52 protein-coding genes (2 of these 52 cut by a window edge) are annotated in these 57,671 nt (G+C 70.8%); 38 read left to right on the top strand and 14 right to left on the bottom strand.

Annotation, left to right across the window (positions count from 1 at the left end; all coding sequences use genetic code 11):
• Together ABGA98_RS26965 and ABGA98_RS26970 are read right to left on the bottom strand one after the other, a co-directional pair.
• A protein-coding gene (locus ABGA98_RS26965) for a hypothetical protein (protein ID WP_347621191.1) crosses the window boundary here: on the bottom strand, window positions 1-323 show its 5' portion. It extends 97 nt beyond the left edge of the window; the window shows 323 of its 420 coding nt (coding positions 1-323); the start codon lies at window positions 321-323; its stop codon lies off the left edge, out of view.
• A 110-nt stretch (window positions 324-433) separates the two neighbouring features.
• Window positions 434-1,594: an alpha-hydroxy acid oxidase gene (locus ABGA98_RS26970; RefSeq protein ID WP_347621192.1), complete on the bottom strand. Its 1,161-nt coding sequence runs from the start codon at window positions 1,592-1,594 to the stop codon at window positions 434-436.
• Between the two features lie 109 nt (window positions 1,595-1,703).
• Between ABGA98_RS26970 and ABGA98_RS26975 the strand changes: the two genes are divergently transcribed.
• Window positions 1,704-2,336, top strand: coding sequence for a metal-dependent phosphohydrolase (locus ABGA98_RS26975; RefSeq protein ID WP_347621193.1), 633 nt, complete (start codon window positions 1,704-1,706; stop codon window positions 2,334-2,336).
• Here ABGA98_RS26975 and ABGA98_RS26980 read toward each other — a convergent pair.
• The 3 genes from ABGA98_RS26980 to ABGA98_RS26990 form a co-directional block, all read right to left on the bottom strand.
• On the bottom strand, window positions 2,289-2,552 hold the full coding sequence (locus ABGA98_RS26980) for a DUF4031 domain-containing protein (protein ID WP_347621194.1): 264 nt from the start codon (window positions 2,550-2,552) through the stop codon (window positions 2,289-2,291). The two genes, ABGA98_RS26975 and ABGA98_RS26980, sit on opposite strands and share 48 nt — an antisense overlap.
• A 125-nt stretch (window positions 2,553-2,677) precedes the next feature.
• Entirely contained in the window at window positions 2,678-3,448 is a 771-nt protein-coding gene (locus ABGA98_RS26985) for an HAD family hydrolase (RefSeq protein WP_347621195.1), read from the bottom strand.
• Window positions 3,449-3,466: 18 nt separating this feature from the next.
• Window positions 3,467-4,645, bottom strand: coding sequence for a cytochrome P450 (locus ABGA98_RS26990; RefSeq protein ID WP_347621196.1), 1,179 nt, complete (start codon window positions 4,643-4,645; stop codon window positions 3,467-3,469).
• 421 nt (window positions 4,646-5,066) lie between these two features.
• Here ABGA98_RS26990 and ABGA98_RS26995 point away from each other — a divergent pair, with 421 nt between their 5' ends.
• Complete coding sequence (locus tag ABGA98_RS26995; protein WP_347621197.1) at window positions 5,067-6,305, top strand: hypothetical protein; 1,239 nt, start codon at window positions 5,067-5,069, stop codon at window positions 6,303-6,305.
• Between the two features lie 21 nt (window positions 6,306-6,326).
• On the top strand, window positions 6,327-7,019 hold the full coding sequence (locus ABGA98_RS27000; protein ID WP_347621198.1) for a DUF2786 domain-containing protein: 693 nt from the start codon (window positions 6,327-6,329) through the stop codon (window positions 7,017-7,019).
• Window positions 7,020-7,134: 115 nt separating this feature from the next.
• Here the strand turns inward: ABGA98_RS27000 and pgm are convergent, their stop codons facing one another.
• A complete protein-coding gene (gene pgm, locus ABGA98_RS27005; RefSeq protein WP_347621199.1) occupies window positions 7,135-8,763 on the bottom strand; it encodes a phosphoglucomutase (alpha-D-glucose-1,6-bisphosphate-dependent) in 1,629 nt (542 codons plus the stop codon).
• Window positions 8,764-8,860: 97 nt separating this feature from the next.
• Between pgm and ABGA98_RS27010 the strand changes: the two genes are divergently transcribed.
• The 3 genes from ABGA98_RS27010 (at window position 8,861) to thrS (ending at window position 12,506) form a co-directional block, all read left to right on the top strand.
• Window positions 8,861-9,760, top strand: coding sequence for a TIGR03564 family F420-dependent LLM class oxidoreductase (locus tag ABGA98_RS27010; RefSeq protein ID WP_347621200.1), 900 nt, complete (start codon window positions 8,861-8,863; stop codon window positions 9,758-9,760).
• A gap of 30 nt (window positions 9,761-9,790) precedes the next feature.
• Window positions 9,791-10,402 (top strand): GH25 family lysozyme, encoded by a 612-nt coding sequence (locus ABGA98_RS27015; RefSeq protein ID WP_347621201.1) that lies wholly within the window; start codon window positions 9,791-9,793, stop codon window positions 10,400-10,402.
• 139 nt (window positions 10,403-10,541) lie between these two features.
• Window positions 10,542-12,506, top strand: a complete 1,965-nt coding sequence (thrS, locus tag ABGA98_RS27020; RefSeq protein WP_347621202.1) for a threonine--tRNA ligase — start codon at window positions 10,542-10,544, stop codon at window positions 12,504-12,506.
• A 240-nt stretch (window positions 12,507-12,746) separates the two neighbouring features.
• On the opposite strand, the gene ABGA98_RS27025 is transcribed toward thrS, so the two are convergent.
• Complete coding sequence (locus ABGA98_RS27025; protein WP_347621203.1) at window positions 12,747-13,469, bottom strand: PIG-L deacetylase family protein; 723 nt, start codon at window positions 13,467-13,469, stop codon at window positions 12,747-12,749.
• A gap of 120 nt (window positions 13,470-13,589) precedes the next feature.
• On the opposite strand from ABGA98_RS27025, the gene ABGA98_RS27030 reads away from it, so the two are divergent.
• On the top strand, window positions 13,590-14,120 hold the full coding sequence (locus tag ABGA98_RS27030; RefSeq protein WP_347621204.1) for an HIT domain-containing protein: 531 nt from the start codon (window positions 13,590-13,592) through the stop codon (window positions 14,118-14,120).
• 19 nt (window positions 14,121-14,139) lie between these two features.
• Here ABGA98_RS27030 and ABGA98_RS27035 read toward each other — a convergent pair whose 3' ends face one another.
• The 3 genes from ABGA98_RS27035 to ABGA98_RS27045 all read right to left on the bottom strand — a co-directional run bounded on the left by ABGA98_RS27035 (window position 14,140) and on the right by ABGA98_RS27045 (window position 20,322).
• The gene (locus ABGA98_RS27035; RefSeq protein ID WP_347621205.1) at window positions 14,140-16,212 is read right to left on the bottom strand and encodes a hypothetical protein; all 2,073 of its coding nucleotides are present in this window, start codon (window positions 16,210-16,212) and stop codon (window positions 14,140-14,142) included.
• Between the two features lie 287 nt (window positions 16,213-16,499).
• Window positions 16,500-18,050, bottom strand: a complete 1,551-nt coding sequence (locus ABGA98_RS27040) for a family 10 glycosylhydrolase (protein ID WP_347621206.1) — start codon at window positions 18,048-18,050, stop codon at window positions 16,500-16,502.
• Window positions 18,051-18,183: 133 nt separating this feature from the next.
• A complete protein-coding gene (locus ABGA98_RS27045; protein WP_347621207.1) occupies window positions 18,184-20,322 on the bottom strand; it encodes an elongation factor G-like protein EF-G2 in 2,139 nt (712 codons plus the stop codon).
• Window positions 20,323-20,466: 144 nt separating this feature from the next.
• On the opposite strand from ABGA98_RS27045, the gene pgsA reads away from it, so the two are divergent.
• The 19 genes from pgsA (at window position 20,467) to ABGA98_RS27140 (ending at window position 39,934) form a co-directional block, all read left to right on the top strand.
• Entirely contained in the window at window positions 20,467-21,090 is a 624-nt protein-coding gene (gene pgsA, locus ABGA98_RS27050) for a phosphatidylinositol phosphate synthase (RefSeq protein WP_347621208.1), read from the top strand.
• Entirely contained in the window at window positions 21,087-21,995 is a 909-nt protein-coding gene (locus ABGA98_RS27055; RefSeq protein ID WP_347621209.1) for a phosphatidylinositol mannoside acyltransferase, read from the top strand. The genes pgsA and ABGA98_RS27055 overlap by 4 nt, the downstream gene beginning before the upstream one ends.
• Entirely contained in the window at window positions 21,992-23,122 is a 1,131-nt protein-coding gene (locus tag ABGA98_RS27060) for a glycosyltransferase family 4 protein (protein WP_347621210.1), read from the top strand. Before ABGA98_RS27055 ends, ABGA98_RS27060 begins: the two co-directional genes overlap by 4 nt.
• Complete coding sequence (locus ABGA98_RS27065; RefSeq protein ID WP_347621211.1) at window positions 23,119-23,661, top strand: hypothetical protein; 543 nt, start codon at window positions 23,119-23,121, stop codon at window positions 23,659-23,661. Before ABGA98_RS27060 ends, ABGA98_RS27065 begins: the two co-directional genes overlap by 4 nt.
• 63 nt (window positions 23,662-23,724) lie before the next feature.
• Window positions 23,725-24,741: a DUF3048 domain-containing protein gene (locus tag ABGA98_RS27070; protein WP_347621212.1), complete on the top strand. Its 1,017-nt coding sequence runs from the start codon at window positions 23,725-23,727 to the stop codon at window positions 24,739-24,741.
• 121 nt (window positions 24,742-24,862) lie between these two features.
• A complete protein-coding gene (gene pdxS, locus ABGA98_RS27075; RefSeq protein ID WP_347621213.1) occupies window positions 24,863-25,771 on the top strand; it encodes a pyridoxal 5'-phosphate synthase lyase subunit PdxS in 909 nt (302 codons plus the stop codon).
• Between the two features lie 140 nt (window positions 25,772-25,911).
• Complete coding sequence (locus ABGA98_RS27080; RefSeq protein ID WP_347621214.1) at window positions 25,912-27,603, top strand: alkaline phosphatase D family protein; 1,692 nt, start codon at window positions 25,912-25,914, stop codon at window positions 27,601-27,603.
• 148 nt (window positions 27,604-27,751) lie between these two features.
• The gene (pdxT, locus tag ABGA98_RS27085) at window positions 27,752-28,330 is read left to right on the top strand and encodes a pyridoxal 5'-phosphate synthase glutaminase subunit PdxT (protein ID WP_347621215.1); all 579 of its coding nucleotides are present in this window, start codon (window positions 27,752-27,754) and stop codon (window positions 28,328-28,330) included.
• A gap of 3 nt (window positions 28,331-28,333) precedes the next feature.
• A complete protein-coding gene (locus tag ABGA98_RS27090; RefSeq protein ID WP_347621216.1) occupies window positions 28,334-29,083 on the top strand; it encodes a YebC/PmpR family DNA-binding transcriptional regulator in 750 nt (249 codons plus the stop codon).
• 24 nt (window positions 29,084-29,107) lie between these two features.
• The gene (locus ABGA98_RS27095) at window positions 29,108-29,485 is read left to right on the top strand and encodes a hypothetical protein (protein WP_347621217.1); all 378 of its coding nucleotides are present in this window, start codon (window positions 29,108-29,110) and stop codon (window positions 29,483-29,485) included.
• Between the two features lie 11 nt (window positions 29,486-29,496).
• Window positions 29,497-30,639 carry a GNAT family N-acetyltransferase gene (locus tag ABGA98_RS27100; protein WP_347621218.1) on the top strand — a complete coding sequence of 381 codons (1,143 nt, stop codon included), beginning with the start codon at window positions 29,497-29,499 and terminating at the stop codon, window positions 30,637-30,639.
• Between the two features lie 85 nt (window positions 30,640-30,724).
• Window positions 30,725-31,252 (top strand): crossover junction endodeoxyribonuclease RuvC, encoded by a 528-nt coding sequence (ruvC, locus tag ABGA98_RS27105; RefSeq protein ID WP_347621302.1) that lies wholly within the window; start codon window positions 30,725-30,727, stop codon window positions 31,250-31,252.
• Window positions 31,253-31,450: 198 nt separating this feature from the next.
• The gene (ruvA, locus tag ABGA98_RS27110; RefSeq protein ID WP_347621219.1) at window positions 31,451-32,071 is read left to right on the top strand and encodes a Holliday junction branch migration protein RuvA; all 621 of its coding nucleotides are present in this window, start codon (window positions 31,451-31,453) and stop codon (window positions 32,069-32,071) included.
• 150 nt (window positions 32,072-32,221) lie between these two features.
• Window positions 32,222-33,253: a Holliday junction branch migration DNA helicase RuvB gene (gene ruvB, locus ABGA98_RS27115; RefSeq protein WP_347621220.1), complete on the top strand. Its 1,032-nt coding sequence runs from the start codon at window positions 32,222-32,224 to the stop codon at window positions 33,251-33,253.
• A gap of 211 nt (window positions 33,254-33,464) precedes the next feature.
• A complete protein-coding gene (gene yajC, locus ABGA98_RS27120; protein WP_347621221.1) occupies window positions 33,465-33,851 on the top strand; it encodes a preprotein translocase subunit YajC in 387 nt (128 codons plus the stop codon).
• Between the two features lie 91 nt (window positions 33,852-33,942).
• Complete coding sequence (gene secD / locus ABGA98_RS27125; protein WP_347621222.1) at window positions 33,943-35,745, top strand: protein translocase subunit SecD; 1,803 nt, start codon at window positions 33,943-33,945, stop codon at window positions 35,743-35,745.
• Window position 35,746: 1 nt separating this feature from the next.
• On the top strand, window positions 35,747-36,742 hold the full coding sequence (gene secF, locus ABGA98_RS27130; protein ID WP_347621223.1) for a protein translocase subunit SecF: 996 nt from the start codon (window positions 35,747-35,749) through the stop codon (window positions 36,740-36,742).
• Between the two features lie 293 nt (window positions 36,743-37,035).
• Window positions 37,036-37,554, top strand: a complete 519-nt coding sequence (locus ABGA98_RS27135) for an adenine phosphoribosyltransferase (protein ID WP_347621224.1) — start codon at window positions 37,036-37,038, stop codon at window positions 37,552-37,554.
• A gap of 187 nt (window positions 37,555-37,741) precedes the next feature.
• The gene (locus ABGA98_RS27140; protein WP_347621225.1) at window positions 37,742-39,934 is read left to right on the top strand and encodes a bifunctional (p)ppGpp synthetase/guanosine-3',5'-bis(diphosphate) 3'-pyrophosphohydrolase; all 2,193 of its coding nucleotides are present in this window, start codon (window positions 37,742-37,744) and stop codon (window positions 39,932-39,934) included.
• 36 nt (window positions 39,935-39,970) lie between these two features.
• Here the strand turns inward: ABGA98_RS27140 and ABGA98_RS27145 are convergent, their stop codons facing one another.
• The 3 genes from ABGA98_RS27145 to ABGA98_RS27155 all read right to left on the bottom strand — a co-directional run bounded on the left by ABGA98_RS27145 (window position 39,971) and on the right by ABGA98_RS27155 (window position 43,291).
• Window positions 39,971-41,059 (bottom strand): cupin domain-containing protein, encoded by a 1,089-nt coding sequence (locus ABGA98_RS27145; RefSeq protein WP_347621226.1) that lies wholly within the window; start codon window positions 41,057-41,059, stop codon window positions 39,971-39,973.
• A 70-nt stretch (window positions 41,060-41,129) separates the two neighbouring features.
• Window positions 41,130-42,359, bottom strand: coding sequence for a DUF349 domain-containing protein (locus ABGA98_RS27150; protein ID WP_347621227.1), 1,230 nt, complete (start codon window positions 42,357-42,359; stop codon window positions 41,130-41,132).
• A gap of 62 nt (window positions 42,360-42,421) precedes the next feature.
• The gene (locus ABGA98_RS27155; protein WP_347621228.1) at window positions 42,422-43,291 is read right to left on the bottom strand and encodes a peptidylprolyl isomerase; all 870 of its coding nucleotides are present in this window, start codon (window positions 43,289-43,291) and stop codon (window positions 42,422-42,424) included.
• Window positions 43,292-43,429: 138 nt separating this feature from the next.
• On the opposite strand from ABGA98_RS27155, the gene ABGA98_RS27160 reads away from it, so the two are divergent.
• From ABGA98_RS27160 to aspS, 3 genes are all read left to right on the top strand, one after another.
• Window positions 43,430-44,110 (top strand): MBL fold metallo-hydrolase, encoded by a 681-nt coding sequence (locus ABGA98_RS27160; RefSeq protein WP_347621229.1) that lies wholly within the window; start codon window positions 43,430-43,432, stop codon window positions 44,108-44,110.
• Window positions 44,110-45,369: a histidine--tRNA ligase gene (gene hisS, locus ABGA98_RS27165; protein WP_347621230.1), complete on the top strand. Its 1,260-nt coding sequence runs from the start codon at window positions 44,110-44,112 to the stop codon at window positions 45,367-45,369. The genes ABGA98_RS27160 and hisS overlap by 1 nt, the downstream gene beginning before the upstream one ends.
• Before the next feature lie 203 nt (window positions 45,370-45,572).
• Complete coding sequence (gene aspS, locus ABGA98_RS27170; RefSeq protein ID WP_347621231.1) at window positions 45,573-47,318, top strand: aspartate--tRNA ligase; 1,746 nt, start codon at window positions 45,573-45,575, stop codon at window positions 47,316-47,318.
• 63 nt (window positions 47,319-47,381) lie between these two features.
• On the opposite strand, the gene ABGA98_RS27175 is transcribed toward aspS, so the two are convergent.
• The gene (locus tag ABGA98_RS27175) at window positions 47,382-48,275 is read right to left on the bottom strand and encodes a peptidylprolyl isomerase (RefSeq protein ID WP_347621232.1); all 894 of its coding nucleotides are present in this window, start codon (window positions 48,273-48,275) and stop codon (window positions 47,382-47,384) included.
• Window positions 48,276-48,497: 222 nt separating this feature from the next.
• Here ABGA98_RS27175 and ABGA98_RS27180 point away from each other — a divergent pair, with 222 nt between their 5' ends.
• The 9 genes from ABGA98_RS27180 to ABGA98_RS27220 form a co-directional block, all read left to right on the top strand.
• The gene (locus tag ABGA98_RS27180) at window positions 48,498-49,799 is read left to right on the top strand and encodes a replication-associated recombination protein A (RefSeq protein WP_347621233.1); all 1,302 of its coding nucleotides are present in this window, start codon (window positions 48,498-48,500) and stop codon (window positions 49,797-49,799) included.
• Between the two features lie 38 nt (window positions 49,800-49,837).
• Window positions 49,838-49,972 carry a hypothetical protein gene (locus ABGA98_RS27185; protein ID WP_347621234.1) on the top strand — a complete coding sequence of 45 codons (135 nt, stop codon included), beginning with the start codon at window positions 49,838-49,840 and terminating at the stop codon, window positions 49,970-49,972.
• Window positions 49,973-50,057: 85 nt separating this feature from the next.
• Entirely contained in the window at window positions 50,058-50,459 is a 402-nt protein-coding gene (locus ABGA98_RS27190; protein ID WP_347621235.1) for a DUF948 domain-containing protein, read from the top strand.
• Complete coding sequence (locus tag ABGA98_RS27195) at window positions 50,456-50,686, top strand: hypothetical protein (protein WP_347621236.1); 231 nt, start codon at window positions 50,456-50,458, stop codon at window positions 50,684-50,686. Before ABGA98_RS27190 ends, ABGA98_RS27195 begins: the two co-directional genes overlap by 4 nt.
• Before the next feature lie 29 nt (window positions 50,687-50,715).
• Window positions 50,716-53,391 (top strand): alanine--tRNA ligase, encoded by a 2,676-nt coding sequence (gene alaS, locus ABGA98_RS27200; protein WP_347621237.1) that lies wholly within the window; start codon window positions 50,716-50,718, stop codon window positions 53,389-53,391.
• Between the two features lie 10 nt (window positions 53,392-53,401).
• The gene (gene ruvX / locus ABGA98_RS27205; protein WP_132339202.1) at window positions 53,402-53,881 is read left to right on the top strand and encodes a Holliday junction resolvase RuvX; all 480 of its coding nucleotides are present in this window, start codon (window positions 53,402-53,404) and stop codon (window positions 53,879-53,881) included.
• A gap of 463 nt (window positions 53,882-54,344) precedes the next feature.
• Complete coding sequence (gene mltG, locus ABGA98_RS27210) at window positions 54,345-55,430, top strand: endolytic transglycosylase MltG (RefSeq protein ID WP_347621238.1); 1,086 nt, start codon at window positions 54,345-54,347, stop codon at window positions 55,428-55,430.
• Between the two features lie 211 nt (window positions 55,431-55,641).
• Complete coding sequence (gene mltG / locus ABGA98_RS27215; RefSeq protein ID WP_347621239.1) at window positions 55,642-56,805, top strand: endolytic transglycosylase MltG; 1,164 nt, start codon at window positions 55,642-55,644, stop codon at window positions 56,803-56,805.
• A gap of 188 nt (window positions 56,806-56,993) precedes the next feature.
• Window positions 56,994-57,671, top strand: partial view of a shikimate dehydrogenase gene (locus tag ABGA98_RS27220; RefSeq protein WP_347621240.1) — the 5' portion only. The gene runs 165 nt beyond the window's last position; only the first 678 of its 843 coding nucleotides appear in the window; its start codon is at window positions 56,994-56,996; its stop codon lies off the right edge, out of view.

The following is a 57,671-nucleotide window of genomic DNA, read 5'->3' on the forward strand; positions in this document are numbered from 1 at the left end:
TAGGTGCCGGCGCTGAGCCGGCCGCGCATCGGGACGGAAGCGGTGTACCGGCCCGAGCCAGGGGTGAAGGTCAACTCCATGGGCGGAGAGGGGTGCCGTGACTCACCACCTCCCGGCCGGTCGGTGATGATCTCCAGCTTCCAGCAGCCCGTCAGCCAGTCGACCAGCTCACCGGTGACCTCCCAGCTCACGTCCACGGTCCAGCCCTCGCCCCGCCGCACGACCTTCGTGGGTTGAGCACCCGGATCGACCACCTGACCATGCAGGGTCCCGGCCAGCTGCTCGGCCGGCACCTTCATCACGTGGAATTCTCCGGTCGCCATGTCGCCCTCCTCTCCGCGGGGCGGTGCCCCGTGCGAAGGTGCAGAGCGCCGGTGATGGCGGGGAAATACGCACCCGTCCGGTGGTGGATGACGGACTTCCGGCCGTCCGTCTAGCGCAGGCGGACCGCGTCGGGGCCCAGCTCGGTGACGTCGCCGACGCCCAGCAGTTGCAGGGTGCGTACGAGCTCGGCGTGCAGCAGGTCGAGCACCCGGCGCACGCCCGGTTCGCCGCCCGCCATCAGCCCGTAGAGGTAGGCGCGGCCGATGAAGCAGGCCTTCGCGCCCAGCCCGACCGCGGCGGCCACGTCGGCGCCCGTGCGGACGCCCCCGTCGAGAAAGACCTCGGTGCGGTCGCCGACGGCGGCCACCACCTCGGGCAGCAGCTCCAGCGGCGTGGGGGCGCGGTCGAGCTGCCGCCCGCCGTGGTTGGACACGACGATCCCGTCGACCCCCACCGCGGCCAGCTCCTTGGCGTCGTCGACCCGCTGCACACCCTTGACCAGCAGCCTGCCCCGCCACGCCGACCGGATCCAGCCGAGGTCTTTGATCGTCACCGAGGGGTCGAACATCAGGTTCGTGATCCCCGCCAGGTCGTCGGGCGCGCCGTCCACGGTGGCGAACCTGAGCGGCTCGCTGGTCAGGAAGTCGAACCACCACGCCGGGTGCCGCACCGCCTGGAGCACGCTCCGCCAGCGCAGGGACGGCGGGACGGTCAGGCCGTGCCGCACGTCGCGCAGCCGGGCCCCCGCCACGGGCACGTCCACGGTCACCACCAGCACGTCCATGCCCGCCTCCCGCGCCAGGGACAGGACGTCCAGGTTGCGGGCGCGGTCGCGGACGACGTACAGCTGGAACCAGTTCCACCCGCCGGGGGCCGCGGCGGCCACGTCGCCGGCGCTGGTGGTGCCCATGGTGGACAGCGTGTACGGGACGCCCGCGCGTTCGGCGGCCCGCGCCACCGCCGGCTCGCCCTCGCGATGCATCATGCGGGTGAAGCCGGTGGGGCCGAGCACGACCGGCATCGCGATCCGCCGCCCCAGGATCTCGACCGCGGTCGTGGCCTCGGCGACGTCGCGCAGCACGCGGGGACCGAACTCCACCCGCTCGAACGCCTCCAGCGCCCTGGCCATCGACCGCTCGCCCTCGGCCGCGCCGTCGACGTAGTCGAACACCATCCGCGGAGCCCGCCGCCTGGCCAGCAGCCGCAGGCCGGCCACGTCGGCGGCGCCCGCGATGCGCTGCGCCGCGGACCAGCGGGGCCGGCCGGGCATGACGGCGCGCAGCTCCCGCCGGCGGGGCAGGCGCCGAGGCTGCTTCGGTGTGGCGTCGATGACCAGGACGTTACCAAACGATCCTGGACGAACCGCGTACGGTGGGATGGTGATCGACCACTGGACCGCGCTCGCGGGCGGCTCGCCCGCGAGCCTCGCCACCGGGGCGGAGCTGGTCGCCCGCTGGTCGGAGCCGCACCGCCGCTACCACACCCTCGGTCACCTGGCCGCCGTGCTCGCGGCCGCCGGCCGGCTGGCCGGCGACGCGGACGATCCCGCGGCGGTGCTGCTGGCCGCCTGGTTCCACGACGCCGTCTACGACGGCAGGCCGGGCTGGGACGAGGAGCGCAGCGCCCAGCTCGCGCAGTCGAGGCTGCCCAGGTGCGGCGTGCCCGCCGGCCGCGTCGCCGAGGTGGCCAGGCTGGTACGCCTGACGGCCGCCCACGACACGCCGGCCGACGGCGACCGCGACGGCGCCGTCCTGTGCGACGCCGACCTCGCCGTCCTCGGCGGCCCGGATTACGCCGGCTACGCCGCGGCCGTGCGCGAGGAGTACGCCCACGTGCCCGACGACCTGTTCGCCAAGGGGCGCTCCGAGGTGCTGCGCCGGCTGCTGGCCGGGCCCTCCCTCTACCGCACGGCGCGGGCGCGCGAGTGGTGGGAGGAGGCCGCCCGCGCCAACCTGGCCGCCGAGCTATCGGCGCTTGCGGCGGCGCAGGCCGGCGGCGACGAGCCGCTGTAGCAGCTCGCGGGAGCCGACCGCCTGGGCGCCCAGGGACACCGCGCGGGCGTGCACGGTCTCCGGCACGTCGTAGTGGTCACGGTCGAACGCCCGCTCCGGCACCCCGAGCCGCAGCGCGAAGTCGTGCAGCTCCCGCAGCGAGCTGTCGCTGACCAGGTGCGACCACATGAGGCCGCGCGGCCCCGGCCAGTTGGGCGGGTCGATGAGGACGGTCACGACCCTCAAGAATAGAAGGACGCCGGGGCCAGGCCCCGACCGGGCGGGCTTGGACGCTGAGGCGATGGGCCGCCGGGTCAGCGCCGGACGGGCACGACCCGGGGCCGCCAGGTCGGCCCGCCGCCTCAGCGCCGGACGGGCAGGACCCGGCCGCGCACGGCCAGTTCGCCCAGGTCGGGCAGCACGATCTCGGCGCCGTGCACGTGGAGCTCGGCCGCGCCGCCGCCGTCCCTGGCGACCGCGATCACCAGCCCGAAGCCGCCTTTCCTGCCCGCCTCGACGCCGGGCAGCGCGGACTCGACCACCGCGGCCTTGGCGGCGGGGAGGTCGAGGCGGCGTACGGCCTCAAGGAACAGGGCGGGGTCGGGCTTGCCCGGCAGGTTCATCAGGGCCGCGTCGTTGCCGTCGACCAGCAGGTCGAACAGGTGCGTGACGCCCGCCGCGGTCACCAGCCTGCGGCCGTGCAGGCTGGCCGACACGGCCGCCGTACGCGCTCCCCGCCGCCGCAGCTCGTGCAGCAGCGCGACCGTGGACGGGAAGGCGGCCACGCCGTATTTGTCCACCTGGGCCATGAAGATCTGGTCCTTGGCCAGGCCGAGCCCGTGCACGGTCGGCGCGCCGGGCTCGTCGTCGGGCGCGCCCTCAGGCACCGCGATGCCGCGCGCGGCCAGGAAGGTGCGGATGCCGTCGAGCCGGGGGCGCCCGTCGACGTGGCGGAGGTAGTCGTCGCGGATGTCGAAGGGCGCCGAGCGGCCGCGCAGGAAGGCGTCGAAGACGTGCTTCCAGGCGGCCGCGTGCCCCCGGGCGGTGTCGGTCACCACGCCGTCGGTGTCGAACACGACGGCGCTGATCACGCCCAGGTCGATGACGGGCTCGTTCGCGCTGCGCTCGTTCACAGTGCGAACGTAACCGCTCTACCAGGCGACGGGTAGCTCTTTCACGCCGTACACGATGGCGAGTTCCCTGAACGGCACCTCGCCCGCCACGCGCAGGCCGGGGAAGCGGCGCAGCAGCGCGGGGAAGGCGATGCGCATCTCCATCTGCGCCAGCGGCGCGCCGATGCAGCGGTGGATGCCGTGGCCGAACGCCATGTGCGAGCCCGCGACGTCGCGGCCGGGCCGGACGACGTCGATGTCGTCGCCCAGGCCGGGGTCGCGGTTGGCGCCGGTCAGCGAGCAGAGCACCATCTCGCCCTTCTTGATCGGCACGCCGTGCAGCTCCATGTCGTCGCGGGCGAACCGCGGGAAGGCGACCTGCACGACCGTCATGTAGCGCAGCAGCTCCTCGACGACGTCGTTGATGTAGCCGTCGACCTCGCGCACCTTGGCGGCCTGCTCGGGATTGCGCAGCAGCCACAGGGTGCCGAGCGCGAGCATGCTGGTGCTGGTGTCGTGGCCGCCGGTCAGCAGGCCGTCGGCCATGCTGGCGAGAGTGCGGTCGTCGAGCTCGTCGCCGTGGTCGCGCAGCAACTGCCCGAGCAGCCCTTCGCCCGGCTGCCGGCGCTCCCTGGCCACGAGGTCCGTGAGGTACGCCATCGCGTCGTTGATCGCCTGCAGGGACGCCTCGGGACCGGCGGTGAAGTCGAAGCGGTCCTTGCTGAGCTTCACGAAGTCGGCGCGCTCGTCGTACGGGACGCCGAGCAGCTCGCACACGACGAGGGACGGGATCGGCAGCGCGAACTCCTCGACCAGGTCGACCGGCATGCTCTCGGCGCCCTTGGCCTCGATGCGGTCGAGGGCCTCCTCGACCATGGCCTCGATCCGCGGCTCCAGCCTGCGCAGCCGCCGCACGGTGAACTCGGGCGTCAGGAACTTGCGCAGCCGGGTGTGCTCGGGTGGGTCGCGGAACCCGAGGCCGCCCGGGTCCTCCTGGTTGGACCCGAGCCCGATGACATTGGCGAAGTCGTTGCTGAAGCGTTCGTGGTCGCCGAGGACACCGCGCACGTCCTCCCAGCGGGTGACCAGGTAAACGGTCTGACCGCCGGGGATCTCCATCGGGAAGACGGGGTGCTCGGCCCGGATGCGGCCGAGCTCACCTACGGGATCGAACCCGTCACGCATGAACTGGACGAGAGGGAACTCGTTGTCTGCCATCGATATCCGTCCTGCTGGGATGCATCACACCATGTCGGGATAAACCCCTCCATAGATGGTCCCATCCGGAAAGGCGACTGATGCCCTACCAAAGGAGGAATTTGTTCTCGACCCGGTGGAGTTCGTCCCCACCCTACGGCTCCGCCCGCGGACGGGCCCGCTGCTCCCGGAGCTCACCTTATGTGACCGCCGGGTTACCCGATCATGGCTGGACGGGCCGTCCGGACGGTGGCAGCGAGAGGGCCGCCGGGGGTGTCCCCGGTCGCCTCGAACCGGTTTTCCGGAGTCGATCAAGCGTCGGAACTGGGGTGAAAGCTGGGCAAAATGGGGCCGCAGATGCCGTTTGGCGTACAAGATGGCGACATTCTGCGATGATCTCGTCGCATAGAGCCGGAGTTAGAGCCCCCACGGATAGTGACTGATGCCGACATTCGAGGACATAACAGCCTTCGTCACAGAGAAGCCGCTCGCCACCGCTGTCATCGCGCTGCTCAGCCTGGCCGGGCTCGCGCTGGCGTTCCTGGTCATCAGGGTCGTCTGGCGTGCGGCCGCCTGGTTGTTCGCCCGATACGTGGCCCCGCGTCCCGTCGAGGACGTGTTGACCATCGTGGCCGCGTCCATCGCCACAGGCGTGTCGGCGCAGGGCATGTGGCGCTTCTCCGGCGACGTGCTGGGGCTCGACGGGCCGCTGCGGCTGTTGCTGTTCGCGTTCATCGAGGTCGCGATCATCACCTCCGCCGTGCGCGCCCGCCGCAACATGCGCGAGAACTTCTCCGCCGGGATCGACGGCATCGCCGTCTGGGCGCTGACCTGCCTGACCGCCGTCCTGTCCAGCATGGACGCGCGCAGCGCGCCCGAGGCGCTGTTCAGGCTGGCCGCCCCGCTGGTGGCCGCCTGGCTGTGGGAGCGCGGCATGGCCATCGAACGCCACCGCATCCGCGGCACCGGCCGCATCAACTGGCGGCTGACGCCCGAGCGGCTGATGGTCAGGATGGGCCTGGCCGAGGTCAGCGACCGTACGGCCAGCGAGGTCGACGCCCACCGCAGGCTGACCCGCGTCGCGCTGGCCGCCAAGCGGGCCAAGGCGTTGCGCGAGGGAGGGGCGTCCGAGCGGAAGATACGCGGCGCGCTGAGCAAGCTCGACAAGGCCATGGACCAGGCCGTCGAGCACACCGGGCTGGCCGTGGACCAGAGCCGCCAGGAGGCCCTGCTGGCCCAGATCGCCGCCCTCTACAACACCTCCGCCCTCATCGACGCCGACCCCCGCGTCCCCTGGGAGCCGCAGGCCGACCACCAGCCGGTGCCCGCCCGCCCCGCCCTGCCGCCCGCGCTGGCCGAGCTCGTCGAGGACGAGGACGAGGACGTCGAGGTGCTCGACGCCACCCCGCAGGTGGTCAGTACGGCCGAGCGGGCCGCCCTGATGCGGGCCGCGCGCGACTACTGGGACCGGCAGATCGCCAAGGGCATCGTGCCGCGCACCGTCGACATCGCCCAGGAGATCGGCATCTCGCTGGCCACGGCGCGCGAGTATCGTGCTCTCTGGAAGCTGGAGCCGCAGGCACACGCCCTCATCGAGGCTCTGTACCACCAGCACGGCATCGTCGACACGGGCGCCTTCCCCGCGCTGGGGGCCGACGGGAGGGTGCTGACGAAGTCCTGAGGCGTCGTTGGAGGAGCACCGTTGCGGGAGCGCACGCTCGAACGTGTCAGGAAACTCCTGGCCAAGGCCGAACGCACCGACAACGAGCACGAACGGGCGACGTTCATGGCGGCCGCGTCGGCGCTCATGGCCAGGCACGGCATCGACGCGCTCCCTCCCGCGGGCACCCGCCAGACGCCCGGCGACCGCATCGTCTCCCTGCCCCACCCGTGGGCCAGGGAGAAGGCCCGCCTCGTCAGCCTGGTCGCCCAGGCGGTGCGGTGCCGGCCCCTGCTCATCGGGCGGGGTGAGGGCGGGCAGCGGGTGCACGTGTTCGGCTTCGCCGCCGACCTCGAACGCGCCGACCTGCTGGCCACCTCGCTGCTGCTGCAGATGGCCTCGGGGCTCGCCCGCGTACGGCTCCCCGAGGGGGTCACGGCCGTGCGAGCCTACCGGCGGTCGTGGTTGCTCGGGTTCACCGACGAGGTGTACCGGCTGCTGTGCGAGGCCGAGTCCCGCGCCGAGGCCGAGTCCGCCGGCACCGGGACGGCGGTGGTGCTGGCCGACCGCAGGGCCGAGGTGGAGCGGGTGGTGGCGGCCCGCTACCCGGACATCCGGATGAGCGTGCCCAGGACGAGCGGCACCGGCTACCGCGACGGGGTCGCCGCGGGCCGCCGCGCGGACATCGGCCGCACCGGCATGAGCACCGCCACCGCCCCCGAGCTCGCCCGCTGACCCGTTCCCCGGGGGTAAGCCCTTTCCGGAGAGATCTGATTGGACGGGCTCCGTCTGCCAGTGACGCGGCGGGTGCGCTCGTCCGGGACCCGGGCCGCGCACCCGCCCGGCACGGTCAGCCGAGGGCCGACGAGACCAGGGAGCGGGCCTCCTCCTGGACCTTGGCCAGATGGTCGGCCCCGCGGAAGGACTCGGCGTAGATCTTGTAGACGTCCTCGGTCCCGGAGGGGCGGGCCGCGAACCAGGCGCTCTCGGTCGCCACCTTCACCCCGCCGAGCGCCGCGCCGTTGCCGGGCGCCGACGTCTGCACCGCCGTGATCGGCTCGCCCGCCAGCGACGAGGCCGTCACCTGCTCGGCGGAGAGCTTCCCGAGCACGGCCTTCTCCTCGCGCGTCGCGGGAGCGTCCACGCGGGCGTACGCGGGCTCGCCGAACCGCTCGACCAGCTCCCTGTAGTGGGCGCTCGGCGATCGGCCGGTGACGGCGAGGATCTCGGAGGCCAGCAGCGCCAGGATGAGGCCGTCCTTGTCGGTGGACCAGACGGATCCGTCGCGCCGCAGGAACGACGCCCCCGCGCTCTCCTCGCCACCGAACCCCAGCGACCCGTCGAGCAGCCCGGACACGAACCACTTGAAGCCCACCGGGACCTCGTAGAGCCGCCGCCCCAGCGACTGCGCGACGCGGTCGATGACGCCGCTGCTGACCATGGTCTTGCCGACCCCGGCGTCGGCCGGCCAGCCGTCGCGGTGCGTGTAGAGGTAGGAGATGGCGACGGCGAGGTAGTGGTTGGGGTTCATGAGGCCGTCGGAGGTGACGATGCCGTGCCGGTCCGCGTCGGCGTCGTTGCCGGTGGAGATGTCGTACTTCTCACGATTGGCGATCAGCGACGCCATCGCGTACGGCGACGAGCAGTCCATCCGGATCTTGCCGTCCCAGTCGAGCGTCATGAACCGCCAGGTCGGATCGACCAGGGGGTTGACCACCGTCAGGTCGAGGCGGTGCCGCTCGGCGATCTCCTCCCAGTAGGCCACGCTCGCCCCGCCCAGCGGGTCGGCCCCGATCCGCACCCCGGCCGCCCTGATCGCGTCGAGGTCGAGCACGGACGGCAGGTCGCCGACGTACGTCCCGAGGAAGTCGTAACGCTCCGCCATGTCCAGCGCCCTGGGGTAGGGGATCCGCGCCACGCCCTCCATCCCCGCGGCCAGCAGCCGGTTGGCGCGGTCCTGGATCCACGTGGTGGCGTCGGTGTCGGCGGGGCCGCCGTGCGGCGGGTTGTACTTGAAGCCGCCGTCGCCCGGCGGGTTGTGCGACGGCGTGATCACCACGCCGTCGGCGAGCCCCGACGTGCGCCCCCGGTTGTGCCGGAGGACGGCGTGTGACACGGCGGGGGTCGGCGTGTAGCCGTCGCGCGTGTCGATCAGGACCGTGACGTCGTTGGCCGCCAGCACCTCCAGCGCCGACACCCGGGCGGGCTCCGACAGCGCGTGCGTGTCGATGCCGAGGAACAACGGCCCGTCCGTGCCCTGCATGCGCCGGTATTCGCAGATGGCCTGGCTCGTGGCGAGGATGTGGTCCTCGTTGAACGCCGCGTCGAACGCCGAACCCCGGTGCCCCGAGGTGCCGAACGCCACCCGCTGCTCCACCTCGTCAGGGTCGGGGCGGAGCACGTAGTAGGACGTCACCAGCCGGGCGACGTCGACGAGGTCGGCTGGTCGGGCGGGCTTTCCCGCGCGTTCGTGCGTCATGTTGGCCACTTTACAAATCCGGTCCGGCACGGCGGATTCCCCCCGCCGGGGAGGGGAGATAGATTCGCGTCAGTCACCAGAACGGAGTTCTGTTCTTATGCGATACGGCTTCTTCCTGTCCGAGCGGAACGTGGACGACCCCATCGGCGACCTGCGCGACCAGATCGCCGGGGCGGCCCGGGACGGCTTCACCTCGGCCTGGTTGTCCAACATCTTCGGCCTCGACGCCCTCACCGCCCTGGCCGCAGCCGGCTGCCAGGTGCCCGGCATCGAGCTCGGCACCGCCGTCGTGCCGACCTACCCGCGCCACCCGGCCGCGCTCGCCCAGCAGGCCATGACCGTCAACGCCGCGCTCGGCGGGCGCCTCGCCCTCGGCATCGGCCTGTCGCACAAGGTCGTCATCGAGGACATGTACGGCTACAGCTTCGACCGGCCAGGCCGCCACATGAAGGAATACCTCGACATTCTCATCCCGGCGAGCAGGGGAGAGCAGGTCAGGTACGAGGGCGAGACGCTCAAGGCCGACATCCGGCTCGGCACCCCCGGCGCCGGATTCCCCGTGCTGGTCGCCGCGCTCGGCCCCCGGATGCTCAGGCTCGCCGGCACCGTGGCCGACGGCACCGTGCTCTGGATGACCGGCCCCAAGACGATCGCCGAGCACATCGCGCCCACCATCAAGGCGGCCGCCGCCGAAGCGGGCCGCGAGCCGCCCAGGATCGTCTGCGCGCTGCCCGTCTGCGTGACCGACGACCCCGCCGCCGCGGTCGCGCGTGCCAACGAGATCTTCGAGACGTACGGGCGGCTCCCGTCCTACCGTGCGATGCTCGACAGGGAGGGCGCGGCCACCCCGGGCGAGGTGGCGATCGTCGGCGACGAGGACACGGTGCTGGCCAGGCTCGACGAGCTCAAGCAGGCCGGTGTGACCGATTTCGTGGGCTCCGCGTACTCCGGCAGGGAACGTACCCTGAACCTCCTGATCGGCGCGGCGAAGGGTTGATCAGGAGACATCTCAATAAACTCCGACAAGGTGAAGCGCTTGCTCCTGGGCATAGATGTGTCGAACTGGCAGGGCACCGTCGACTGGGCCGACCACGCGGAGACCGGCGTGTCCTTCGCCTTCGCCAAGGCCACCGAGGGCGGTGACTACGTCGACAAGTGGTTCGCGCGCAACTGGAACGGCATGCGGGAGAGCTGGATCGTCTGCGGCGCATACCACTTCGCCCGGCCCAAGGGCGACCCCATCGAGCAGGCGCGGCACTTCCTGCGCACCATCGGGCGGGCGGGCGGGCTGCGCCGCGGGGACCTGGTCGCGCTCGACCTGGAGACCAGCGACGGCGCGCGCCCCGAGCGGGTCGCCCGCTTCGCGCGCCGCTGGTGCCACCACGTCGAGCGGCACGGCGGCGTGCGGCCGTTCATCTACACCTTCCACGCCTTCGCCAACGGAGGACACTGCGCGGGCCTGGCCGAATATCCGCTGTGGATCGCGAGCCCGGCGAAGCCGCGCGGCCGGCCCGACGTGCCGCGTCCCTGGGCCGACTGGACCATCCACCAGTACTCCAACAGCCCGATCGACCGCAACATCTTCCACGGCACCCGCAAGGAGCTGACGAGGCTGGGGTATCGCCCGCGCCGCCACTGACCCGCCGCCGCTCCGCCCCGAAGATCGTCCGGGGCGCGGGCACGGTGGCCGGGGACGCCTATCACCCGCGATAGCATCGGTGAACACCATCGAACCAGCCTCGGTGCCGGGCATCGAGCGCGATCCCTGAGGAGTCACCGTGTCAGCCGAGCTACGCATCACCCTCGCCGGAGCCGAGCGTGTGGTCGCGGCCGGCACGACGGCCGGGCAGGCCCTCGAGGCCGACGGCCGCACGGTCATCGCGGCCAGGGTCAACGGGGAGGCGCGCGACCTGGCCCACCCCCTGGAGCAGGGCGACGCGGTCGAGCCGATCGAGATCTCCAGCGAGGAGGGCCGGGCGATCGTCCGCCACTCCACCGCCCACGTCATGGCCCAGGCCGTGCAGGAGCTCTTCCCCGAGGCCAAGCTGGGCATCGGCCCCCCCGTCGACAACGGCTTCTACTACGACTTCGACGTCGAGCAGGCGTTCCACCCCGACGATCTCAAGCGCATCGAGAAGCGCATGCGCGAGATCGTCAAGCAGGGGCAGCTGTTCTCCCGCCGGGCCGTCTCCGACGACGAGGCGCGCGAGGAACTCGCGGGCGAGCCGTACAAACTGGAGCTGATCGGGCTCAAGGGCGGGGCCGAGGACGAAGAGTCGGTCGAGGTGGGCGCGGGACAGCTCACCATCTACGACAACCTCGACCCCAAGACCGGCGAGCGGGCGTGGAAAGACCTGTGCCGCGGCCCTCACGTGCCGTCCACCCGCTCGATCCCCGCGTTCAAGCTCATGCGCTCCGGCGGCGCCTACTGGCGGGGCAGCGAGAAGAACCCGCAGCTCCAGCGCATCTACGGCACCGCGTGGGAGTCGCGCGACAAGCAGGACGACTACCTCAAGCTGCTGGAGGAGGCCGAGAAGCGCGACCACCGCAAGCTCGGCGCCGAGCTCGACCTGTTCAGCTTCCCGCCCGAGCTGGGCAGCGGCCTGCCGGTCTTCCATCCCAAGGGCGGGATCATCCGCAAGGAGATGGAAGACTACATGCGCCGGCGGCAGGGCGAGGCGGGCTACGAGTTCGTCAACACCCCGCACATCACCAAGTCGACGCTGTTCGAGACCTCCGGTCACCTGCCGTGGTATGCCGAGGACATGTTCCCGCCCTTCGAGCTGGAGGGCATCGATTATCGCGTCAAGCCGATGAACTGCCCGATGCACAACCTGATCTTCCGGGCGCGCGGGCGCTCCTACCGCGAGCTGCCGCTGCGGCTGTGCGAGTTCGGCTCGGTCTACCGCTACGAGAAGTCGGGCGTGGTCCACGGCCTGACCCGGGTGCGCGGCATGACGCAGGACGACTCCCACATCTACTGCACCCGCGAGCAGATGGCCGGCGAGATCAAGAGCCTGCTCACCTTCGTGCTCAGCGTGCTGCGCGACTTCGGCCTGTCGGAGTTCTACCTGGAGCTGTCCACCCGCGACGACTCCGACAAGTTCATCGGCGACCCCGCCGACTGGGACGAAGCGACCGAGGCGCTGCGCCAGACGGCCGAGGAGTCGGGCCTCGAACTGGTCGACGACCCGGGCGGCGCGGCCTTCTACGGCCCGAAGATCTCGGTGCAGGCCAAGGACGCGATCGGCCGCACCTGGCAGCTGTCCACCATCCAGCTCGACCTCAACCAGCCCAAGCGCTTCGAGCTCGAATACCAGGCCGCCGACGGCAGCCGCCAGACGCCCGTCATGATCCACCGGGCGCTGTTCGGCTCGATCGAGCGGTTCCTCGGCGTCCTCACCGAGCACTACGCCGGCGCGTTCCCGCCCTGGCTGGCCCCGGTCCAGGTGGCCGGCATCCCGATCGCCGACGCCCACGTGCCCTACCTCCAGGACGTCGCCAAGCGGCTGAAGGAGCGGGGCATCAGGGTCGAGGTCGACGCGTCCGACGACCGCATGCAGAAGAAGATCCGCAACGCGCAGAAGGCCAAGGTGCCCTTCATGCTGCTGGCCGGCGACGACGACATCTCGGGCGGCGCGGTGTCGTTCCGCTACCGCAGCGGCGAGCAGAAGAACGGCGTCCCCATCGACGAGGCGATCGCCGAGATCGTCGACGCCGTGGAGCGCCGGGTCCAGGTCTGACCCCGCACACGCGGTGAGGCGACCCCCGCACCCGGGCGCCGCCTCACCGCCCTTCCCGGCCCGCGCTGCCGGACGTGCTCTGCCGGACGCGCCCTGCCGGCCATGTCACCGACCGGCGCGGTCACCGAGTCGGCGCAGCCGGGAAGCCGGCGTGGCCACCTCGCCGGCAGGGGTCAGGCGCACGGAGACGGCGTGTCCACCGTGAGGATCAGGGGCACGGAGGCGCGGGGGCGAGCGGGGTCAGCGGGGGAAGAGGCGGAAGGAGACGGCGGGGCGGCCGCCGAAGCGTCCGGCCGTCTCCGTGGCGAAGCCCTCGATGAGGTTGCGGGCGTAGGTTTGGGGGTCTTCGGTGGTGAGGGCCTCGATGTAGGCGCGGTGCTCGACGAGCGAGCGCACGCCGCGTTCCAGGCCGGACGTGACGTCCACGGCGTGGGTGGGAGAATTGGATCCGGCCACGGCGACCCAGCGGACGCCGTCCCACGGCTCCGCCTCCGTATCAGGAAAAATCCACCGATTTCCGGCGTCACCGGCTGCGTCGAGCACGGCCCGGCCCACCGCACGATGATCGGGACTGTTCCAGTACGTGCCGTTCCAGGTGTCGTCCGGGTTCAGCGTGACCACGAGCTCAGGACGGTGCCTGCGGATGACGGCGGCCAGATCCTTCCTGAGCGCGGTACCGTACTCGATCACCCCGTCGGCGTGGCCGAGGAACTCCACGTTCGTCACGCCGACGACGGCCGCGCTGGCCCGCTGCTCACGCTCGCGCACGGCGGCCGACTTGACGGGTTCGAGCGTGTCGATGCCCGCCTCTCCCTTCGTGGCGAGCACGTAGGAGACTTCGCGGCCCGCGTCGGTCCAGGTGGCCACGGCCGACGCGCAGCCGTACTCCAGGTCGTCGGGATGGGCCACGATCGCCAGGGCCCGCTGCCAGTCTCCGGGCATGGGTTCGAGCTGAGAGGTCATGAGTGACATCCTGGCAAACCTGCCGGCGGGTCGCGCGTGCTTCGGGCCCCCGCCCGCGGGCGGTGCTCGGGTCCGTACCGGGGGAGCACCCTGAATGTTCCTGGTCCTATGCTGCTAGGTATGCACGATCAGGCAGGGGCAGGGGATCCGGACAACTTCGAACGTCTGTGGACCCCGCATCGCATGGCCTACATCAAGGGGGAGAACAAACCGACGGGCACCGGCCCCGGCGACGGGTGCCCGTTCGACGCGATCCCCAAGATGAGCGACGAGGAGGGCCTGATCGTCGCCAGGGGCGACACCGTCTACGCGGTGCTCAACCTCTATCCGTACAACTCGGGGCACCTGATGGTGGTGCCCTACCGCCACGTGGCCGACTACGCGGAGTTGCAGCCCGCCGAGCTGGTGGAGCTGGGGCAGTTCACCCAGAAGTCGCTGGGGGCGCTGCGCAAGGCCAGCGGCGCTCAGGGCTTCAACGTCGGCATGAACCTCGGCCAGGTCGCCGGCGCCGGCATCGCCGCGCACCTGCACCAGCACGTGGTGCCCCGGTGGGGCGGCGACACGAACTTCATGCCGGTCGTCGGCCAGACCAAGGTCCTCCCGCAGCTGTTGCGCGACACGCGGCGGTTGCTCGCCGACGCCTGGGACTGACCCGGTCGCTGCCCACGGCTCACCTTCGCGCGCCCGCCAGCTCTTCCAGAGCGCCTCCGGCGGACGCGGACGCGCGTAGCACGCCGATGCCGGTGGCCAGCAGCAGCGGCACGGCCAGCGCCAGCGCCATGGACAACACGGCCGCACCGGAGTCGTTGACGAGCATGCCGAGCACGCCGCTGACGAGCGTGCCGATCAGCCCGGCGCGCAGGGCGGGGGAGTGCTCGAACGCGGCCGGCACCACGCCGGCCGAGGCCTGCTCGGGCCGCAGGATCGCGTAGACGAGGAAGGCGACGGCCGCGAGCACGATCGGCATGAGGTTGGGGCTGAGCAGGGTGCCCAGCATGGCCTGCAGCTTGCGGAAGATGACGTCGAACGCCTCTCCGGTCAGCACCTGGCCGACGAACCTGCCCAGATGCGTCTGCTGATCAGGCGGCCGCAGGTAGTTGAGCCAGGCGAACGTCATCACGATCACCCCGCCCGCCACGCAGAACGTGCCCAGCTTCACCAGCGAGACGCGTTTGCCCGCCAGGACGAGGGCGGTCACCGCGATGCCGGGCACGAACGCGATCACGCCGCCGAAGTCGCTGCCCATGCCCGACCCGCCGAGCACCATCGCGAACGTGCCGAGCAGCACGATCGCGGCCACGCCCGCCCGGCCCGGCCAGCGGTGCGCGATGACCGTGGCGGTCAGCAGCGTGCCGGTCGCGAGCAGCGCGAACGGGATGTTGCCGAGCCCGTAGTAGCGGGCGCCGACGTCGGCGCTGTAGCCCATGACGCTGTTGACCTGCAGGGTCGTGCCGGTCAGCAGGTCGCCGACGAGCGTCAGGGCCGTGGCGCCGGCCACGACGGCGAGCGGGCCGAGCGGCGCCCGCCGCCACGGCCCCGCGAACGCCAGAGCGGTGATGGCCGCCGTCCATGCGAGCACCCCGGCGACCATCTGCGGCACACTCGACCACGGCAGCAGGTTGACCAGGAAGCTGGCGGCGGGCACGGCGGCCAGGGCGGCGCCCGCGACGCGTACGGGCACGAGGCCCTTGCGGCGGCGCAGCAGCAGGAACGCGATCAGGTAGAACAGCACCTGCAGCACCGCCATGACGGTGAAGTAGACGCCCTTCACCGAGCGCACGGCCTGCGCGTCGGCGTCGGCGTCACGCAGCCGGTCGACCGTCGCACCCTGGCCGCCGACCTGCAGCGGACCGCCCACGACCGTGGCCGGCACCGGCACGCCCAGCTTGGTCAGCACGGTGGCGGTCAGGTCAGGCGTGATCGAGAGGTCCTCGCGGCGCGTTGAGGTCGCGCCGAGCAGGTGGCCCGCCGCTCCGGGCTCGCGCAGCGCGGTCACCCGCAGGTGCGGCACGGAGCCGTGGTCGGACAGCCCCGCGAGCACCACCGTGGTGTCCGCGGGCAGGACCGACAGCAGCGCGCCCGCCTTGGCGTCGGCCAGGCGCAGCGCGTCGCGGCGCTCGGTGGCGCTGAGCTGGTCGGGCACCCTGGGCAGCCGGCCGCTCGTGAGGTAGGGGAGGACGAGGTCGTCCACGTCCATGGCGATCATCCGGCACTTCTCCAGGTCGGCGGTCTTCACCTGGAGCGGTGAGGAGTGGTAGTGGCGCACCGCGCCCTGCCGGTCGGCCAGCCCCAGGGCGGCGCCCGGGCCGATGGCGATCGAGCACTGGCCGGCGGCTTTCAGCGACTCGCCAAGGACGCCCGCGTTGCGCTGGCCGGCCACGTCGATGAGGTAACGGTAGTGGGGGATGACGGCGCCCGCGCCCTGCGGCTCGGGCGTGGGGGGCGCGCCGCAGCGGTAGCCGACGGCCGATCTGGTGCCCGCCGACACGGTCAGCCACGCATCGTAGGGGCAGGTCACGGTGCCGACCGTGCGGATCGACATGGAGCCGATCGCGCTCGCCCCGGCCAGCTCCCACAGGTTGGGGGTGTCGGCCTGCGTGAGGTCGTTCCAGTGCAGGCCTGACACGCCGATGAGGGCCACCCGGCCGGCGTCGTCGTCGGCCCGTGCAGCCCCGGTGAACAGCCCCAGCCCCGCCAGCACCTGAACGGCCAGCACGGCCAGCACCACTAGCGCGCGCCTCACCCGAGAACCTCCCGCGGTCGATGTTCCGTGGCACGGCCAGATCAGCTCACGTTCCGGCGCCACCGGACCCGACTACCCTCTCACGCGGCGGGTGTGCTCGGTGCGATCCCGGCCCGTCCGGCGCGGGCGTCGCGGCCCTCCGTCTCATCACGTGCCCGGCCCTCCCTCCACCGGGTGTGACGCTCCCCTTCTCCTTCCCCGTCCGGGCGCGAACTCCCACGTCATGCATGAGGACCCGCCGCGATGCCGTGCGGCGGGTCCTCATGCGATGCGTACGGGAACGGGCGTCAGCCGGCCTTCACCTTGACGGCCTCGCTCTCGTGGTAGAGCCGGTCGAGCGAGGTGACCAGGTAGGTGCCCTCCTTCGCCGCGTACGACGGTTGCGAGACGACGGCGACGAGGTCGCGGGCGTCGGTGGTGTGGCAGTGTTTGCCCGACTTCGGCACCCGGTAGACGGCGTACGCGCGGGCGCCCTCGGAAGGCGTCCACGTCAGCGTGCCGCCGGAGGCCTGGGCGCCGGCGGGCGGCGCGGGAGCCTCGCCGCCGCGCTCCTTCATCAGGGGCGGCAGCGCCGGGCGGGCGTAGCGGGACTCGGCCAGGCGGTCGACCGCGCCGAGCGGGTCGCTGAGCAACTGCTCGGCGCTGAAGTAGACCGAGCCGTCGACCTGCTTGAGCTTGCGGTTGACGCCGACCTGCGCGGCCAGCTCGCCCGGCTTCTTCCAGGTCTTGTCGTCGTTCGCGCCGACGCGGTAGAGGCCGTGACCGATGTAGAGCTGCACGTCGGTGCCCTTGACCTCGCGGGCCCACCAGCGCGCGAGCGTGTTGTAGTCGGCCAGCCGGTGCCCGCGGGGCCAGTAGAGCTGCGGAAGCACGTAGTCGACCGTGCCGGACTTGATCCAGGCGCGCGCGTCGGCGTAGATCGAGTCGTACGCCGACATGCCCGACGTCTTGGAGCCGCTCGGGTCGTTGGAGGTGTTGCGCCAGATGCCGAACGGGCTGATGCCGAACTTCACGTGGTTCTTCGTGTCGTGGACGGCCTTGTCGACCTCGGCGACCAGGGTGTTGACGTTGTCGCGCCGCCAGTCGGCGAGCTTCTTGCCCTTGCCGTGCTTCTTGAAGGCCGCGCTGTCGTCGAACGTCGCGCCCGCCACGGGGTAGGGGTAGAAGTAGTCGTCGAAGTGCACGCCGTCCAGGTCGTAGCGGCTGACCACGTCGGTGATGACCTTGGTCACGTGGTGGCGCACGGCGGGCAGGCCGGGGTTGTAGTAGAGGCGGCCGCCGTATTTCACGGTCCAGCCCGGGTGCTTGCGCGCGGGGTGGCCGGCGGGCAGCTTGGCGGTGTTGTCGCCGTAGGAGGCGCGGTAGGGGTTGAACCAGGCGTGGAACTCCATGCCGCGTTTGTGCGCCTCGTCGATGAGGAACGGCAGCGGGTCCCAGCCGGGGTCCTTGCCCGCCGTGCCCGTGAGATATTGCGACCACGGTTCGAGCGACGACTTGTAGAGCGCGTCGGAGGCGGGCCTGACCTGGACGAAGACGGCGTTGAGGTGGCGCTGGGCGGCGCTGTCCAGAATTTTCACGTATTCGGCCCGCTGTTTGGCGGGGCTCAGCCCGGTCTTGGACGGCCAGTCGATGTTCTGGGTCGTGGCGATCCACACCCCGCGCAGCTCGCGCCTGGGAAAGCGGGCGTCGGCCTTGCATGCCGCGGCGGGGGCGGCCATGGCCGTCTTCTTCTGGCTCGCCGCGGGGCTCTCTCCGGCTCCGGGGCCGAACACGTAGGCGGCGGCCGTGGTGGCGACGGCGAGCGTGGCAGCGGCTAGGAGTGGGCGTCCAGTTCGCATAGTGCCACCCAGTGTGGCAGTTGCCCTGACATGCTCGGGACCAAAAAAAGAAATGTACTCGTGATGCTTCTGTGATTAAAGGGTAGGGCCGGTCCGGAAGGGACGAATCCCTCCCGGCCGGCCCGCCGGTTCCTCAATCGGTCGCCGCCACCTTGCTCGCGAGGTTGGACGGCAGCGGCTCGTAGCGCAGGAACGTGCGCTGGAAGCTGCCGGTGCCGTGTGACATGGATCTCAGGTCGATGGCGTACCGCGTTATCTCCAGCTCCGGCACCTCCGCCTTCACCAGAGTGCGGCCCGTGCCCACGGGCTCGGTGCCGAGCACCCGCCCGCGCCGCGACGACAGGTCGGACATCACCGAGCCCACATAGTCGTCGGCCACCAGCACCGAGATCTCGTCCACCGGCTCCAGCAGCAGGGTCGGCACCTTGGACGCGGCCTCCTTCAGCGCGAGCTGGCCCGCGATCTGGAAGGCCATGTCGGAGGAGTCGACGGAGTGGGCCTTGCCGTCGTACAGGGTGACCCGGACGTCCACCATCGGGTAGCCGGCGACGACGCCCCGCTCCATCTGGGCCCGCACGCCCTTCTCCACCGACGGGATGAACTGGCGCGGCACCACGCCGCCCACGATCTTGTCGACGAACTCGAAGCCGCCTCCTGACGGCAGCGGCTCGACCTCCAGGTGGCAGATGGCGTACTGGCCGTGGCCGCCGGTCTGCTTGACGTTGCGGCCCATCGCCTGGCACCTGCCGCCGAACGTCTCGCGCAGCGGCACCCGCAGGTCCACCCGCTCGACCTCGACGCCGTGCCGTTTGGACAGGCGGTCGAGCAGCACGTCGGTGTGCGCCTCGCCCATGCACCACAGGACGAGCTGCCTGGTCTCGGCGTTGTTCTCCAGGCGCAGCGTCGGGTCCTCGGCCACCAGCCTGCCGAGGGCCTGTGACAGTTTGTCCTCGTCGGCCTTCGACTTGGCCCTGATCGCCACGGGGAGCAGCGGGTCGGGCATCTGCCAGGCCGTCATCAGCAGCGGCCGCTCGACGTCCGAGAGCGTGTCGCCGGTCTCGGCGCGCGACAGCTTGGCCACGGCCACGATGTCGCCGGCGAGGCCCTTGGCCGCGCCGCGCTGCTGCTTGCCCAGCGGGCAGGTCAGGGTGCCGATGCGCTCGTCGACGTCGTGGTCCTCGTGGCCGCGCTCGGCCAGGCCGTGCCCGGACACGTGCACGGTCATGTCGGGGCGCAGCGTGCCGGAGAAGACGCGTACGAGGCTGATGCGGCCCACGTACGGGTCGCTGGTGGTCTTGACGACCTCGGCCACGAGCGGGCCGTCCGGGTCGCAGGTGATGTCCTTGACCGGTTTGCCGGACAGGTCGGTGATCTCCGGCATGGGATGTTCGAGGGGGGACGGGAAGCCCTGCGTGATGAGCTCGAGCACCTCTGTCGCGCCGACGCCGAGCCCGCTGCAGAGCACCGGGTAGAAACTGCCGCGCGCGACCGCCTTCTCCAGGTCGTCGATGAGGACCTTGGTGTCGATGGGCTCACCTTCGAGGTAGCGCTCCATGAGCGACTCGTCCTCGCTCTCCTGGATGATCCCCTCGATCAGGACGCCGCGGTGGTCCTCGATCTGGGACGCGTACTCGGCTCCAGGGTCCTTCTCCGTGCGCGTGCCGGTGGCGTAGTTGAAGAACTTCTGCGACAGCAGCCCGATGAGGCCGTTGACGTGGCCGTTGGTGATCACCGGGAGGTAGAGAGGCGCGACGCCGTCGCCGAACACGTCCTGGCAGGCGGTGAGCACCTCGTCGAAATCGGCCCGCTGGTGGTCGATCTTGGTGATCACGACCGCGCGCGGCATGCCGACCTGGGAGCACTCCTCCCAGAGGATCCGGGTGAGGCCGTCGATCCCCTCGGAGGCCGACACCACGAACAGCGCGGCGTCGGCCGCGCGCAGCCCCGCGCGCAGATCCCCCACGAAGTCGGCGTAACCTGGCGTGTCGAGCAGGTTGATCTTGATTCCGTTGAACATGAGCGGTGCCGACGCGAGGTTGACGGAGCGCTGCTGCCGGACCTCGACCTCGTCGAAGTCGCTGACCGTGTTGCCGTCCTCCACGCGGCCCGGGCGCTGGATGGTGCCCGTGGCGGCCAGCAGCTGCTCGACGAGGGTCGTCTTGCCCGCTCCCGAGTGGCCGACCAGCACGACATTGCGTATCGCGTCCGCCCGGTCGGCCGCGGGTGCCCTGCCCGCGGCTCCCACGGCGCCGCCTGAGTGTCTTTCCGCCACATCGCCTCCCGCGTCGTCGGAAGTTTCCCAACGCCGCGCCCGCGCGGAAGGTGACAGAAACCGCATGGACGCGGTGTGTTCACCAAATACCCCTGTGGCGGATATCACAAGAGGGGCAGGGCAAAGAAAGTTGTCAGGTCCGTGATGGCCTACGATCGGACGGCGATGCTCAAACTCCTGCGCCCGGCCATGACCCGGATACTCACCCCGCTGGGCAGGGCTCTCGTCGGCCGCGGGATCGGCCCCGACGCCGTCACGGCGATCGGCACCCTCGGCACCGTCGTGTCCGCCCTGCTCTTCTTCCCCCTGGGGCTGCTGACCGTGGGCGCCCTCGTCATCACCGTCTTCGTGCTGTTCGACCTCCTCGACGGCGTGGTGGCCAGGCTCGGCGGCAAGGGCGGCAGCACCTGGGGGGCGTTCCTCGACTCGACGCTCGACCGCGTCGCCGACGCCGCCATCTTCGCCGGCCTGATCTTGTATTTCGTCGCCGGAGGCGACACGCTGATGGCCGCGGTGACATTGGTGTGCCTGGTCGCGGGCGCCGTGGTCTCCTACGCCAAGGCGAGGGCGGAAGGGCTCGGGCTCACGGCCGACGTGGGGCTGGCCGAGCGTCCCGAGCGGCTGGTCGTGGCGCTGGTCGCGGCCTTCTTCTCGGGCCTCGGCGTGCCGTACGTCCTGCCGGCGGGCATGTGGCTGCTCGCGGTGGCCAGCCTGATCACCGTGGGGCAGCGTGTGGTGGCGGTCTACCATCAGACGAGGGAGACATGAGCGACAAGGCGTCCGTCAGCGATCGCATCGTGGCCGCGGGCTTCGCGGCCGGCTGGAAGCTCGTTCCGCTGCTGCCCGAGGGCCCGACGGCGGCGGTCTTCCGTTTCATGGCCGACCGCGTCTGGCGCGGGGGCGGCAAGTCCGTCCGCCGGCTGGAGTCCAACCTGGCCAGGGTGACCGGCCTCGAGGCGGGCAGCCGTGAGCTGAGCGAGCTCACCAGGGCCGGCATGCGCTCCTACTTCCGCTACTTCCACGAGGTCTTCCGGCTGCCGTCGATGCGCACCGAGGAGATCGTGCGCCGCACCCACGTCATCGGCGCCGAGCACGTGCACGACACCGTGGCCGCCGGGAGGGGCGTGGTGCTGGCCCTGCCCCACATGGGCAACTGGGACCAGGCGGGCGCGTGGCTGGTGGGCGTGGGGCATCCGTTCACCACCGTGGCCGAGCGGCTGAGGCCGGAGTCGCTGTTCCGCCGCTACGTCGCCTTCCGCGAAGGGCTGGGCATGGAGGTGCTGCCGCTCACCGGAGGCGACGGGCACAACTTCGGCACCCTGGCCACGCGGGTGCGCAAGGGCGGGGTCGTGTGCCTGCCCGCCGAGCGCGACCTGACCAAGAGCGGCGTCGAGGTGCGCTTCTTCGGCGCGACCACCAAGGTGCCCGCCGGGCCGCCGCTGCTGGCCGTGCAGACCGGGGCCGCGCTGCTGCCCGCGACCGTCTACTTCGTGGGCGACGACTGGGGCATCCACATCCACGAGGAGATCCCGGTCCCGGAGGAGGGCACCCGGCAGGAGAAGGTCGCCGCGGTGGCGCAGCGCATGGCCGAGGTGTTCGAGAAAGGGATCACCGAGCACCCGGAGGACTGGCACATGCTGCAGCGGCTCTGGCTGGAGGACCTGCGATCATGAAGGTCGGCATCGTCTGCCCCTACTCGTGGGACATGCCGGGCGGGGTCAAGCAGCACATCGACGACCTGGCCCAGGCGCTCATGGCGCAGGACCACGAGGTGTCGGTGATCGCGCCGGCGGCCGACGACGACGAGCTGCCCCCCTATGTGACGGGCGCGGGCCGGGCCGTCCCCGTGCCGTACAACGGGTCGGTGGCGAGGATGTCGTTCGGCTTCCTGTCGGCCGCGCGGGTGCGGCGATGGGTGCGCACGGGCGGGTTCGACGTGCTGCACATCCACGAGCCGCTGATCCCGAGCCTGGGCATCCTGGCCTGCTGGGCCGCCAAGGGCCCGATCGTGGCGACGTTCCACGCCTCGTGGGTGCGATCGCGGGCGATCGCGGTGGCCGAGCCGGTGCTGCAGAGCGCGCTCGAGAAGCTCAGCGGGCGCATCGCGGTCTCCGACGCGGCCCGTAAGAGCCTGGTGGAGCAGTTCGGCGGCGACACCGTGCTGATCCCCAACGGCGTGACCGTCGCCCGCTACACCGAGGCCGAGCCGCTCGACGGCTGGGGGCCCGACGGCGCCACGCTCGGCTTCCTCGGCCGGATGGACGAAGAGCGCAAGGGCCTGCCCATCCTGCTCGACGCGTTCTCGGAGCTGGCGGCCGAGCGGGCGGACGTGAAGCTGCTCATCGCGGGCCCAGGCGACGAGAAGGACGTCTACGAGCGGGTGCCCAAGCGCTTCCACGACCGGGTGACCGTGCTCGGCATGGTGAGCGAGGCCGACAAGATCCGCGCCTACCACTCGGTCGACGTGTTCTGCGCGCCCAACACGCGCGGCGAGAGCTTCGGCATCGTGCTGGCCGAGGCCATGGCGTCCGGGGCCACGGTGCTGGCCAGCGACATCCCCGCCTTCCGCAGGGTGCTCGGCGACGGGCAGGCGGGCGCGCTGTTCTCCAACGGCGACCCCGGCGCGCTGGCGCGCGAGGCGGGCGCGCTGCTCGACGCTCCGGAACGCCGGGCCAAGCTGGCCGCCGAGGCGCTGGTCGCGGTCAGGAAATACGACTGGTCCACGGTCGCGCGCGACGTCGTGCGCGTCTACGAGACGGTCACCACGAGCGGCGCGGGGCGTGTGGAGGAAGACCTGTGACATCCACCATGATCGTGTTGATCGTGGGCATCGTCGTGGTGCTCGTGGCCGTCTACATCTCCTGGCGTGCGGGGCGGCTCGACCGCCTGCACATCCGGCTGGAGCTGGCTCAGGAGTCGCTCGACGCCGCGCTGATGCGGCGCAGGGCCGTGGTGCTGGAGCTGGCCGGGTCACGCCTGCTCGACCCCGCCACGTCCCTGGTGCTGGCCGCCGCCGCCCACGAGGCGAGGACCGCGGGCGCCGACGAGCGCGAGCACGCCGAGAGCGACCTGTCGCGGGCGCTGCGGGCGGCCGTGGACCAGGAGCGGTTCAGAGAGAAGCTGTCGGAGGCGCCCGGGGGGCGTGACCTGCTCGAAGAGCTCGACGCCGCCGTGGCCAAGGTGGTCTACTCCCGCCGCTTCTACAACAACGCGGTCGCGGTCACGCGTACGGCGCAGCGCCGCTGGCTCGCCAGGACCCTCCGCCTGGCCGGTTACACCGAATACCCCCGGTTCTTCGAGATCGATGACAATCCGCCAGCGGCTATGGCAACTGAATGACCTAATTTGGCGAAGCCAGTAAGCTTCATCCCGTTTTCAGGGCTGAAGCGAGGAGTGTTACTGGTGCGGCTATCCCGGACGATCACGATCTGGCTGGCCGGAGCGGCCGTGCTCCTGCCCGTCTCGGCCTGTTCCTCCGAGGAGCCGGCGCCGGGCAAGGTGCCGCAGGCGGCCGCCTCCGTCGCGCCGAGCGAGGAGCCCGCCGAGGTCAAGACCCACCCCTTCACCGGCAGGCCGTACGACAGCCTCAAGCCCGTGCTGGCCGTGAAGATCGAGAACACCGCGGCGGGCAAGCCGCAGCAGGGCCTGAAGAGCGCCGACATCGTCTACGTCGAGCAGGTCGAGGCCGGTCTGACCCGAATCATGGCGATCTTCTCGTCCAAGCTGCCGTCCAAGGTGGGGCCGGTGCGCAGCGCCCGCATCTCCGACCTGCACATCGCGCCGCAGTTCGGCAAGCCCGCCTTCTCCTACTCGGGGGCGCAGAGCAAGATGTTGCCGTTCATCGCCGAGGCATCCCTGTTCGACGTCGGCGACACGCGCAACCCCGGCGCGTACTTCCGCCAGCCGGGCCGCTTCGCCCCCTACAACCTGTTCGCCAACACCAAGCGGCTGCTGGCCGCGGCGCCGAAGGCGAGCAAGGCCAAGGACATCGGCTTCACCTTCGGTGACGCTCCGGCCGAGGGCGGCGTGGAGCGCAAGTCGTACACGGTCAAGTGGCCCGCCGCCCGCTTCACCTTCGCCTGGTCCGAGGCGCGGAAGAAGTGGATGATCTGGCAGGACGGCAAGAAGGACGTGGCCGCGGAGGGCGGGCAGCTCGGCGCGCCGACGGTCGTCATCCAGTACACCAAGACCGAGCGCTCGCAGTTCCACGACAAGAACGACAGCTACACGCCGCTCGTGCACACCACGGGCAAGGGCAAGGCGATCGTGCTGCGCGACGGCAAGGCGTACAAGGCGAACTGGGAGCGGGAATCGGAGAAGGACGGCACGACGTTCACCACGGATAGCGGCGAGCCGATGAACTTCGCACCCGGCCAGGTGTGGGTCGCCCTCGCCAGCCGCAAGCCCGTCATCCCCTAGTCCTTCTGTATAAGTAAGGCGATAAACCCTGACATATTGGCAAGTCGGGGGAGGGGTCCGTCAGGACCTACGATGGGCTTGAGAACATACCGATTCGCCGTGAGAGCCCGTGAGGAAGACCGTGTCCAGCAGCACGCCAGAAAGCAGCCCCGTCACCGGAACAGTCCGCGTCAAGCGCGGCATGGCCGAGATGCTCAAGGGCGGTGTCATCATGGACGTCGTCACGCCCGAGCAGGCCAAGATCGCTGAGGACGCCGGGGCGGTCGCCGTCATGGCCCTCGAGCGCGTCCCCGCCGACATCCGCGCCCAGGGCGGCGTGTCGAGGATGAGCGACCCCGACATGATCGACGGCATCATCGAGGCCGTGTCGATCCCCGTCATGGCCAAGGCCCGCATCGGCCACTTCGTCGAGGCGAGGGTGCTGCAGGCGCTCGGCGTCGACTACGTCGACGAGTCGGAGGTGCTCACCCCGGCCGACTACGCCAACCACATCGACAAGTGGCAGTTCACCGTGCCGTTCGTGTGCGGGGCGACCAACCTGGGCGAGGCCCTGCGCCGCATCACCGAGGGCGCGGCGATGATCCGCTCCAAGGGCGAGGCCGGCACCGGTGACGTCTCCAACGCCGTCACCCACATGCGCACGATCCGCGCCGAGATCAAGCGGCTCACGTCGCTGCCCGAGGACGAGCTGTACGTCGCCGCCAAGGAGCTGCAGGCGCCGTACGAGCTGGTCGCGGAGGTCGCGAAGCTCGGCAAGCTGCCGGTCGTGCTGTTCACCGCGGGCGGCATCGCCACCCCGGCCGACGCCGCGATGATGATGCAGCTGGGCGCCGAGGGCGTCTTCGTGGGCTCCGGCATCTTCAAGTCGGGCGATCCGGCCAAGCGCGCGGCGGCCATCGTCAAGGCCACCACCTTCTACGACGACCCCGACGTCATCGCCAAGGTCTCGCGCGGCCTGGGGGAGGCCATGGTCGGCATCAACGTCGACGACATCCCGCAGCCGCACCGGCTGGCCGAGCGCGGCTGGTAATCCCCCGTACGGCGAAAATCGCCAAAAAAGGCGGCATCCGCGAAGGATGTCGCCTTTTTCTGTTCTGCTGTTCACCCGCTGGTCATGATCCTGAGTCAGGCTACGGACGTCCCTCACCCTTGATCGTCCAGGAGCCTCACGTGTCCAAGCTGAACCGCCGGCACTTCCTCGTCACCGGTTTAGCGGCGGGCGCCGCCGCCGCGATCCCCGCGACCGGCGCGCACGCCGACCCAGACCCCGCCGCGGACCCCAGTAAGGAGACCGCCCAGAGCCTCGCCTCGCGCGGGCTGCGCACCGACCCCTTCACCCTCGGCGTCGCGTCGGGCGACCCCGACCACGAGGGCTTCGTCATCTGGACCAGGCTCGCCCAGCAGCCGATGGCCGAGGACGGGCTCGGAGGCATGCCGCAGCGGCCGTTCCCCGTGTCGTGGCAGGTGTACTCCGACGAGAGCGCCCGCCACGTCGTGCGCAGCGGCGTGACGGTGGCCGCCCCGGAATGGGGGCACAGCGTCCACGTGGAGCTCGCGAACCTGGGCTCCGACCGCGACTACTGGTACCGCTTCCGCGTCGGCCCGTACGTCTCGCCGCTCGGCCGCGCCCGCACCGCCCCGCACCCCCTGTCGTACGGCGGCGCCCTGGCCATGGCGTTCGTCTCCTGCTCACAGTACGAGCACGGCTATTTCACGGCGTACCGCCGGCTGGCCGAGGAGCGCCCCGACGTGATCCTGCACCTGGGCGACTACCAGTACGAGTACACCAAGGACACCTACAACATCCCCGGCGGCAACGTCCGCGACCACGAGGGCCCCGAGACCGAGACCCTCGCCAACTACCGCCAGCGCCACGCCCAGTACAAGACCGACCCCGACCTGCAGGCCGCGCACGCCGCCGCGCCGTGGCTGGTGGTGTGGGACGACCACGAGGTGGACAACAACTGGGCCGACGAGGTGCCCGAGAAGCCCGAGATCCCCCAGCCGGACTTCCTGAGCAGGCGCGAGGCCGCCTTCCGCGCCTACTACGAGAACATGCCGCTGCGCCGCACCTCCATCCCGCGCGGCATCGACATGCAGCTCTACCGCCGCATCCGGTGGGGCAGGATGGCCACCTTCCACATGCTCGACACCCGCCAGTACCGCGACGACCAGGGCTGCGGCGACGGCTACCGCGACTGCCCCGCCTCGGTCGACCCGGCCCGCTCCATCACGGGCGCCGAGCAGGAGGCGTGGCTGCTGGACGGCTTCCGGCACTCGCGGGCGCAGTGGGACATCCTCGGCCAGCAGGTGTTCTTCGCCCAGCGCGACAACAACGACGGCCCGGCCAAGATCACCAGCCAGGACGCGTGGGACGGCTACGTCGCCTCCCGCAAGCGCATCACCCAGGGCTGGCTCGACGCGAAGGTGCGCAACCCGGTCGTGCTGACCGGCGACGTGCACGCCCACTGGGCCAGCGACCTCAAGCTCGACTACGACGACCCGACGGGTCCGTCCGTCGGCTCGGAACTGGTGGCCACCTCGGTCTCGACCGGCGGGAACGGGACCGACTCCGACCCGGCCACGCACCCGTTCCTCAAGATCAACCCGCATCTGAAGTTCTACAACAACCAGCGCGGCTACGTGCTGACGAAGGTCGAGCGCGATCAGATGACGGCCGACTTCAAGGTGGTGCCGCAGGTGCAGACACCCGGTGGCGAGGTGTACACGCGGGCCACGTTCGTGATCGAGGACCGGGTGCCCGGGGTGCAGCAGACGTACTTGCGCCCGATCGACCCGGCCCTGCGCAGCCAGCCCATGACCGTGGAGGAGACGGTCCGCCTGGAGACCGAGCGTCCGTGAACCCTCCGCGCCGGCCGGGACACACCGCCGTGTCCCGGCCGGCGCGCTCCGCGGCCCTCTGGCCACGAGGCGCGGACCCTGGTAGGAAGATCCCGGCCCGTCGTGGTGTTGAATTGTCTGAACCCGCACCCGGACGGAAGGATCTGCTGTGCCCACGATCGGTGTGCTCGCCCTGCAGGGCGACGTGCGCGAGCATGTGCGCATGCTCCAGGAGGCGGGGGCGCGGGCCACGGCCGTGCGCAGGCCCGCCGAGCTGGAGGCGGTCGACGGCCTGGTCATTCCCGGCGGCGAGTCGACGACGATGTGGAAGCTCGCCGAGGCCTTCGACATGTTCGAGCCCCTGCACATGCGGATCAAGGAGGGCATGCCCGCCTACGGTTCCTGCGCCGGCATGATCATGCTGGCCGACCGGATCGAGGACGGCGTTCCCGGCCAGCAGACCGTCGGCGGCATCGACATGGTCGTCAAGCGCAACGCGTTCGGCCGCCAGGTCGATTCGTTCGAGGAGGACATCGACTTCGCCGGGCAGCGGGTGCACGCGGTCTTCATCCGCGCGCCGTGGGTCGAATCCGTCGGCGCGGGCGTCGACGTGCTGGGCAAGTGCGAGCCTGGGGATAGGATCGTCGCGGTCCGACAGGGGCCGCTGCTCGCGACGTCGTTCCATCCCGAGCTGACCGGAGACGCTCGCGTGCACCGTTACTTCGTAGACATGCTGAGGGAGCTCTAGCCAATGTCCGGCCACTCCAAATGGGCGACGACGAAGCACAAGAAGGCCGCGCTCGACGCCAAGCGCGGCAAGCTGTTCGCGAAGCTCATCAAGAACATCGAGGTGGCGGCCCGGACAGGTGGTCCTGACCCGGATGCCAACCCCACCCTCTTCGACGCCATCTTCAAGGCGAAGAAGAACTCCGTGCCCAACGACAACATCGAGCGGGCCCGCAAGCGCGGCGGCGGCCTCGAGGCCGGCGGCGCCGACTGGCAGACCATCACCTACGAAGGCTACGCGCCCGGCGGCGTCGCGGTGCTCATCGAGTGCCTCACCGACAACCGCAACCGCGCCGCCTCCGAGGTGCGCGTGGCGCTGACCCGCAACGGCGGCTCGCTGGCCGACCCCGGGTCCGTCTCCTACATGTTCAACCGCAAGGGCGTCGTCATCGTGCCGAAGAACGGCCTCGACGAGGACACCGTGCTGATGGCCGTGCTCGACGCGGGTGCCGAGGAGGTCAACGACCTGGGCGACTCGTTCGAGGTCGTGTCCGAGGCCGGTGACCTGGTGCCGGTGCGCAAGGCCCTGCAGGACGCCGGCATCGACTACGACTCGGCGGAGTCGAGCTTCCTGCCGTCGATGAGCGTGCCGCTCGACGAGGAGGGGGCCAAGAAGGTCTTCCGCCTCATCGACGCGCTGGAGGACAGCGACGACGTCCAGAACGTCTACGCCAACTTCGACGTCTCCGACGACGTGCTGGCGGCGCTGGACTAGCGTTCCCGCCCGGCGAAGGCCGGGGTGCGTCAGGACGCCTCGGGTGTGGCGGGCCTGGCCCAAGGGCTGCGCGAGACGGCAACGGCCCCCGGAACGCTCCGGCTCGTCGCCGCGGCCGCCGGGGTCCAGACGTTCTCGTTCGGCACGGTGCTCGCCCGAGGCGGCCCTGAACGCTCCACGGAGACGCTCGCGAGCCTCCCGTACGACTGTGCCCTCAGGAGGGCCGAACCAGGCGCTGGAGCGGCCGTCGTGACCGTCACGGGGGCGGTCCTGGGCGTGCTCGGCATCGTCCCGACCGTCGTCGCCGTGACGCCGGCGGCCGCCGTGGCCGCACAGCTGCTCTGTCCCGACAGGCTCGCCCTCACGGCAAACGGTTCGCGAGCGCGCACGCCCGCCGCATAAGTTGGCTGACTGTGGAAATACGCGACCTCGCCCCTGATGACCTCGACGACGTCCTTGACCTTCGCAGACGCGCCTTCGGCCCGCTGTCCGCCTCCGACAGGGACAGATGGCGCCGGGCGGTGCTCCCAGCCCTCGGTGAGGGCCGCTATCTGGGAGGCTTCGACGGCACCAGGCTGGCCGCCGCGGCGCGGCTGCGTCAGTTCACGCAGTGGTGGCACGGCAGGCCGCAGCCGATGGCCGGGATCGCCGGGGTCACCGTGGCGCCGGAGGACCGCGGCCGCGGCTGCGGCAGCACGATCATCCGGGCCGTCGTCGAACGCGGCAGGGCGCTCGGCGACGCGGTCTCCGTGCTCTATCCGGCCACCACCGGCATCTACCGCTCGCTCGGCTATGAGCACGCCGGAGCCCAGCACAGCGTTCGGCTCCCCGCCGAGCTGCTGCGCCAGATCCGGCCGTCCGGCCAGGTCAAGTTGCGCAGGATGGGCCCGGGCGACGCCGGAGAGGTCGTCTCCATCCTGCACCGCGTCCACGGCGCGGCCCGCGCCAGCGGGCCCATCTCCTGGGACGAGCAGACCTGGAGCCTGTGGCTCGAGAGCGAGGACGACTTCCTCTATGTCGCCGACGACGGTTTCGTGATCTACCGGTGGCACGGCGAGGACATGCTGGTCGACAGCCTCGTCGCCGGATCAGGGGAGACGCTCAGGGCACTGTGGTCCCTGGTGGGCAGCGCGTCCTCGATCGCGCACGAGGTCGTCGCGCACGTGGCTCCCGACGACCCGGTGTTGTGGCTGCTGCGCGAGCGGACGATCGAGCAGGTCACGCAGCGGCGGTGGATGTTCAGGGTGCTCGACGTCGCCGCGGCGGCCGAGCGCAGGGGCTACCCGGCGCGCCTTGCCGGCGACGCCGTCGTCACCGTGGACGACCCTCTCGGAGGGGGCGGCACGTGGCGGCTGGAGTTCGCCGGAGGCTCTGTCGCGGTCACCCCGGCCGAGCAGCCCGGGGTGCGGCTCAGCGTGAACGGCCTCTCCGCCCTGTACGCCGGGATCCCGGCGGCCACCCTCCGCCTCAGCGGGCTCATGTCCGGAGATGACCGATACGACGAGACACTCGACGCCGCCTTCGCCGCCAGGCCGTACATGCTCGAGGACTTCTGACGGGCGTTTCCCGGTGCGCGGCCACCGTGGGCGGAGTAGAGTCTCGTGCCGAACAGATGTTCGGCGTACACGGGAGGGCATGCCGGTGCGGGTGATGGGCGTCGATCCGGGGCTGACCCGGTGCGGTCTGGGCGCCGTGGAAGGGCGTCCGGGCGCGCCGCTGACGCTCGTGGCCGTCGGGGTGGTGCGCACCGGCGCCGACGAGGAGCTCGGGGCCCGGCTCGTGGGCATCGAGGCCGGCATCGAGAAGTGGCTCGACGACATGCGTCCCGACGCGGTCGCGGTCGAGCGGGTCTTCAGCCAGCACAACGTACGCACCGTCATGGGCACGGCGCAGGCCGCGGGGATCGCGGTGTTGTGCGCGGCCCGGCGCGGGCTGCCCGTGGCGCTGCACACGCCGTCCGAGGTGAAGGCCGCCATCACCGGCAGCGGCACGGCCGACAAGAAGCAGATCGGCGCCATGGTCACGCGGCTGCTGCGGCTCGCCGAGATGCCCAGACCCGCCGACGCCGCCGACGCGCTCGCCCTGGCCATCTGCCATGTCTGGCGAGGCGGCGCCGAGCACCGCCTCGCCGCGGCCCTCGCCAAGGCCAGGAAGGGCTCGGGGCCGTGACGGCGCAGTGGAGCATCCCGCTCGCCGGACGGCCGGCCGTTTCCCCCCGGAAGGCCAGGCGGTCCTGGCGCGGTGACGCCGGCCGCTTCCGGGGCGGTTCATGGGGGCGTTGGCGCCACGTGCGGGGCCGGCCTTCGGCAGGCCGGGTCCTGAGGCGGAGGGCGGGGTTGTGATCGGATCGAAGACAGGAGGCGGGTTGTGATCGCGTCGGTGGCGGGGAAGGTGACGGCGATCGCGCCCGACGGAGCCGTGATCGAGGTCGGCGGCGTCGGGATTCTCACCCACTGCACCCCCGGGACGCTCGCCACGCTGCGCATCGGCGAGGAGGCGCGCCTGGCCACGTCGCTCGTCGTGCGCGAGGAGTCCCTCACCCTCTTCGGCTTCGCCACCGACGACGAGCGGGCGGTGTTCGAGTTGCTGCAGACGGCCAGCGGCGTCGGGCCCAAGCTGGCGCTGGCGATGCTGGCCGTGCACACGCCCAACGCGCTGCGGGTGGCCGTGGCCGGCGCCGACCTGAAGGCGCTCACCCAGGTGCCGGGCATCGGGCAGAAGGGGGCGCAGCGCATCGTGCTGGAGCTGAAGGACCGGCTCGGCACGCCGGAGACGGCGGTCGACGCCGCGCTCAACGGCGAGCGGAAGGCCGCGGCCTGGCGCGAGCAGGTGCACTCGGGGCTGGTGGGGCTCGGCTACTCCAGCAAGGACGCCGACGAGGCGATCGCCGCCGTGGAGCCTGAGGCCGACGCCGACCTCGCCGCCGGGCGCCAGCCGCGGGTGGCCACGCTGCTGAAGGCCGCGCTGCGATCGCTGAGCGTGCGATGAGCCATGACGGCGGAGCCGTGCGCGGAGCGTCCGGCGCGGTCCTGACGTTCGATAGGTTGGCCCGGCCGGGTCGCGACGGGCGGTGCCATGCCGGGTCCTGCGGGCTGGGTGTGGTGCGTAGGGTCGTCGTCGGCGGGAGGAGGTGCCACGGTGAGCTCTGATCGGGAGCTCGTCTCACCCGACGCCGAGGGCGAGGAACTGCAGATCGAGGCGGCGCTCAGGCCCAAGCGGCTCGGCGAGTTCATCGGCCAGGGCCGGGTGCGCGAGCAGCTCTCCCTCGTGCTCGAAAGCGCTCTGCGGCGGCAGCGGCCACCCGACCACGTGCTGATGAGCGGGTCTCCTGGGCTCGGCAAGACGACCCTGGCGATGATCATCGCGGCTGAGCTGAACGCGCCGCTCCGGATCACCTCGGGCCCGGCCCTCGAACGCGCGGGCGACCTCGCGGCGATCCTGTCGACGCTGGCCGAGGGCGAAGTGCTGTTCATCGACGAGATCCACCGGATGGCCAGGCCCGCCGAGGAGATGCTCTACCTCGCGATGGAGGACTTCCGGGTCGACATCGTCGTCGGCAAGGGCCCGGGGGCCACCGCCATCCCGCTCGACATCGCGCCCTTCACCCTGGTCGGCGCCACGACCAGGGCCGGGCTGCTGCCCGCGCCGCTGCGCGACAGGTTCGGGTTCACCGCCCACATGGACTTCTACGAGGCCGGCGAGCTGGAGCAGGTGCTCCACCGGTCGGCGAGGCTGCTCGGCGTCGGCCTGCCCGACGACGGCGCCCACGAGATCGCCAGGCGGTCGAGGGGCACGCCCCGCATCGCCAACCGGCTGCTGCGGCGGGTGCGCGACTTCGCCGACGTGCGCGCCGACGGGGTGATCGACCGCGCTGTCGCGGCGGCGGCGCTCAACCTTTATGAAGTTGACGCAGAAGGGCTCGACCGGCTCGACAGAGCGGTGCTGGGCGCGCTGCTGAAGAAGTTCGGCGGCGGTCCCGTGGGGTTGTCGACCCTCGCGGTCGCCGTGGGCGAGGAGCCGGAGACGGTCGAAGTGGTGGCCGAGCCGTTCCTCGTACGCCAAGGTCTGCTGGCCAGGACGCCGCGCGGCCGGGTGGCGACCGCGGCCGCCTGGACCCATCTCGGCATGACTCCACCACCGGACGCATTCGGAGCCCAGCTTTTCGACTGATCACAGAACGGTTGCAACCGTTTCAATATGGGAACTTCCCCGCGCGCCGAAACGCTGCTTCGTTGCCGCGTTTCGCGACAAGCGCCTACACTCCGTGGCTTGGCTGGCTGTGTAGGCTGACGGCCCGAGTGGCGCGGTCCGACGCGACGCACGGAATTTCCGGCGCGAGGCCGGTGTCAACTCCTTGTACGACAATGGAAGGTCGCCCCTTATGGACATGGGACAACTCGGAAGCATCCTGCCGCTGATTCTCTTGGTGGTGGTGTTTTACTTCCTGCTGATCCGCCCTCAGCGCAAGCGCCAGCAAGAGGCGATCCGGATGCAGAACTCTCTCACCCCGGGTGCGCGCGTCATGACCACGACGGGCCTGTTCGGCACCGTCGTCGCGGTGGACAATGAGGACGTCGTCCTCGAGGTCGCCCCCGGAGTCGAGACCCGCTGGGTGAAGGCCGCCATCGGCCGCGTCGTCACGCCCGGAGACGCTCCCGCAGGTGACGGGACCGCTGACGGCACCGCGTCCGACGAGGAGGGCAAGAACGAGTCCGAGGCCGCCGTGGATCGCAACGGAGACCAGGACTCCAGCACCAAGCAGTCCTGACTAAGCTCTGCGACAAACCTCTATCTGAAAGAACTGACGACCAGTGGCCCGACCGACCAGCCGCCACAGCCGACCGGGGCGTACGCTCCTGGTGCTTCTGGCGCTCTTCCTCGCCCTGGGCGGGACGATGTTCCTGCAGCAGGCGTACACGCCCAAGCTGGGGCTCGACCTCGCCGGCGGCACGACGGTGACTCTGTCGCCCGTGACCCAGAACAACGCGGCTCCTCCAGAGGAGATCCTTGACCGGGCGGTCAACATCATCCGCGACCGGGTCAACGGCACCGGCATCTCGGACGCGGAGGTCGCCAAGTCCGGCGACAACATCATCATCTCCATTCCGGGTGTCGGGCAGAACGAGGCCATCAAGCTGGTCGCGACCACCGCGGAGCTGCGCTTCCGCCAGGTGCTCGCCATGGAAGCCACGCAGGCCCCGGCAGACCTGGCGACCAACGCGCCGACGCCGAGCGCCTCGCCCTCGGGCGGCAAGTCCGCCGAGCCCTCGGACCCCGCGAAGAAGCCGGACGAGCCCGAGGCCTCCGACCCGGCCAATAAGGCCTCGGAGCCGGTCAGGCCGCCGGCGTCTCAGTCGGCCGGAGCGCCGCAGCCGAGCACGTCCCCCACGGGCAAGGCGCTGTCGTCGGCGCTGACCGCGCCGACGCCCAGCACGCCGGCCGAGCCCTCCGCCACGCAGAGCCCCAAGGGCCAGGACAAGCGGGGCACCAACGACGGGAAATCCACGCCCGCGCCGAGCGGCGACCCCAGCCAACCCCCGGCGGATGACCCCAACGCCACGGGCATCAACACCGAGGGCATCGACCCCGCGGTGCTGGCCCAGTTCAAGAAGCTCAACTGCGCCGACCCCGCCAACCGCGGGCAGGGCGTCCAGGACGACCCCAACAAGCAGTACGCCGGCTGCGAGAGCGACGGCAGCTTCAAGTACGTCCTCGACGTCGCCAAGGTCGTCGGCACCGACATCGACACCGCCTCCGCGGGCGTCCGCCAGGGCACCACCGAGTGGGTCGTCCAACTCGACTTCAAGAGCAAGGGCGCCGGTGAGTGGAGCAAGCTCACCACCGCCGCCTACAACTCCCAGGAACCGCGCAACAAGGTCGCCGTCGTGCTCGACGGCGTCGTCATCACCGCCCCCAACATCATCAGCCCGATCCCGGGCGGCCGGGCGGAGATCACCGGCGGCTTCGATCAGGCCAGCGCCACCACGCTGGCCGACCAGCTCAAATACGGCGCGCTGCCGCTGAAGTTCAACCGCAGCTCCGTCGACACCGTCTCCTCGACCCTGGGCCAGGACCAGCTCGAGGGCGGCCTGATCGCCGGCCTGATCGGCCTGGCCCTGGTGGTCGTCTACTGCCTGCTCTACTACCGCGGCCTGGGCATCGTGGCGGTGCTGAGCCTCGTGGTGGCCACGATCATCACGTACACGTCCGTGGTGGTGCTCGGGCACAACGCCGGCTTCCGCCTCTCCCTGCCGCACATCATCGGCCTGGTGGTCTCGATCGGCATCACCGCCGACTCCTTCATCGTGTACTTCGAACGCATCCGTGACGAGATGAAGGAAGGGCGGCGCACGCTCCGCTCGGCCGTAGAGGTGGCCTGGGTCCGTGCCAGGCGCACGATCCTGATCGCCGACGCCGTCATGTTCATCGCCGCCATCGTGCTGTATTTCCTGGCGGTGGGCGGTGTCGCCGGATTCGCGTTCGCGATGGGCCTGACCACGCTGATCGACGTCGTGGTGGTGTTCCTGTTCACCAAGCCGTTCATCGCTCTGCTGGCGAGGGTGAAGTTCTTCGCCAAGGGACACCCGCTGTCCGGCCTTGACGCCGAGCGCATGAGCGAGGTCGGCTCGACCGGCCGCACGACCACTCCGCAGGAGGCCTGAGATGGGACTGGGGCGTCGCCTCTACCGCGGCGAGATCGACGTCGACTTCGTCGGCAAATGGCGGCTGTGGTACAGCCTGTCCGGCCTGCTGCTCGCCGTCTCGCTGGCCGGCTTGCTGTTCAACGGGCTCAACCTGGGCGTGGAGTTCAAGGGCGGCACGATCTTCTCGTTCAAGTCCTCGCAGGGCACGGTCGAGCAGGTGCGTGAGTCCGTGCTCGACCAGGGCGTGCACCAGGTGATCGTCCAGCAGGCGGGCACGAATGGCTGGCGGGCCACCACCGAGAGCCTGCCGGAGGACACCCGGGTCCAGGTGCAGAGCGAGATCGCCAAGGACTTCGGGGTCCCGCTCGACCAGGTGAGCATCCAGGCCATCGGCCCGTCCTGGGGCGGTGAGGTCTCCCAGAAGGCCTGGATCGGCCTGGGCGTGTTCATGCTGGCGATCATCCTCTACCTGTCGATGGCGTTCGAGCCGAAGATGGCGCTGGCCGCGATCGTCGCGCTCATCCACGACCTCGTCATCACGGCCGGCATCTACGCCTGGTCGGGCTTCGAGGTCACGCCGGCGACGCTGCTGGGCTTCCTGACCATCCTCGGTTACTCGCTCTACGACGCGGTCGTGGTGTTCGACATGATCAAGGAGGTCACGGCCAAGCTTGGCCACACGTCCAAGCAGACCTACTCGATGGCCGCCAACAACGCGCTCAACCACACGCTGATCCGATCGCTGAACACCTCGCTGGTCGCGATCCTGCCGGTGGCGGCGATCCTGTTCATCGGCACCACGGTGCTCGGCGCCGGCACGCTGAAGGACCTGTCGCTGTCGCTGTTCGTCGGCATGGTCGTCGGCACCTACTCCTCGTTGTGCGTGGCCACGCCGCTGCTGGTGACGCTGAAGGAACGCGAGCCGAAATACCAGGCCATCGCCAAGCGGCTGGCCTCCACGGGCGGCGCCAAGGGAGCGAAGAGCTCCAAGAAGGCCGCGGCGGCCAAGGGATAGCCCACTCGCCTTCCGCGACGCCCCCGCCCGGCATCGGGCGGGGGCGTGGTCGTGTCCCCGCCCCTCGTGACGACCCGGCGCGGCCTTGGAAACGCCCCTGGCGAGAGCGTACGGCCGTGGCGCGAGGGTGAAGCCCCGTGAAGCGCCGCGGCCGTCGTCATGCCGCCAGGAACGCTCTGAGGCACGCAGGGGCGCGTACGGGGAGGCCGGTGGGTGGAGGTGGTCCGGTCAGGGTCCGCTATGCACCATCATGGAGCGCGGCAGTCGGCCGGTGAGGAATGCGAGGAAACACCATGAGCGAGCTGGACACGTTGATCCTGGAGCGGATCAGGGACGTTCCCGACTACCCGAAGCAGGGCGTCCTGTTCAAGGACATCACCCCGCTCCTGGCCGATCCCGTGGCGATGGCCGCCGTGGTGGACGAGCTGGCCGGGTTGCACCAGGTCGACAAGATCGTGGGGATCGAGGCGCGCGGGTTCATCCTCGCCGCTCCGGTGGCGTACCGCGCGGGCGCCGGGTTCGTGCCGGTGCGCAAGAAGGGGAAACTGCCCGCCGAAACCCTCGAGGAGTCCTACGATCTGGAATACGGCTCCGCGAGCATCGAGGTCCACCGTGACGCCCTCGCGTCCGGCGAGCGGGTTCTCATCGTCGACGACGTGCTGGCCACGGGTGGCACCGCCGCGGCGGCCGTGGAGCTGGTCAAGCGGACGGGAGCCGAGGTCGCCGGTGTGGCGGTGCTGATGGAGCTGGCGTTTCTGCGCGGACGCGAGCGGCTGACGGGAGTGCCGGTGCATTCGCTCGTGATCGTGTGAACCGCCCCGCGACTGCTCAAGTTGGCTGCCTGGATACACTTGGGGGATCTGGACTCGAACGTGAGGAGTCATTGCGTGAGGAGTCTGTGTGCCCCGTGATGTGGTCGCGCCCGACGTAACCGAGTCCGGCAACGCCGAAGCGCCCGGCGTGCCGGCGGTGCGCCGAAGGCGGTTTGGGGGTGGGGCCATGAACCCGGTGCTGGAGCCGTTGTTCCGTACGGTCCGCGCCACCCACCCCAAGGCCGACCTGCGTCTGATCGAGCGTGCTTACGACGTCGCGGCCTACCACCACCGTGACCAGAAGCGGAAGTCGGGCGACCCCTACATCACCCACCCGCTGGCGGTGGCGACGATCCTGGCCGAGCTCGGCACCGACGACGAGACCCTGTGCGCGGCGCTGCTGCACGACACGGTGGAGGACACCGCCTACAGCCTCGACGAGCTGCGCGGCGACTTCGGCGAGACGATCGCCTCCCTGGTCGACGGCGTCACCAAGCTCGACAAGGTCAAGTTCGGCGACGCGGCGCAGGCCGAGACCGTGCGCAAGATGGTCGTCGCCATGTCGCGCGACATCCGCGTGCTGATCATCAAGCTGGCCGACCGGCTGCACAACATGCGCACCATGCGCTACCTGCCCGAGCACAAGCGCCACCAGAAGTCGCGCGAGACGCTGGAGATCTTCGCCCCGCTGGCCCACCGCCTGGGCATGAACACCATCAAGTGGGAGCTCGAAGACCTGGCCTTCGCCATGCTCTACCCCAAGCGCTACGACGAGATCGCGCGCATGGTGTCGGAGCGGGCGCCGCGCAGAGACCTTTTTCTGCAGGAGGTCATCGAGAAGGTCTCCGGCGACCTGCGCGAGGCGAAGATCCGCGCCGTGGTCAAGGGCCGGCCGAAGCACTATTACTCGGTCTACCAGAAGATGATCGCCCGCGACGTGGCGTTCGACGACATCTATGACCTGGTGGGCATCCGCGTGCTGGTCGACAGCGTGCGCGACTGCTATGCCGCCCTCGGCACGATCCACGCCCGGTGGAACCCGGTGCCGGGGCGGTTCAAAGACTACATCGCGATGCCCAAGTTCAACATGTACCAATCGCTGCACACGACGGTGATCGGTCCCGAAGGCAAGCCGGTGGAGCTGCAGATCCGCACCCACGCGATGCACCACAGGGCCGAATACGGCGTGGCCGCCCACTGGAAATACAAGGAGGAGGTCGGCAGCCCCGGCCCTCCCGGCAAGGTCAAGCCGGGCAGCGACATGGCCTGGTTGCGCCAGCTTCTCGACTGGCAGAAGGAGACCTCCGACCCGGGCGAGTTCCTCGAGTCGCTGCGGTTCGACCTGTCGGTGTCGGAGGTCTACGTCTTCACCCCGAAAGGGCAGGTCATCGCGCTGCCCGAGGGGGCCACGCCGGTCGACTTCGCCTACGCCGTGCACACCGAGGTGGGCCATCGCTGCATCGGCGCGCGGGTCAACGGGCGGCTGGTGCCGCTGGAGTCGCGGCTCGGCAACGGCGACACGGTGGAGATCTTCACCTCCAAGTCGCCCGACGCCGGCCCCTCGCGCGACTGGCTGAAGTTCGTCAAGTCCGGCCGGGCCCGCAACAAGATCAGGCAGTGGTTCTCCAAGGAGCGCCGCGAGACAGCGATCGAGGCCGGCAAGGAGGCCATCGGGCGGGCCATGCGCAAGCAGGGCCTGCCGCTGCAGCGGCTGATGTCCGGCGAGGCGCTGCTGGCGCTGGCCCGCGACCTGCGCTATCCCGACGTGTCCGCCCTCTACGCGGCCGTGGGCGAGGGGCACGTCGCGGCCCAGAACGTCGTGCAGAAGCTCGTGGCCTCGATCGGCGGCGTCGACAGCGCCGAGGAGGACATCGCCGAGACCTCGCTGCCGACGCGGCTGCGCGGCCGTCCCCGGGGCGGTGGCGGCGCGGGCGTGGTCGTCGCGGGCGACGCCGACGTGTGGGTACGCCTGTCGAAGTGCTGCACCCCGGTGCCCGGCGACGAGATCGTCGGCTTCGTCACCCGCGGCCACGGGGTGTCGGTGCACCGCGGCGACTGCACCAACGTGCAGCAGCTCAAGGCGCAGCCCGACCGGCTGGTGGAGGTCAGCTGGTCGCCGAGCGACGACAGCGTCTTCCTGGTGGCCATCCAGGTCGAGGCGCTCGACCGGCCGCGACTGCTGTCCGACGTCACACGTACGCTCTCCGACCAGCACGTCAACATCCTCAGCGCCTCGGTGACGACCTCGCGCGACCGGGTGGCGGTCAGCAAGTTCACGTTCGAGATGGGCGATCCCAAGCACCTGGGGCACGTGCTGAAGGCCGTACGCGGCATCCAGGGCGTCTTCGACGTCTACCGGGTGAGCGGCGCGGGCGGCTGAGCCGGCGCGGTCGGACGGGGCGGTCGGACGGGGCGGTCAGCCCGCCAGGCCGGGCAGGTCGACCACGATCGCCTCCTGGGTGCTGCGGGCGATCACCACCACCGCCTCCTGCGACGGGTCCGGATTCTCCTCCCGGTGGGGCACGTACGGCGGAACGTAGATGTAGTCGCCCGGGCCCGCCTCGATGCGCACCTCCTCGGCGTCCTCCAGGAAGACGAACGCCGGCGTGCCGCTGACCACGTAGATGGCCGTCTCGGACGCCCCGTGGTGGTGGTCGGACGAGCGGGTGGCGGGCGCGACGTGCGTCTGGCCCATCCACAACCGCGTGGAGCCGGCCGTGGCGCCGCTGATGGCGGCCAGCCGGCGCATGCCGGAGCTCTGCGCCGTATCGCCCGAGAGCCCGCCGGCGGGCACGTGACGCAGCGGCTGGTGGAACGGGTCGCCCTCGGCCCGGTAGCCCTCCCAGAGCCGCCCTCCGGCCCGCTCCAGCACACCTGAGGCCACGGCGGCCAGGCGCACGGGGTCGTCGTGCGCGGAGAGCAGCTCGCCGGCCAGCTCGGGGTCGTGCGCGCGCAGCTCGCGCAGCAGCCACTTGCCGCTTCCCTGCCACCTGCGCCCCACGCCCAGCGCGGTCCTGGCGGCCTCCTGGACCACCTCCCAGCGGATGAACGCCTGCTCGCCGGCGTCGGTGACCCCCGCCAGGTCGTCGAGCAGATCGGACAGCACGTAGCGGGCCCGCTCGGCCTGGTCGGGCGTCAGCCCGCCGGGCCCTGCGGCCAGGCGCTCGCCGAGCACGCTCTGCAGGTCGCTGGCCCGCCCGCCCGTCCTGTCGGCCAGCACCGCGCCCTCCGCGCACATGCGCGCCAGGCTCGGCCTGCGCCTGCCGAAGTCCTTGTCGAAGTAGGCGTGCAGGCTGGTCTCGCTGTGCACGAACAACTCCACCGGCCACCCGCGCCAGCGCAGCGACTCGCGGTAGGGGGCGGCCAGGCCGTCGAGCACCACCACGACGTCGAGATCGGAGGTGCTGGTGCGGCGCTCGGTGAGCACGCTGCCGCCCACGAAGGCGTACAGCGCCCCCGGGAACATCTCCTCGACCAGGGCGCGCGCGTCGGTGACGGGATCCATGCCGTCAGCCTAGATCCCAGGTGCCGACGCGCGCCGCCCGATTCGGCGTCCTGCTCGGCGGGGGCTCAGCTCAGCTGAACTCGGCCAGCGTGCGCTCGGCCTCCTCCAGCCACGACCGGCGGGCGGTCAGCGCCTCCTCGGCCTCCTTGACGTCCTTGGCGCGCCCGGCGGCCTGCGCCTTGGACAGCCGCTTCTCCAGCTGGTCGATGGAGGTGCGCAGCTGGTCGACCGTGCTCTGGGCGCGGGCCCTCGCCTCGGGGTTGGAACGCTTCCACTCGGCGTCCTCGGCCTTGCGCACCGCGTCGTCGACCTTGCGCAGCCCGCCTTCGAGCCGGTCGCGCTGGTCGCGCGGCACGGGGCCGGCGGCCTCCCAGCGCTCCAGGATGTGCCGCAGCGCCGCCCTGGCCGTGCGTGCGTCGGTGACGGGGAGGATCTTCTCCGCCTCGGTGAGCAGCTGCTCCTTGACCCCGGCGTTGGCCGCGAGCGAGGCGTCACGCTCGGCGAACACGGCGGAACGGGCCTGGAAGAACTGGTCCTGGGCGCCCTTGAAGCGGGCCCAGAGCTCGTCCTCGGCCTCGCGCGAGGCCCGGCCGGCGCTCTTCCACTGTTGCATCAGGTCGCGGTAGATCGCCGCGGTGCCGCCCCAGTCGGTCGAGTCGGACAGCGCCTCGGCCTCGGCGACGATGCGCTCCTTGGCCGCGCGCACCTCCTCGCGCTGCTCGTCGAGCCCCGCGAAGTACTGCTTGCGGCGCTTGGCGAACGCCGTGCGGGCGGCCGACAGCCGCTTCCACAGCGCGGCCTCGGTGACCCGGTCGATGCGGTCGGCGGCCTTCCACTCCTCGATGAGCTGGCGCAGCCGCTCACCGCCGGACTTCCAGTGGGTGGTCTCGTCGGCGATGCGCTCGGCCTCGGCGACGATGCGTTCCTTGACCGCCCTGGCCTCGGCCCGCGCCTGCTCGCGAGCGGCCTTGACCTCCTCGCGGCGCTGGGCGACCAGCTCCGTCAGGCCGTCGAGCCTGGCCGTCAGCGCGGCGAGGTCGCCGATCGCGTGGGCGTCGGCGACGGCCTCGCGCAGCTTGACGATGCTCGCCTCGGCCTGTGCCGGAGCCAGGTCGGTGCTCCTGACGCGCTGTTCGAGCAGCTGGACCTGACCGGCCAGCTCGTCGTACTTGCGATGGAAGTAGGCCAGTGCCTCTTCGGGTTCACCGGCCTGCCAGGACCCGACGGCTCGCTCTCCCTCAGCCGTACGCACGTAGACGGTGCCGTCGTCGTCTACCCGGCCCCACGGGTCGGTGCTCACCGTGTCCTCCCGCACTATCCATCAGACCCTTCGGGACTACTTCGTCCCTAGTTTGTATTACGTCAGCTCTTGCCGGCGAATGTCACGTCTTTGATTTCGACGCTTTGCTTCGGCGCTCCGGTCCCGTCTCCCGCGTCTGCGACGACGCCTGCTTTGTTCACCTTGTCCAGGATGTCCAGCCCCTTGGTGATCGTACCCACCGGCGTGTATTGCGGGGGGAGGTTGATGTCTCCGAAAACCAGGAAGAACTGGCTGCCCGTGGTGCCGGGCGCCTGGGTCTTGGCCATCGCCATCACACCCCGCTTGTACGTGGCGCCCTCCAGGTTCTCCTCGGCCATGACGTAGCCGGGGCCGCCCGAGCCGTCCTGGCTCTTGCCGTCGGCCTTGGCGAACGGGTCGCCGCACTGCAGCATCGGGAACTGGTCGCTGCCCAGCCGGTGGCACTTGCTGCCGTCGTAGTAGTTCTTCTTGGCCAGGTGCTCGAGCGAGTTGGTCGTGCACGGCGCCTTGGCGTTGTCGAGCTCGATCACGATGGCGCCGCGGTTGGTCTCGAACGTCATCGTCTTCGTCGCCGGCTTGGTCTTCACCTTCTTCGGCGGCATGCCGACGTCCTTGACCTGACCGCCGGTCTTGTCGGCGGCGTAGTCGCACGTGCCCGCCGCCGCGTCGTAGGGCTTGGGCCCCGTGGACTCCGCCGCCGAGGCGGTGTCCTGGGGCGCCGCCGTGGGGGACGCGGCCGCGTCCGTCGGCGTGTCACCGCCGCCCATGAACGCGATCGCGGCCACGATGCCGCCGACCACGATCACCACGCCCACGGTGGAGCCGATGATCGCCGTGCGCCTGGCCTTCTGCTCGCGCTCGAGACGGCGCTGCATCTGCCGCTCGTAGTGCTCACGCGCCAGCTGCTTCTGCCGGTCCTTCCCCGTGGCCACCGCTTTGCCTCCCATAGTGAATCAACTGAGGTGGGCGAATCGTATCGGCCAATGGGTAATGATTCGCAGCCCGGCGACCCGCACCGGTACCCTTCGGTTACATTCCCATTGGCTTTTCGACGAGATCACCTGAGGCAGATGCTCATCGCCGGCTTCCCCGCAGGGGCCTTCCAGACCAATTGTTACGTCGTCGCGCCCGCCGCCGGCGAGGAGTGCGTGATCGTCGATCCCGGCCAGGACGCGACCGAGGGCGTCGACGAGCTGCTGCGCGAGCACCGGCTCAAGCCGGTCGCGGTCCTGCTCACCCACGGCCACCTCGACCACGTCTGGTCGGTGGCCCCGGTCTGCGGCGCGCGTGACGTCCCCGCGTGGATCCACCCCGACGACCGCCACCTGCTCAGCGACCCCGCCGCCGGCTGGTCCGACACGAGCGCCCAGCTGTTCGGGGGCCTGACGCTGAGCGAGCCCGACGACGTGCGCGAGCTGTCCGACGGCGCCGTGCTCCGGCTCGCCGGCCTCGAGCTCGTGGTCGACCACACCCCGGGCCATACCAGGGGGTCGGTGAGCTTCCGGTCGCCCGGCGACGAGGTCATGTTCTCGGGCGACCTGCTGTTCGCCGGCTCCATCGGCCGATCTGACCTTCCCGGCGGCGACTACGCCACGATTCTGCGCAGCCTTGCCACCAAGTGTCTGCCGCTGCCGGACGATACGGTCGTCCTGCCGGGCCACGGACCACAGACAACGATGGGCCGCGAGCGCGCCGTCAACCCATACCTGAAAGAGGCGGCGCCGCACGCCGGTCCCACACGAGGGATCTAATGAGCTTCCAAGCACCGAAAGGCACCTTCGACTGGCTGCCTCCCCGCTCCGAGCGGGTTCTGGCCGTACGCGAGGCCCTCGCCGCGCCGCTGCGCGGAGCGGGCTACGGCTACATCGAGACGCCTGTGTTCGAGGACACCCAGCTGTTCGCCAGGGGCGTAGGCGAGTCGACCGACATCGTCTCCAAGGAGATGTACACCTTCCCCGACAAGGCGGGCCGTTCCCTGACGCTGCGCCCCGAGGGCACGGCCTCCGTCGTGCGCGCGGTGCTGCAGCACCACCTGCACGCCGGCCAGCTCCCCGTGAAGTTGTGGTACTCCGGCAGCCAGTTCCGCTACGAGCGGGCCCAGAAGGGCCGCTACCGCCACTTCTGGCAGGTGGGCGCCGAGGCCCTCGGGTCGGAGGACCCGGCGCTCGACGCCGAGCTCATCCTGCTCGGCGCCCGCGGGTTCGCCTCGCTCGGCCTCAAGAACGTCACGCTGCTGCTCAACTCGCTCGGCGACAAGGCCTGCAGGCCCGCCTACCGGGCGGCGCTGCAGGAGTTCCTGCGCGGCCTCGACCTCGACGCCGACACCAGGGCCCGCATCGAGATCAACCCGCTGCGGGTGCTCGACGACAAGCGCCCCGAGGTCCAGGCCCAGCTCACCGGCGCGCCCTTGGTGGTCGACCACCTGTGCGCGGCCTGCAAGGCCTACCACGAGGAGGTCCGTTCCCTGCTGGCCGCGTCCGGAGTCGCGTTCGACGACGACCCGCGGCTGGTGCGGGGGCTCGACTACTACACGCGCACCACGTTCGAGTTCGTCCACGGCGGGCTCGGCTCCCAGTCGGCCGTCGGGGGCGGCGGGCGTTACGACGGGCTGAGCGAGATGCTCGACGGCCCGCCGCTGCCCGGCGTCGGGTGGGCGCTCGGGGTCGACCGCACGTTCCTGGCCATGGAGGCCGAAGGGCTGCTGGACGACCACGCGCAGTCGCGCGTCCAGGTGTACGGTGTCCCGCTGGGCGAAGAGGCCCGCCGCCGGATGTTCCTGATCGTCAGCGAGCTGCGCGCGGCGGGCGTCAGCGCCGACATGGCCTTCGGCGGCAAGGGGCTCAAGGGCGCGATGAAGGGCGCCGACCGCTCGGGTGCCGCGTTCGCGCTGATCCTGGGCGAGCGTGACCTCGCGGCCGAGGTCGTTCAGGTGAAAAACCTGACCAGCGCCGAGCAGACCGAGGTGCCGCTGGCCCAGGTCGTCGACGTTCTGAAGGGGAAGGTGCAGTGACCGGCCGGGTCGCCGTCGCTTCGTCGTCTCTCCTGCCCGTGCGAAGGGAAGGCGCGTGATCCGCCGGCCGGCACGTGCCGGGTCGCCGCCGTCCGTTCGCCTCTTCCATCCGTGTGAAGGGAAGGCGCGGTGATCCGCCGGCCGGCTGATACCGCATCGCCGCCGTCCCCTCGCCCCTCCTATCCGTACGAAGGGAAAGTGCAGTGATCCGCACGCATACCGCCGGGTCGCTCCGTGAGGAGCACGCCGGGCAGCAGGTGACGCTCGCAGGATGGGTGGCCCGCCGCCGTGACCACGGCGGCGTCGTCTTCATCGACCTGCGTGACGCCTCCGGCTCGGCGCAGGTGGTCTTCCGCGAGGAGGACCACGCCCACGACCTGCGCGCCGAATACTGCGTGCAGGTCGTCGGCCAGGTCAGGGTGCGCCCCGAGGGCAACGAGAACCCCGACCTGCCCACCGGCGCGATCGAGGTGGTGGCCGACCGGGTCGAGGTGCTCAGCGAGTCGGCGCCGCTGCCGTTCCCCATCGAGGGCAGCGTGGGGGTGTCGGAGGAGGCGCGGCTCAAATACCGCTATCTCGACATCCGCCGCCAGCAGGTCGCCACGGCGATGCGCACCCGGTCCAAAGCCACCTACCTCGCCAACGAGGTGATGCACGAGCTCGGCTTCGTCTACGTCGAGACGCCGACGCTGACCCGTTCCACGCCTGAGGGCGCGCGTGACTTCCTGGTCCCGGTGCGCCTGCAGCCGGGCAACTGGTACGCGCTGCCGCAGTCGCCCCAGCTGTTCAAGCAGCTGCTGCAGGTGGCCGGGCTGGAGCGCTACTACCAGCTGGCCAAGTGCTACCGCGACGAGGACCTGCGGGCCGACCGGCAGCCGGAGTTCACCCAGATCGACGTCGAGATGTCCTTCGTCGACCAGGAGGACGTGATCCAGGTCGGCGAGACGCTGATCGGCCGGCTCTGGAAGGAGATCGCCGGCTACGACCTGCCGACGCCGCTGCCGCGCATGACGTACGCGGAGGCGATGGACCGCTACGGCTCCGACAAGCCGGACCTGCGCTTCGGCCAGGAGCTCGTCGAGATGACCGCCTACTTCTCCGGCACCTCTTTCCGCGTCTTCCAGGCCGACTACGTCGGCGCCGTCGTCATGCCCGGCGGAGCCTCGCAGACCCGTAAGGAGCTCGACGGCTGGCAGGAGTGGGCCCGCTCGCGTGGCGCCAAGGGCCTGGCCTACGTGCTCGTCCAGGAAGACGGCACGCTCGGCGGCCCGGTCGCGAAGAACCTGTCGGAGGCGGAGATCTCCGGGCTGGCCGGCAAGGTGGGGGCCAAGCCCGGCGACGCGGTGTTCTTCGCCGCGGGCGCCAGGAACGCCGCGCGCGACCTGCTGGGGGCGGCCCGGCTGGAGATCGGGCGTCGCTGCGGCCTCATCGACGAGTCGCAGTGGTCGTTCCTGTGGGTCGTCGACGCGCCCATGTTCGAGCCTGTGTCCGATGAGTCCGGCGGCGAGGGCGGCTGGACGGCCGTGCACCACCCGTTCACCGGGCCGAAGCCGGAGTGGGCCGACAACTTCCAGGACCACCCGGGTGAGGCGCTGGCCTACGCGTACGACATGGTCTGCAACGGCATGGAGATCGGCGGCGGCTCGATCCGTATCCACCGGGCCGAGATGCAGCAGCGCGTGTTCGACGTGCTCGGCATCTCCAAGGAGGAGGCGGAGAGCAAGTTCGGCTTCCTGCTGGAGGCGTTCAAGTACGGCCCGCCGCCGCACGGCGGCATCGCCTACGGCTGGGACCGCATCTGCATGCTGCTGTCCGGCGGCGAGTCGATCCGCGACGTGATCGCGTTCCCGAAGACGGCCTCCGGCTTCGACCCGCTCACGGGCGCGCCCACGCCGATCACGGCCGGCCAGCGCAAGGAGGCGGGCGTCGACGCGCCGCCCAAGCCGTAACAGGCCGCAGAACGGGTGACGGCAGGCGCCGCGCGGCGCCTGCCGTCACCCGTTTCCGAGCGGTCAGGAGAAGGCGATCTTCTTGATGATCACCGGCTTCTTGGGGGCGGTGGTGCCGCCGTCGCCGGTGATGTCGGCGTTGTTGAGGAGCAGGTCCTGCCCGCTCGTGGCCAGCCCGAGCAGCATGTCCATGCCATCGCCGACCGTGCCGATGACCGAGTAGCCCGCGCCGACCTGAAGGTTCTCGTCCGACAGCGAGACGGCGAACTGGCTGTTGTTGCGGCCCGCCGCCTCACTGGGCTGCGTCATGAACACCACGCCCTTGCCCAGCGGGATCTCGGCGTTCTCGTCGGCGTAGACGTAGCCCGCGGTGCCCTGGCCGTCGGTCGGGTTCTTCCCGTCGGCCTTGGCCTGCGGGTCGCCGCACTGCAGCATGTGCACGCCGGCGACGTCGGGGGTGACCAGACGGTGGCACTTCATGTCGTCGTAGAACTTCTTCTTCGCGAGGAAGCGCATCGAGTTGACCGCGCACGGCGCCGCCTCGGTCATGAGGTCGACGGTGAAGCTGCCGCGGTTGGTGGTGACCGTCATCTTCTTCAGCTTCATGTCGGGCTTCTTGCCCGGCAGCCCGACGAACTTGTGCGGGAGCGACTTGTCCCGCTTGTACGTGCAGGTCACCGGGCCGGTCTTGGTCGGGCTCGGCGTCGTCGGCGGGGTGACGGACGCGCTGGCGGAGGGAGTGCTCTGCGCCGTGGCCTCGCCGGGGTCCTTGTCGACCATCGTGGTCGCGGCGAAGATCCCGCCCGCCACCACGACCACTGCCACGCCGGCGCCGAGGAAGGTGTTCCGCCTTCCTTTGGAGGTCTGGTCGGCGGCGCGCTTGATCTGCCGTTCCTTGTGCTCCCGCGCCAGCTCTCTCTGGCGGTCTTCTTCGTTCTGGCGGTCGTCGCCGCTCACCGCTATGTCCTCTCGCTTTTGCCCACGCATGACCAAACAACTCCGCGCATGTTACCGGCCTCCGATATGTGCCGGACGTAAGTGGCGAAAGCCGCTGGATGCGACGGGTGTGATCGCTGCAGACCGCCGTCGCCTCGCCCGTTTCCCATGGCCTGCGCGGCAGGGGGTGCGGACCGCCGCCGCGCGGGCTCCGCGGCCCGGCGAACCCTGTAACCTCGCGTTGTGGACAGCCTGTTCGATTCGGCGGCTGAGGAGGCCACGCCGCAGCCGCTCGCGGTGCGCATGCGCCCGCGCACCCTCGACGAGGTGATCGGCCAGCGGCACCTGCTCGGCTCCGGCACCCCCCTGCGGCGCCTGGTCGAGAGCGAGGCGCCCATGTCGTTGTTCTTGTGGGGGCCGCCAGGCACCGGCAAGACGACGCTCGCCTACGTGGTCTCCAACGTCACCAAGCGCCGCTTCGTCGAGATCTCCGCCGTGTCGGCGGGCGTCAAGGACGTGCGGGCGGCCATCGACAACGCCCGGCGCGAGCTGGGCATGACCGGCCGGCAGACGGTGCTGTTCGTCGACGAGGTGCACCGCTTCAACAAGGCCCAGCAGGACGCGCTGCTGCCCGCCGTGGAGAACCGCTGGGTCACGTTCATCGGCGCCACCACGGAAAACCCGTTCTTCTCGGTCATCTCGCCGCTGCTGTCGCGCTCGCTGCTCCTCACCCTGGAGTCCCTGACCGACGACGACGTCCGCGCGGTGCTGGAGCGGGCGGTGTGCGACCCGCGCGGCCTGGGCGGGCGCGCGACGCTGGCGCCGGAGGCCCTGGAACATCTCGTACGCCTCGCGGGCGGCGACGCGCGCCGGTCGCTGACCTACCTGGAGGCGGCGGCGCTGCTGGGCGACGACATCACCGTCGAGGTGGTGGAGAAGGCCGTCGACAAGGCCGCCGTGCGCTACGACCGGCAGGGCGACCAGCACTACGACGTGATCAGCGCCTTCATCAAGTCGATGCGCGGATCCGACGCCGACGCCGCGCTCCACTACCTCGCCCGCATGATCGAGGCCGGCGAGGACCCCCGGTTCATCGCCCGGCGCATCGTCATCTTCGCCTCCGAGGACGTCGGCATGGCCGACCCCACCTGCCTGCAGACCGCCGTGGCCGCCGCGCAGGCGGTGCAGCTCATCGGGCTGCCCGAGGGGCAGATCAACCTCGCCCAGGCGGTCATCCACTGCGCGACGGCGCCCAAGTCCAACGCGGTCGTCAAGGCCATCGGGGCGGCCATAGGAGACGTGCGCAAGGGCCTGATCGGCCAGGTGCCCGGCCACCTGCGCGACGCCCACTACGCCGGCGCCGCCAAGCTGGGCCACGGCGACGGCTACAAATACCCCCACGACTTCGAGCACGGGCTGGTGCGCCAGGACTACGCGCCCGAGCAGGTGCGCGACAGGCGCTACTACGAGCCGACCAGGCACGGCGCCGAGGGGCCCGTGGCCGAGCGCTGGGCCAGGATCCGCGCCTTCCTGCGCGGCGCCTGAGGTCCGCGAGCGTGCCCGGCGGATGTACGGTTACAGCAGTGACGGCGGGACACGCCGCGAGCGCGTCGGCGTTCCCGCTGATGCCGGAGCGGCGGCTCGTGGCCGGGATCGTTGCGGCACGCGGTCTCACGCGGGCGGTCACGGAAGTGCCGGGGGCCGACGTGGCGGCCTGATCAAGGTCGCTTTCCCCACTAATGTGGTCGCTCGAACGCGATAGGGTCTTGCCGTTCCGGCCCAGCGTACGAGGGAGATGCGCGGATGCTTACCGCTGGAGAGGTCGCCGGGCTGATCGCGGCCACGGGCTGGATGGTCCTGGTCTGCGTGCTGGCCATGGTGCTCGTCAAGGTCGCCAGGCTGCTCGCCGAGACCACCAAGGCGGTCTCCGATCTCAACAACCGGCTGACGCCGCTGCTCGACGACATGAGCGTCACGGTCAACGAGACCAACAGGCAGCTGGTCGCCGTCGAGGCCATCGCCAGAGACGTCAAGCAGGTCAGCGGTCACGCGGCCAAACTCAGCGCGGTGACGCAGACCATCTTCACCGGGCCGCTGATCAAGGTCTCGTCGCTCGGCTACGGTGTGCGGCGCGCCATCGAGGCCCGCACGCCGGCCAGGCCGAGGCAGGGGGCCCGGGGGACGGCGCCGAGGCGGCCGAGATGATCAGGCGGCTGTTCTACCTCTCGCTCGGCGCGTTCCTCGCCTTCTGGGTGATGCGCAGGCTGCAGGCGCTCCACCCCGACCACGTCGCCCGCCGCACCGCCGACGGCGCGGCGGGCATGCTCCGGCAGGTGAGAGACTTTACTTCCGACGCGCTCGGCGAGGCGGCCGGCCGCGAAACAGAGTTGCGGGCTCGCTTCGGGCTCGACGACGCTGAAGACCACAAGTGATTCCACAACCAACGCAAAGGATGGCCACCATGGAGTCGGCAGAGATCGCCCGCCGCTTCCTGCGCTTCTTCGAGGAGCGTGGGCACAAGATAGTGCCCTCGGCCAGCCTGATCGCTGAGGACCCCACGCTACTCCTGGTTCCTGCCGGTATGGTGCCGTTCAAGCCGTACTTCCTGGGGCAGCGCAAGCCTCCGGCGTCCCGGCTGGCCACCGCGCAGAAGTGTGTGCGCACCCCCGACATCGAAGAGGTCGGCAAGACCACGCGGCACGCCACCTTCTTCCAGATGCTGGGCAACTTCTCCTTCGGCGACTACTTCAAGGCCGAAGTGATCCCGTTCGCGTGGGAGCTGCTCACCAGGTCCGAGTCCGACGGCGGCTTCGGCTTCCCCGAAGACCGGCTCTGGGCGACCGTCTACCTCGACGACGACGAGGCGTACGACATCTGGCGCAACAGCGTCGGCCTGCCCGAGGAGCGCATCCAGCGCCGCGGCCTGGAGGACAACTACTGGCACATGGGCGTGGCCGGGCCCGGCGGCCCGTGCTCGGAGATCTACTACGACCGCGGCCCCGAATACGGCAAGGAGGGCGGCCCCGTCGCCGACGAGGACCGCTACCTCGAGGTGTGGAACCTCGTGTTCATGCAGTATCAGCTCAGCCAGGTCCGTTCCAAGGTCGACTTCGACGTGGCCGGTGAGCTGCCCTCGAAGAACATCGACACCGGCATGGGCCTCGAGCGCATGGCGACGATCCTGCAGGGCGTCGACAACCTCTACGAGATCGACACCACCTACAAGATCCTCGACCGCGCGGCCGAGCTCACCAAGACCCGCTACGGGCGCGACCACCGTTCCGACGTCAGCCTGCGGGTGATCGCCGACCACGTGCGCACCGGCACCATGCTGGTCGCCGACGGTGTCCTGCCCGGCAACGAGGGCCGCGGCTACGTCCTGCGCCGCATCCTGCGCCGCACGGTGCGCAACCTGCGCCTGCTCGGCTCCGGCGACGACCGCTACATGCACGAGCTGACCGACGTCGCGATCAACGTCATGGGCGAGCAATACCCCGAGCTCAAGGCGGACGCGCCGCAGATCCACGGCATCATCGACGCCGAGGAGGCGTCCTTCCTCGGCACGCTGCGCACCGGCACGGCCATCTTCGACGTGGCGGTCGAGGAGACCAAGCGCAGGTCGGCCACCACGCTCCCCGGCGAGCAGGCGTTCAAGCTCCACGACACCTACGGCTTCCCCATCGACCTGACCCTGGAGATGGCGGCCGAGCACGGGCTCAAGGTCGACGAGGAGGGCTTCCGCCGCCTCATGAAGGAGCAGCGGCAGGCGGCCAAGGCCGACGCGGCGGCGAAGAAGACCGGCAACGCCGACATCTCCGTCTTCGGGCAGCTGCTCGAGGCGTCGGGCAAGGTCGACTTCCTCGGCTACGACCAGACCGAGGCCGACACCAGCGTGGTCGGCATCCTCGCCGACGGGGCGTCCGTGCCGGTGGCGGGCGCGGGTTCGAGCGTCGAGATCGTGCTCGCGCGCACCCCGTTCTACGCCGAGGGCGGCGGCCAGCTCGCCGACCAGGGCGTGATCCGCACCAGCGGCGCGGAGGTCGAGGTCGTCGACGTGCAGTCGCCGCTCGCGGGGCTCGTCGTGCACCGCGGCAAGGTCCGCAAGGGTGAGATCAGGGTCGGCGACGAGGCGCAGGCGGAGATCGACGTCGAGCGCCGCCGCGCGATCTCGCGCAGCCACAGCGCCACCCACCTCGTCCACCGCGGCTTCAAGAACGCGCTCGGCGAGACGGCGGCGCAGGCCGGCTCGGAAAACTCTCCCGGCCGCTTCCGCTTCGACTTCACCGCCTCGGGCGCGGTGCCGCAGAGCGTGCTGCGCGACGTCGAGGACGAGGTCAACGCCGTGCTCATCAACGACCTCCAGGTCAACGCCTTCTACACCTCCCAGGCCGAGGCCAGGGCGATGGGCGCGCTGGCGATGTTCGGCGAGAAATACGGCGACGAGGTCCGCGTGGTCGAGATCGGCGACTACTCCCGCGAGCTGTGCGGTGGCACCCACGTGCACAGCTCCGGCCAGCTCGGCCTGGTCAAGGTGCTGGGCGAGCAGTCCGTCGGCGCCGGGGTGCGCCGCGTCGAGGCCCTCGTCGGCATCGACGCCTTCCGCTTCCTGGCGCGCGAGAGCGTGCTGGTCGCGCAGCTCACCGAGCAGCTCAAAGCGCGCCGCGAAGAGCTTCCCGAGCGCATCGACGGCATCGTCACCCGGTTGCGCACGGCCGAGAAGGAGCTCGACAAGCTCCGCTCCGCCCAGGTGCTCCAGGTGGCGGGCGACCTGGCCGCTCAGGCTCGTGACCTGCAAGGAGTCTCCGTGGTGACACACCGCGCGCCTGATGGCACCGGTGCGGATGATCTGCGTAAGCTCGCGCTTGATGTGCGTGGCAGGTTCCCGGCCGACAGACCGGCGGTCATCGTGATCGCCGGCGCCCCCTCCGACAGGCCCGTGGTGGTTGCCGCGGTCAACGAGGCGGGGCGCGAGCGAGGGCTCAAAGCCGGGCAACTGGTCGGCGTCGCCGCCAAGGCTCTTGGGGGTGGCGGTGGCGGCAAGGACGATGTCGCGCAAGGCGGCGGCACGCGACCGGAGGCGATCGGCGACGCGCTGCGCCTGGTCGAGCAGGCCGTCGCTGACCAGGTCAGCCGATAGCCCGGCCGACATGAGATTCGGTGCGCGGATCGGCGTGGACGTCGGCTCCGTACGCGTGGGCGTGGCCCGCAGCGACCCTTCGGGCATGCTCGCCACACCGGTCGAGACCGTCAGGCGCGGCAAGGGCACCCTCGACCGCATCGCCGCGATCGTCGCCGAGCATGAGGCGATCGAGGTCGTGGTCGGGTTGCCCACCTCGCTGTCGGGGCGTGAGGGGCAGGCGGCCGCGCTGGCGCGCGAGTTCGCCTCCGCCCTGGCTGCCCGGGTGGCGCCGACACCGGTGCGGCTGTTCGACGAGCGGCTGACCACGGTGACCGCCCAGCAAGGGCTCAGAGCCAGCGGCGTGCGGGCGAAGAAGCAGCGCGGCGTCGTCGACCAGGCGGCCGCGGTCGTGCTGCTCCAGGACGCCCTCGACTCCGAACGCGCCACGGAAAGACCACCAGGCAGGCCCGTCGAACCGCCACCGGCGGCCGGCGGACCTGCCTCATGAGCGGCCGATCGACGGGCCCCTGCCGTGACCGGCGCGGACGCGTGGCCGCCCCGTGCGCGGGGTCCGCTGCGGCGGAGCGAAGGTGTGCTCCCGTCACGGGCGCGCGTGGCGAGGTGGCCTGGTGAACGGCACGCCTGAAGACGACGACGTGATCCCGTTCCGCGACGCGGACGACGACGCCGGCCCGGTGATCGGACGGGGGAGCGACGCCCGGCCGTACCGGCAACCCGGGACGCGGGCGGCTTCCGGAGCGAGCCCCGAGGAGGAGTTCGAGCCGGACCCTGGCCCGGCTTCCGCGGTGAACCCCGAGCCGGATTCCGAGGCGGCTTCCGCTGCGAACTCTGGGCCTGGCTCCGAGAGGGCTTCCGAGGCGGATCCCCGGACGGATGTCCAGGCGGCTTCCGCGCCTGGCTCCGAGACGGGCTCCGGGCCGGCGTCTGGGGCGGGCTCAGAACCGGGTTCCGTGCTGGGCCCGGGGGCGGGCTCCCGGGCGGAGGCCGGGTCGCCGTCCCAGCGGCGCCGCGCCCTGCGCCATGCAGGGCTGCTCTCTACCGGGCTGCTCGTCTCGCTGGTCGCCGTGGGCGCCGGAGCCGTCGCGGTGCTCAAGCCGTACATCAGTCCTGCCGACTTCGAAGGGCCGGGCAGCGGTTCGGTGACCGTGCGCATCGCGCCCGGATCGAGCGCGGAGGCCATCGGCTCGACGCTGGCCGACGCCGGGGTGGTGGCCAGCGCGCGGTCGTTCGTGAAGGTGTCGGAGGACCGCGCGGTGACCGGGCGGCTCCGTCCCGGCCACTACCGCATGCGCAAGGGCATGGCGGCGGGGGCGGCGCTCGACCTGCTGCTCGCGCCCTCGTCCAGGATCGTGAAGCGGGTCACCGTGCCCGAGGGCCTGCGCGCGGCCGAGGTGCTGGCCCGGGTGGCCCAGCAGACCGGGCTGCCGCTCAAGGAGTTGCGGGGCGTCGACAGTGCCCTTGTCGGGCTGCCTGACTACGCGCCGGGGCTCGAGGGTTTCCTGTTCCCCGCGACGTACGAGGTCGAGCCGGGCGACACGGCGGTCGACGTGCTGGCGGCGATGGTGGAGCGGTTCCGTGCCGCCGCCCGGCAGGTGGGCCTGGCGGCCGAGGCCGCGAAAGTGCATCTGACGCCGCTGGAGGCCGTCACGGTGGCGAGCCTGGTCCAGGCCGAGGGTGGCACTGACGCCGACTACCCCAAGATCGCCAGAGTGATCTACAACCGCCTCGCGAAGGACACGCCGCTGGAGATCGACAGTACCGTTCTGTACGCCCAGAACCGCCGGACGCTGAGGATCACGGAGAGCGACACCAAAGTCGACTCTCCCTACAACACCTATCGCCACAAGGGCTTGCCGCCCGGTCCCATCGCCAACCCCGGAGAGAAGGCGCTGATGGCGGCGCTGCACCCGGCGGAGGGTGATTGGCACTGGTTCGTCACCACTGATCCAGCGCATAGAATCACCAAATTCACCGATAAAGAGAGCGAGTTCGTGAGATACCGGGAAGAGTTGAACAAGAACCTCGGGACGAGCTGATGTTCGGTGGACCCCCCGCTATCACCGCGCAAAAGCCCCAAAACGGGGCATGCGTCCTCTTCTCATCCCTTAGCATGGCTACCCAGTGTGATCTCCGCTGGCCGTGGCAGCACGTCCGGCGGATCCCCCAGTTCCGCTCGGTGACCCCAGCCGGTTGGGCAGTTCCGCTTGACGCCTGGCCGGGCGTGCCGGGAGATTGGCCAGCGAACCCATGAGCGATCTCGATCTCAACTCCTTGCTCGGCGCCGAGGACGACGAAGGTCCCGCGCGGCGCCGCAGCCGTGGCGGCAGGCGCGGCAACAGCCGCAGGCGGCGCAGGCGCCGTAACCGCGGCCGGTTCATCGCACCACTGCTCGCCTTCGTGGTGCTGGCCGGCATCATCGGCGGTGGCGGCTACTACGGCTACATGTGGCTCAACGACGCGCTCGTACCCGACGACTACACAGGTCAGGGCGCCGGCGAGGTCGTCATCGAGATCAAGAGCGGTCAGAGCGCCTCCGACGTGGCGGCGGAGCTGGAGCGCCAAGGCGTCGTGGCCAGCATCAGGGCCTTCACCAACGCGATCGCCAACGCCGGCGCGAGCGCTTCACTGCAACCGGGCTCGTACAAACTGCGCAAGCGCATGTCGGCCGAGAACGCCGTGGCGCTGCTCGACCCGAACAAACGGCTGCGCGCCAGCGTGACGATCAAGGAAGGTCTGCGGCTGTCCGAAACCCTGGCCAAGCTCGCCGAGGAGACCGGACTGCCGCTCAAGGAGTTCAAGGCCGCGGCCAAGGACGCCGACGCCCTCGACCTGCCGCCCTACGCCAAGGGCAAGCTGGAGGGCTATGCCTTCCCTGCCACGTTCGAGGTGCAGCCGAAGACCACGCCCCGGCAGATCCTCGCGGCCATGGTCGACCGCTACAAGAAGACGGCCAAGTCGGTCGACCTCGAGAGCGGGGCCAAGGACCTCGGGCACACCCCACACGAGATCATCACCATCGCCAGCATTATCCAGGCCGAGGCGGGCCGGCACGAGGACATGCCGAAGATCGCCCGCGTGATCTACAACCGGCTCGAACGCAAGCCGCCGCTGAAGCTCTCGATGGACAGCACGGTGATGTACGCACTCAACAAGTACCGCACCTACGCCACCCACGCCGAGCTGGAGACCAAGTCCCGCTACAACACCTACAAGTACGAGGGACTGCCGCCCGGCCCGATCTCCAACCCGGGTGACCACGCCATCGAGGCAGCGCTCAACCCGGCCAAGGGCCCGTGGCTGTTCTTCGTGGCCACCGACCCCAAGAGCAGCGTGACCAAGTTCGCCACCACGGAGACCGAGCGCCTGGCCTTGCTCGCGGAGTGCCGCGGCAACGGCGGCTGCGGCGGCTGACCTCTGCGTCCGGCACCGTCCGCCCGCACCGCGCCGAGGGCGGACGCCCGTACGAAGACCGGACCCCGAGCCGGGGCGGACGGTCGTAGACCAAGGTCGTCAACGTGAGCTTCGGCTCTGGCCCGCGTCGTACGGCGCCGCTACGCGCGGGCGATAGGGTCGTCGTATTCGTGGGAGAAGGAGTGTGGATGCGGGCCGCGGTGCTGGGATCCCCCATCGGCCATTCGCTCTCGCCCTACCTGCACCGGGCCGCCTACCAGGCGATGGGGCTCGACGGGTGGAGCTACGAGGCGTTCGAGTGCGACGAGGCGCGGTTGCCGGGGCTGCTGGCCGAACTGGTGCCGGTGCGGGGCCGGGAGTTCGGCGGCGATGACGCCTGGGCGGGGTTGTCGCTGACCATGCCGCTCAAGCGGGCCGTGCTGCCGCTGCTCGACACGGTGTCCGAGGTGGCCGTCGAGGTCGGCGGCGCCAACACCGTGGTGTTCCGCGACGGTCTGCGGCACGGCGACAACACCGACGTCCATGGCATCAAGCAGGCGCTGGCCGAGGCCGGGGTGGCCGCGCCGTGCTCGGCGGCCGTGCTCGGCGGAGGAGCCACGGCGGCCTCCACGCTGGCGGCGCTGCGCGATCTCGGGCTGTTCCAGGCGACCCTGCTGGTGCGCGATCCCGCGCGGGCGGGGGAGACGGCGCAGGTCGCGGAGCGGCTGGGCGTGTCACTGGCGGTGGAGACGTTCGACAAGATCGAGGCGGCGACGCGGGTGGATCTGGTGGTGTCCGCGCTGCCCGGCGGCGCCGCCGACGCCTTCGCCGGCCGGCTGGCGCGGGTGCCCGCGCTCTTCGACGTGGTCTACTCGCCCTGGCCGACC

Origin of the sequence: Nonomuraea sp. B1E8, assembly GCF_039871515.1 — a bacterium.
Taxonomy (GTDB): Bacteria; Actinomycetota; Actinomycetes; order Streptosporangiales; family Streptosporangiaceae; genus Nonomuraea.

Excerpts from the sequence above, each read along its gene's own strand:
- ABGA98_RS27195 (WP_347621236.1), top strand. The coding sequence starts at position 50,456 with ATGATCAGGCGGCTGTTCTACCTCTCGCTCGGCGCGTTCCTCGCCTTC.
- yajC (WP_347621221.1), top strand. The coding sequence starts at position 33,465 with ATGGACATGGGACAACTCGGAAGCATCCTGCCGCTGATTCTCTTGGTG.
- ABGA98_RS27145 (WP_347621226.1), bottom strand. The coding sequence starts at position 41,059 with ATGGATCCCGTCACCGACGCGCGCGCCCTGGTCGAGGAGATGTTCCCG.
- ABGA98_RS26995 (WP_347621197.1), top strand. The coding sequence starts at position 5,067 with ATGCCGACATTCGAGGACATAACAGCCTTCGTCACAGAGAAGCCGCTC.
- ABGA98_RS27135 (WP_347621224.1), top strand. The coding sequence starts at position 37,036 with ATGAGCGAGCTGGACACGTTGATCCTGGAGCGGATCAGGGACGTTCCC.
- ABGA98_RS27060 (WP_347621210.1), top strand. The coding sequence starts at position 21,992 with ATGAAGGTCGGCATCGTCTGCCCCTACTCGTGGGACATGCCGGGCGGG.
- ABGA98_RS27160 (WP_347621229.1), top strand. The coding sequence starts at position 43,430 with ATGCTCATCGCCGGCTTCCCCGCAGGGGCCTTCCAGACCAATTGTTAC.
- ABGA98_RS27055 (WP_347621209.1), top strand. The coding sequence starts at position 21,087 with ATGAGCGACAAGGCGTCCGTCAGCGATCGCATCGTGGCCGCGGGCTTC.
- ABGA98_RS27010 (WP_347621200.1), top strand. The coding sequence starts at position 8,861 with ATGCGATACGGCTTCTTCCTGTCCGAGCGGAACGTGGACGACCCCATC.
- ruvX (WP_132339202.1), top strand. The coding sequence starts at position 53,402 with ATGAGATTCGGTGCGCGGATCGGCGTGGACGTCGGCTCCGTACGCGTG.
- ABGA98_RS27140 (WP_347621225.1), top strand. The coding sequence starts at position 37,742 with ATGAACCCGGTGCTGGAGCCGTTGTTCCGTACGGTCCGCGCCACCCAC.
- ABGA98_RS27025 (WP_347621203.1), bottom strand. The coding sequence starts at position 13,469 with ATGACCTCTCAGCTCGAACCCATGCCCGGAGACTGGCAGCGGGCCCTG.
- ABGA98_RS27190 (WP_347621235.1), top strand. The coding sequence starts at position 50,058 with ATGCTTACCGCTGGAGAGGTCGCCGGGCTGATCGCGGCCACGGGCTGG.
- ABGA98_RS26990 (WP_347621196.1), bottom strand. The coding sequence starts at position 4,645 with ATGGCAGACAACGAGTTCCCTCTCGTCCAGTTCATGCGTGACGGGTTC.
- mltG (WP_347621239.1), top strand. The coding sequence starts at position 55,642 with ATGAGCGATCTCGATCTCAACTCCTTGCTCGGCGCCGAGGACGACGAA.
- ABGA98_RS27040 (WP_347621206.1), bottom strand. The coding sequence starts at position 18,050 with ATGCGAACTGGACGCCCACTCCTAGCCGCTGCCACGCTCGCCGTCGCC.
- hisS (WP_347621230.1), top strand. The coding sequence starts at position 44,110 with ATGAGCTTCCAAGCACCGAAAGGCACCTTCGACTGGCTGCCTCCCCGC.
- ABGA98_RS27030 (WP_347621204.1), top strand. The coding sequence starts at position 13,590 with ATGCACGATCAGGCAGGGGCAGGGGATCCGGACAACTTCGAACGTCTG.
- pgsA (WP_347621208.1), top strand. The coding sequence starts at position 20,467 with ATGGCCTACGATCGGACGGCGATGCTCAAACTCCTGCGCCCGGCCATG.
- pgm (WP_347621199.1), bottom strand. The coding sequence starts at position 8,763 with ATGACGCACGAACGCGCGGGAAAGCCCGCCCGACCAGCCGACCTCGTC.
- alaS (WP_347621237.1), top strand. The coding sequence starts at position 50,716 with ATGGAGTCGGCAGAGATCGCCCGCCGCTTCCTGCGCTTCTTCGAGGAG.
- secF (WP_347621223.1), top strand. The coding sequence starts at position 35,747 with ATGGGACTGGGGCGTCGCCTCTACCGCGGCGAGATCGACGTCGACTTC.
- ABGA98_RS26970 (WP_347621192.1), bottom strand. The coding sequence starts at position 1,594 with ATGCCCGGCCGGCCCCGCTGGTCCGCGGCGCAGCGCATCGCGGGCGCC.
- ABGA98_RS27090 (WP_347621216.1), top strand. The coding sequence starts at position 28,334 with ATGTCCGGCCACTCCAAATGGGCGACGACGAAGCACAAGAAGGCCGCG.